This window comes from Mucilaginibacter pankratovii (assembly GCF_014773265.1).
GTDB lineage: Bacteria > Bacteroidota > Bacteroidia > Sphingobacteriales > Sphingobacteriaceae > Mucilaginibacter > Mucilaginibacter pankratovii.
Genome location: NZ_JACWMY010000001.1, coordinates 692,059 through 749,729, shown reverse-complemented (window position 1 = coordinate 749,729; position 57,671 = coordinate 692,059). Strand labels below are relative to the sequence as shown.

Genomic DNA, 57,671 nt, shown 5'->3' with positions numbered 1-57,671 from the left:
TTTTTTCGCAGGTAATTAACGGCATCGAATCTGTAGCCTACGAGAACGGCTTTAATGTGATCATCACTCAAACACACGAATCCTACGAGCTGGAAGTAAAGAACGTGGGGCACCTTACGCATCGTTCTATTGATGGATTACTGATATCCCTGTCAACCGAAACCAAAGATATAGCGCACCTGAAAACGCTGCACAAGCAAGGCCTGCCCATTGTTTTCTTCGACCGTGTTACCGACGAAATAGACACCCATAAAGTAATTGCCGATAATTTTAAAGGAGGATATGATGCCACCTGCCACCTGCTGGATTCAGGGTATAAGCGCATAGCGCATATTACCAGCCCGGCTAATATATCTATCACCAAAGAACGTTTCGCCGGTTATAGCAAGGCGCTGGAAGAAGCAGGTATAGCCATTGATGATGACTACATAAAATATTGCCCCCATGGCGGCCGCGATATCGGCGAGGTAGAAAATGCCCTGAACGAGCTGCTTTCGCTTAAAAATAAGCCCGATGCTATCTTCACTACATCAGACAGGATCACCACAACCACGCTGATGCTGCTGAACCGGCTAAAAATAAAGATCCCGCAGGAAATAGCGCTTATCGGCTATACTAACACCACCCTTGCCGATGTATTGAATCCCTCGCTCAGTTCGGTTTACCAGCCTGGTTTCGAGATGGGGCAGAAGGCCACACAGAAGCTGTTAGAACTCATTTTGGCCAAAAGGCCGGTGTATGAATTCGAAACACTGGTGCTGCCTACACAATTGGTTACAAGGGATTCTACCGCCCGCCAATAATCGTAAACCCGGCGCGGGATGCCTACTTAGTGTTTTTAATTTTTTCGCTTTGATGTTTGTGCAAAATAGCACAGCAATAGCCCAACTATTGTTCAGCGAAAACGATGTAGTAAATAAATATGCCTGATATATGTTAACGGTAAGCTAACAAAGGTACTTTTGGTTTGTGCAGTTGTACATACGCCAATTATAAACACTGCAAAACTTATTAAATATCTCTCTAAAATGAAACGCAAGCTGGCCGTTATCGTGCTCTTCGTGTATTCAGTGGTTACCTGCAAGGCAATGGCCCAAACCGTTGCGCTTGATTATTATTTTAACCACGAAGTACACAATACCAAAGTCGGGAAGGCCGAGCGGTTCCATATAAACGGCAGGCTGCCGGTCGGTTTGATAATGATAAAGCCGCGGTCGATCTTGCCAAGTACCTCTTGTCTCTCATCCAAATGAACCAATAATCAATCTCAGTATAAACTAATCTCACAGCAATCATGAAACACACAGCCAAAGGAAAATTAACGTAGCGGGCCGCTAATGCCATAAACCGGCAAAATTTAAGATCCAGATTCTCTTGTTAAAAAAATTGTGGTGCATAACCGCCGGGGAATCCTTTTGTCAAAATTTTAAAAACCTTAATTCTTAACATATCAATATGAAGAATAGACCTCTACAAAAAACATTAAAAAGATGTGCCGCTTCTTTCGCCATCTCGCTTTTCGCGATGGCCGGAAGCGCATATGCGCATAATAACAAAGTACACCCGGCCTGGGCCGCAGCAGCCGGCAAAACACTTCTGAATATCAATGCCGTAATTACCCAGGCAAAAATAACCGGTGTTGTTACCGATGAAAAAAACCTGCCTTTACCCGGCGTAAGCGTAAGGATAAAAGGCACCACCATTGGTATCACAACGGATGCCAGCGGCAGGTACTCTATCGAGGCCGGAGAGGGAGCGGTGTTGGTGTTTTCGTTTATTGGGTATACCCCAAAAGAAATAACCGTTGGCCCGGCTACCGAATACAATGTGCAGATACTGCCAAGTTCGCGCGACCTTACCGAGGTTGTGGTTATTGGTTACGGCACACGGTCGCAAAAAGACGTTACAGGAGCCATCACCAGCGTAAAGGCGGATAAGTTTGAGAATGATAACCCTGCCAGTGTTACCGATATATTAAGGGGCGCTGTACCGGGCATCTCTGTTGCTTTAAATACTTCGCCAAAAGGTGGCGGCGTAGGCGATCTGCAGGTACGTGGGCGCAGCTCACTATCCGGCAACGTACGTCCGCTTATCGTATTGGATGGTGTAATTTACCCAGGTGACCTGGCGGATATCAACCCAAATGATATCGACAGGCTGGATGTGCTGCGCGATCCAAGCGCACTCTCTGTTTACGGTGCGCAGGCAGCCGGTGGTGTGGTTGCTATTACTACCAAAAAGGGTAAAAAAGGCGGCTCGGTAGTAACCCTCAACGCTAATTATGGCTACGCAGATCTGCTGCAAAACCAAAAATATTACCAGGGAGAAGATTTCCTGAAATGGCGCGCAGACGGGCAGCGCAGTTCTAACACAAGTAACCCCTACTATTTTTATAGCGACCCAAGGGCATTGCCGGATGGCGTAACCCTTACCCAGTTTTTGAGCGGCGCCACCGGCGACCCGGTTACCATTTACCTGCAGCGTTTAGGCTTATTTGCCAACGAAGTTGCCAACTACCAGGCGGGCAAGGTTACCGATTGGTCTAAACTTATTTTTAGGAAAGGCAAGCGCCAGGATTATACCGCAAGCTTATCGGGCCGTGGCGATAATGTGAGCTATTACTTTTCGGGTAACTTTACCAAAAATCAAAACCTGATACAGGGCGGCGAATACAACGATGCCCGTTTCCGTGTAAACCTGGAAGGTAAAGCAGCCAAATTCTTAACAGTAGGTGTAAACGCGCAATACTCTGTACGTGATGAAGGCGCTTCCGCCGATGCCTTAAGCGGCCAGGCAATTGACCGTACCGAAGCCGACTGGACGCAGATCATCAACTCATCGCCATACGGTGATGTGTACAATGCCGATGGTTCGCTGCGCCGTATCAATACCGATGATAGCGGCTTAAACCAGCGTAACCCCTTCCTGGGTAAGCAATACAACTCGAATGTAAACGTACAAAACGTGTTGTTTGCAAACCTGTTTGGCCGGGTAGATCTGCCTCTGGGCTTTAAATACACCTTAAACTTCTCTCCACAGCTGGAAAGCTATCGTAACTTCTTTTTCCGCCCGGTGGCCAACCCTAACGAATTATCGGGTGGTACGGGTATCCGTTCCATGGAGAACAGGTATCGTTATAACCTGGATAACATCCTTAACTGGAACAAAATATTTGGCCAGCATGCATTTGATGCAACCTTTGTGTTAAACAAAGAGAAGTTCCAGTCCTGGTACACCCGTACTGCAAACACGCAGTTTAGCCCTAACGATGATCTTGGTTATCACAATATTGGCGCAGGTACTTTGCCTGTTGAAAGCAGCGATGACCGTATTTACAATGCCGATGCTTTAATGGGGCGTGTAAACTACACCTTTATGGGCAGGTATAACATTACCGGTACAGCGCGCAGGGATGGTTTCTCGCCATTTGGCTTAAAAAAACCACGCCAAAACTACGGTACAGTTGCCGTGGCCTGGACTTTTAGCGACGAGAAGTTCTTTAAAACAGATTTCTTTAAATGGCTTAACTACGGTAAGCTGCGTGTGAGTTATGGCTCAAACGGTAACCGCCTTGCATCGGGTACGCTGGATCCAAGTATTGCGCTTGCCGTGCTGAGCACGCCAAAATATCCTACGGTTACCCCGGCTGGTGTCGTTGTAAATAATAGCGCTATTTACGTAAGCTCGTTGCAAAACGACAATTTGAGCTGGGAACGTACAACAGGGCCAAACATAGGCTTGGATTTCAGCATTCTGAATAACCGCCTTACAGGTTCGATAGACGTGTACGACCGTAAAACTACCGATATGATAGTAAGCCGCTCTACTTTGGCTATCCAGGGTTTAAACTCAGCAAATATTATCCCGGGAGGGCCGGATAACTCGGGCGTATTAACCAACATAGGCCAGGTAAATAACAAAGGTTTCGAATTATTGCTGGAAGGCAAGATCTATCAAAGCAAAAACTTTAACTGGGGCGCCTCGGGTACCTTTGTGCTAAACCGTAACAAAATAAAAAGCCTTTACGGCCCAACCACATTTAAAGATGCAGCCGGCAATACCGTTACCAAGGAGAAAGACGACCTGGGCAACGGCTGGTTTATTGGCAAAGATGTTAACATAGTTTGGGATTATGTGATACAGGGCGTTTGGCAAACACCGGAGGCAGTAGAGGCCGCCAAGTATGGTGCAAAACCAGGCGACTTTAAATTGCAGGATATGAACGGCGACTTTAAATTCACTAATGATGATAAAGTGTTCCTGGGTTCTACAAGCCCAAAATTCAGCTGGTCGTTACGTAACGATTTCAACTTCCTTAAAAACTTCGATTTCTCGTTCATGCTGGTTTCAAGCATGGGCCAGTTAAGGCAGTTTAACCAGGCAATCAACAATGCAGGCAGCGTAGGCTTTGGCCGTATGAATTCGTACGTGCTACCTTACTGGACAGCCGATAACCCAATTAATGATTATGCCCGCTTAAACTCAGGCTCATCTGGTACCACTATCAACGTTTGGCGTAAAGCATCATTTGTAAGGCTCCAAACCGTATCGCTGGGTTACAATTTCAACCCGGCGTTGATCAAGCGCCTGGGTATATCAACCGCTAAATTTTATATCAACGCAACAAACGCGGCTGTATTTTCCGACTGGCCTTTATGGGATCCGCAAAATGGCGGGCCAACGCCAAGGTACATATCGGCTGGGTTTAACGTAACTTTTTAATTATAAAGAGATCATAACATGAAAAAGATCAATAGAAATATCATAGCCGGGCTTGCGATGACCGCTTTATTTGTTGCAGGCAGCTGTACAAAACTAAGCGACCTTTCGCCCGAGGCACCATCTAAATTTACACCGGATATAACTTTAACCACGCCAACCGCCTTCAGAAGCGCCTTACAAACACTCAACATTAGTGTGCGGTTTGAGTACTTTGGCGATTCGGCACCAATGCTTACCGAATCTATTTTTACCGATGCGGCAGTAGAGGGCACAACAGATAAGACCACCCCGGCGCAGGATCTGAACGTAAGGATAACACCAACAGCCAACCTCAACAGCGATGATTATAACAAGATCGGCCGCTACTGGCAGGCCTGGTGGCAGGGTATACATGATGCAAACGTTATCATATCCCGCATTGATGATGCAAAATGGGCTACTCCTGCAGACAAAGACGCGGTTTTATCAGCAGCATATTTTCACAGGGCTTACCGTTACTATCGTTTGGTGCACGAGTTTGGCGATGTGCCCCTGGTGCTAAAAGAAGAAACAACCATTAACACGGGTTACTTTACAACCCAGCGCATCGTTATTTTAAAGCAAATGAAAACCGACCTGGAGTTTGCCGTAACCAAACTGGTTGATAACGGTAACAAAGGCGAGCCATCAAAAGGCGCAGCAGCACACTTGTTAACAAAAATTAACCTTGCCCTGGGTTTATTTGATGATGCCATTGCTTCTGCAAATCTGGCTATCAACGGCCCTTATGCTTTAATGAACGGGCGTTTTGGTATTGTTGCAAGCGATGCGAGCAAAAACGTTGTTTGGGATCTTCACCGCCCCGAAAATAAATCTATTGCTGCCAATACCGAAGCTTTATACGTAGTTATTGACAGGGAAACCTTAGATGGCGCTACACCAAACGGATCGCAGGTGATGCGTAACTGTGTGCCTATGTGGCATAATGGTACCATACTTACGCCGGGTGCGTTGAAACCGGGGATCTCGGATAAAGTTACAGAGGAATTCCCGCTTACACTTTGGTATGGCCGTGGTATTGGCCGTATGCGCGGTACGCCCTATGCAACCAAATACATTTGGACCGACAATACCGACCTGCGCCACGCAAAAGGCATGTGGATGGATATGACCGACCTGGTTTACAACCAACCCGCGCTTAAAACAACCGATGCTGCCTGGTATGGTAAAAACCTGGAGCAGTACACTGATGCAAACGTAAGTAAGCGGTTTTTGAACGGTGCAAAAGATACCATCCGCGCATGGTTTGGCTGGCCGCATTACAAAGTATTTATCGGCTCGGCGAAAACGGCCTCTGATAAATGGTGGTCGCCACCACGTGGTACCAATACCGATTGGTATGTATTCCGTTTAGCAGAAACCTACCTGTTGCGTGCCGAAGCCTACTGGTGGAAAGGCCAAAACGCCCTTGCCATGGCCGATATTAACAAAGTAAGGGCCCGCGCCAAAGCAGAGTTATTAACCGATGACAGTAAGGTAAACATAGGTACTATACTGGATGAGCGCCAAAGGGAGCTTTATTGGGAAGAGCCGCGTAAAACCGAGCTTACCCGTATAGCTTATATTTTTGCGCAAACCGGTAAGGCTGCTTACAATGGTAAAACTTACCAAATGGCTACTTTCTCTACCAATAACTTTTTTTACGACAGGATAATGGAGAAGAATGATTTTTATAAAAACCCCAACGTTGTTACCAACTCGGGTAATCACTACACCATTTCGCCTTACCACGTGCTATGGCCTATCCCGCAAAGCGAGATCGATCTGAATATTGCAGGGCATATCAACCAAAGTCCGGGTTATTCCGGTTCGGAAACCAATGTTCCGCCGTTGGATAAAGTGGTTAACTAAGCATAATGAGTAAGTATTAATATATCAATTTATAAGCCAGGCCTGTATTATGGGCCTGGTTTAGTTTTATAAAACCAGCTTTAATGAAGCGGAATTACCTAAGGCCTATTTTCTTGCTCCTGCTGATGGCATGTTTTAATGCAGGTATGGCCCAGCAAAAACAACGGTTAAACAATAACTGGGAATTTATACGGCAGGACCTGGGTGGTGTATGGGAAGCCATCAGGCCGGTATCGCCCGGTAAACCGGAAGCATACCCCGCCTGGAACAAAGTAACCGTACCTCATTGTTTTAACGATAGGGACGGGGTGGACCCGGATGTAAATTACTACCAGGGGCCGGGATGGTATCGCACACAGCTAAGTGTTACTAACCCGTATGCTGCAGGCCGCACCATTCTGCATTTTGAAGGTGCCGGGCAAAAAACAAAGGTGTATTTGTACAATAAACTGGTAGGCACGCATAATGGTGGTTACGATGAATGGAAGGTAGATATTACCGATGCCGTTGCAGATCTCAAAAAAACAGCCGCATTTGGCAAGCAGTTTAAAGGCAGGATTCCGCTGGAGATACGGTGCGATAATACGCGCGACCTGGAAAGTATCCCTTCGCAATTATCCGATTTTAATATCTACGGAGGGTTATACCGGCAGGTTAATTTAGTTTATCAACCAGCGGTAAGTATTGATAAGCTGTACGCCAATGCTGAACTGGATAAAGGATTTGCCAGGGGCTGGATAACCCCTAAAATGGATTTCTATAATCCAACTAATGTGAAGGCGATAGATGGGGAATTGCTCGTAAAGGATGCGGCAGGCAAAATAGTGGCTAAGGAAAAATATCACGTTGATAGCCTGCAAACAAGCATCTCGCCGGGTAGGCTAACTATTAACAAACCTCATCTATGGTTAACAATTGATCCGTACCTGTACACTGTAGAAATTACCGGCAATGCAGGCGGTGAAACTTTTAAGCATACCGAAAAGGTGGGCTTCCGTAATTTCTTATTTGAGGATAACGGCCCATTTTATTTAAATGGGAAGCGACTGCTTTTAAAAGGCACCCACCGGCACGAAGACCACGCGGGTGTGGCGGCTGCATTAACCGACAGCATTATGCTGCAGGAAATGCTGCTGATAAAAGAGATGGGCGCAAATTTTATACGCCTGGGGCACTACCAGCAATCAACCACCGTGTTAAACCTGTGCGATAGCCTGGGCCTTTTGGTTTGGGAGGAAGAACCCTGGTGCCGCGGCGGCCTGGGTGGCGATGCTTATAAAGAACAGGCTAAAAATATGCTCAGCAATATGATACAGCAGCATTACAACCATCCGGCTATCATCCTTTGGGGTTTGGGTAATGAGAACGATTGGCCGGGCGATTTTCCCGAATTTGACAAGCAAAAGATCCGCGCGTTTATGAGCGAACAAAACGATCTGGCTCATAAGCTCGATCTATCCCGTAAAACCACCATCCGCCGCTGCGATTTTTGCAGGGATATCCCCGATGTATATTCGCCAAGTATTTGGGCAGGCTGGTACAAGGGTTTTTATCCCGATTATAAAAAGTTCACAGAAGAAGAGTTTAAGAAAGTCCCGCATTTTATCCATGCCGAATGGGGAGGCGACAGCCAGGCCAACCGGCACTCGGAAGAGCCGGATAAAGCGCTGGCGAAAGTGATCAACGGGAAAGGCATCAGCGGAGCGGTTGATTCTACCTTGTTTGGCGGCATTACCCGCATTGCCGATAACAGCGACTGGAGCGAAACTTACATTTGCAACCTGTTCGACTGGCACCTGAAAGAACAGGAACAAATGCCCTGGCTAACCGGCTCGGCATTTTGGACCTTTAAAGATTTTTCCACCCCTATTCGCCCGGAGAACCCCGTGCCCTACGTCAATCAAAAAGGCGTAGTTGAGCGCGATTTTACGAAGAAGGAATCTTACTATGTAGTGCAATCCTACTGGTCGGATAAGTTGATGGCACATATCTACGGGCGTAGCTGGCCCGTAAGATGGGGTGACCCCGGCGAAGAAAAGATGGTTAAGGTTTACTCCAATGCCGATAGGGCAGAACTGTTTGTAAACGGCAAAAGCCAGGGTATTAAAACCCGCGATTCGCAAAATTTCCCGGCAGCAGGCTTGCGTTGGATGGTTGTTTACAATAAGGGGGTGAACAATATAAAAGTTGTTGCTTATAAGGGTAAGTTGACTGTAACAGATACCATTACGCAATCCTACCAAACCGAAAAATGGGGCAAGCCTGCAAAGGTGGAATTGAGGAAGATCGCCGATAAAGATGGCGTAGCTACGGTAGAAGCGACATTGTACGATAAAAACGGAGTGCCTTGCCTGGATGCGACCAACTGGATGAATTTCTCCTTAGCCGGGAACGGAACTCTGATAGATGACCTTGGCACTTCAAAAGGTTCGCGCAAGGTACAGGCATACAATGGCCGGGCGGTCATTAGTGTGAAGCTAAATGCCGGTAGTTCGGTTATTGGTGTGCTGTCTCCCGGTTTACCGGTTGGTTTTTTAAAGCTGTAATAATTAAAACGATGATAAAATATTGGATATTAACCATATGCGCCTTTTTCGCTTTTCAATTAAGCTTTGGTAAAGTTTATAAAGTGGCAACGCAGGAAGAATTTAGTAAAGCAGCGGCTGTGATTTTACCGGGCGACGAAATTGTAATTGCCAACGGTAATTACACTGGCTGGAGTGTAGCTATAAACTCTAACGGAACCGCAACTAAACCAATTATAGTAATGGCAGAAAGCGCCGGTAAAGTGGTATTCACGGGGGAGGTTCGCCGGGCTATCCTAAAGTTAACGGGAAGTTATATACAGCTTAAAGGCTTAAAATTTGACGGCTGCCAATTGTTGAAGACCAAAGGCGAAGACGTTGTTCTAATACAGCTGGAAGCCGCAAAATATTGCCGGCTTACAAATTGTGTATTTACCAAAAATACGGTGGATACCCAGTTTATGCCCATCGTGGTAATATCTGGCAATGGCGATCATAACAGGGTTGATAACTGCAGGTTTACCGGTAACTTTAACAACCAGGAGTTGCAGGTGAAAGTTACGGGTACGGAGGTGTCGCTGTATACATTGATAGATCATAACACCTTTATGGATAAAGACAGCGTTACCTGGAAGGGCAATAACGGCGGCGAATGCGTACAAATAGGGCAGGACCCGATACTGCTGGGCAATCGCTATTCTTACGCCACGGTACGCGATAACCGCTTTATCCGTTGCAATGGCGAACCGGAGGTGATCAGTAATAAATCATCGGGTAACAAATACATCAATAACTATTTCGAAAACTGCAATGGCGAACTGGTGATGCGTGGAGGGCACGAATGCCTTATTGATAGTAATACTTTTGCGGGTGGTACGGGCGGTATACGGGTTAACGGCACCATGCATACCATTACCAACAATAGCTTTAAAGGCCTGCCAATTGCCATCAGGCTGATGTATGGCATGGCTAAAGGGAAGATAGATACGGGTTTTTATATAGCAGCAAGTGACTGCGTTGTAAAAAACAACCGGATAAGCCACTGCAGTACCGGCATTTTAATAGGCGGAAGTAAAAATGCGGATTGGACGGGCAAGTTTGATACCAAACGTTACCCATCCCGCGCCATTTAATAACGAGGTAGAAAATAATGTCATTAGCAATACCCCTGTGCCGGTGCTTAACGAAACGACTCCGTAGTTAGCAAGGGGGAACAAATGGTAACTGCCCGGCTTTGCCGAATTTATGATTTTAATTTGCCGAGGCTTACTTCAAAATCTTCCCGGTGAGAAAACATTCGGCCATCGTATTCCCAATCGAGGATAAGTTTCCACTTGCCTTCATTGCATTCTGTAACCGGTATCTCCAGCAAATTGCCTTTCGAGCTTTCTACCTTCATCCTCAAACAAGGGCTTCCGGCGCAGCCAACCCGTGTAAGAATGGCATTGCCATTTACCGGATGGTTAAAGTTAAATCGTATGGTTTTCATGGTAGTTAGATTTAGCAACTCAAAGTTAAATAGTTAATAGCAAAATAAAAATGACGTGCGTCATTTTATTAATGAAAAACCGGCACTTCAGGGAGCATCCATACCTCAACACTTACTTTAATACTCTGTTTACGGCATTTATCAGGTATTCCTTCTTATCGTCTGAATATTCCCAGAACATCACACCTGCCATGTTCTTCTTCATCACATATTTGCACTTCTGCTTCACCGACCATTCATCATCGTAGGAAATAAATTGCTTTGTGCTCGCATTAAAAATGTAAGGGGCATCTGCGTTGCGGTCGCGGTAGTATTTATATTCCTTTTTGCTCAGCAGGCTGTCTTTGATATAAGTGTAACCACCGCCGCGCATAAAACCATCCGTTTTAAGGCCAAGCCCGTTGCGCAGCACATCCGTAACTTTGCGCGAACGGCCATAAAAGGCCATCCCCATTACCAGTTTATTGGCGGGTACCCCGGCCTCAATAAATTCGTTCACTGCTTTATCGGCATAGTTGGCTGTTTCGTAGATCTTTGATGCATAGAGGCTGGTATGGTGCACGGCTATACCCAGGCTATCCTGGAAATAATCGTATGTCATCAGGTTTACATAATCCAGGTAACGCTGCACTTTGTCCATTTCGGTGTTTTTAATAAAACGTTTGAAACCGCCAACAGCCGCGGTAAGCAGCATTTTTTTGCCGGTTATACGCTCCACGTCGTCCAATTCGGTACGCAGGGCTTCAAACATCAGGGTGAAGTTTTGCTTATCCTCCGGGCGATAAATGTTGCCAGCGCCAATATCATTAGGGTATTCCCAATCAATGTCTACACCGTCTAACTGGTATATCTTTACAATATCGGCAGCGCTTTTGGCGAATGCCCGGCGCGAGGTATCGGTTAAGGCAGCGTCAGAAAAATTGCGGCTCCAGGTCCATCCGCCTATGGAGATGAGGATCTTCAGGTCCGGGTTTATCTTTTTGAGGTTACGCAACACCCTGAAGTTTACGGTATCTGTTTTACGGTGCGTTAAAAAGGCGCGGTTATTCTTTACATCAACAAAGGCGTAGTTAATATGGGTAAGTTTATTAGCGTTCACCATGGCGGTATCTATCAACCCGCGGTAGCCGCCCACATAGCCTATAATTACACGTTTGGGCTTTTTGGGCCTTGCAGAGGGCGGGTTCATAGCTGATAGTGTCACTATACAAAGCAGGCATGCGGCAAGGGCGCAGGTTTTAAGGATGTTTAAGGTTTTCATTGTTTATATCGGTCAGGGTTTTAATCAGTTTAAATTTTTAAGCGGAGGTGTTTCTTTTCCATAAGGCCCACCAGTACTATCAGCACAAAAGCAATAAGGAGCGAGCGCAGTAAGCCCGCGGCACCGGTATTGATGGCAGCCGGGTATTTAGTGATGAATAGCTTCAATATAAATACCTGGAAATAGGGCATCAGGTAGCAGGTGAGCGTACTGGTACCGGCAGGGCGGATCCAGCTGAAAAGGTTTTTATTGCCTCGTACATCAACAAGGTAAATAAACAACTCGAAAACCAACATGGTGATACCGGAGCAGATAAACACCCAGGCAGGGGTGGCGTGTATTTTGGAGATGCCCTGTGCGTGAGGCCTTATCACAAAGCCGGCCACCAGCAGCAACACACCAATTGCGCTGAATGTAGCCCATAGCAGCTGGGTTTTTCCCCGCTCAACCAAATAGGCGTACACGCTGGAGATGACAATGCCACCTATCACCAGCGCTACCGACGAACCATCGCCAATGAGCCAGAGCTTGCCCTTGGGGATAAGGCTATGGCAAACAATGTTGAGCGTAATAAATGCCACCCAGCAGCAAACCAGGTATGTGAGCTTTCCTTTTAACAGGTAATATAGAATGGAGCAAACCAGATATGCCCAGCCAATAATACCTAATATACCCCACCAACCCGGGCGCATGCCGTGTGCAATTTCATCGTCGTCGCAGCCTTTGTAGATGATAGCCATTACTAATAGTGTTACCAAACCCAGGCCTATCAGCAGGTTTTTTTTGTTTTTGGCGAGTGTTTCGGGGTAATCCAGCCATATTAAAAAGAAGGCCACCGTAATAATAATCGCCCAAAGGGCTTGTAGTATTGGTGCCGCCGGCTGGTCATACGATTCGAGGTTGACGTGGTAAAACCCCATAATAAGCAATGCCGCACTACGGGTAAGGATGTAAAATATCACCTGCCCCGGACCATCGCCTTTTTTGATACGATTATTGATAGCGAATGGCAGCGAAAGTCCCACGATCACCAAAAATGCAGGGAAGATAATGTCGGCAAAGCCCAGTGCGTCTTCACTGCCTTTGGCATGGCCTATCCATCCGGGTATGTTTTTTATACCGTCGGCATCGTTTACAAACAGCATTAAAAACATGGTGACGGCGCGCAGCATATCAATAGATAAAAGGCGTTTTGGTAATTGCGACATGTTTGGGTTGAAGGTATTAATGCGTTGTTTTTTGTTACCAGTTATAACCACGTTCTTTAGCGTAATCTGCTATCAAAGCCCCGGCATCAGCATCCAGCAAGATCTCGCAATTGGGATGCAGCTGCACAACAGATGCGGGGATATCCGTGGTGACCGGGCCGAGGATGGCTTGCTTAATGATCTCCGCCTTATGCGCCCCTTTGGCTATGAGGATGAGTTTACGGGTATGCATAATGTTTTTTACGCCACGGGTAAGTCCGCCCAGTTCCGTTTCGGGGGGTACCTGTGTTTCGCGGCGCACGCGGGCCTCAAAATCGGGATCCATGGGCGATACCCAGGTTTCGCTTTCGAAGGGTGTACCAGGTTGGTTTATACCGATGTGCCCGTTACTGCCTATGCCGAGCATCTGCAGATCGGCCCCGCCGCGTTCGGTAAGGCGTTTTTCAAACAGGATACTTTCCGCAACAAAATCATCAGACAGGGTGGGCGGCATAATGAAATTCTCCTCAGGGATGCCCAACGGACCGGCTATTTGATTTAATATCATTGTATAACAACTGCCCGCATATTCCCTATCCAGGTTGGTGAGTTCATCCACATTAAACAGCGTTATGTTTGATACATCGAACGGATATTGCGCATGAATTTCGGAAACGATACGGTGCATACCAATAGTGGTTTGCCCCGTGGAAAGACCAATTACCGAGTTGCTTTTCTCCAGCATTTGCGCAATAATGCGCCATGCTGCGGTGGTATCAAATTCCTGTTCGTTGTTGGTGATGGTAACTTTCATTATCTGTTATAAGTGCTTTAAGGTATCTGTAAAAAAAATATCAATTGCTACGGCCGCGCTTACCTCGTCGGCACCATCTATAATCAGGGCGACGGTTTCGCCGCTTTTAATACTTAGCAAGAGGATATTGAGCAAACTATTCATCTTTACCGTTTTATCACCCTTTTTTATGCTGATGGTTGCGCTAAACTCTTTTGCCAGCTTCACCAGCTGTGTTGCCGGGCGTGCATGCATTCCCTGTGCTGAGGTTATGGTATATCCTTTAGTTATCATAGCGTTGTTTCTTTTAAATAAGCCGTAATGCTTTCCGAACTTTCCATCTTCATTACATCGGCACATATTTGTTTTGCGCGGGCAATGTTGGTATTAATGATGCTGTTTTTAATGGTGGGAATGGAAGCCGCGCTCATCGAAAATTCCTGCAATCCCATGCCAAGCAGCAGCAAGGTAGCAAGGGAGTCCGAAGCCATTTCGCCGCACATGCCTACGTGGATATTGTGCAGCCGGCCCTGTTCAATTACATTATGGATGAGGCGTAGTACACCGGGGTTAAAGGGATCGTACAGGTGGTTTATCTTTTCGTTCATGCGGTCTACAGCGAGGGTATACTGGCAAAGATCATTGGTGCCGATACTGAAAAAGTCTACCTCTTTGGCCAGTATATCTGCCGTGATCGCTGCGGAGGGGATCTCTACCATAATACCCACTTTGATATTTGCATCGAAGGCTGTACCCGCAGCAATCAATTCTTTTTTTGCCTTTTCCAGGATTGCTTTGGCATCGCGGATCTCCTTGATATTCGAGATCATCGGGAACATGATGCTTACCTCGCCAAATGCAGCGGCCCTTAAAATTGCTTTTAATTGCAGCAGGAAAAGCGCTTCCTGGTCCAGCGAGATACGGATGGCGCGATAACCCAGGAAAGGGTTAAGTTCGGCAGGTAAGTTAAAATAGGGCAGGTGCTTGTCACCGCCGATATCGATAGTACGGATAGTAACCGGGTAACCCGCGGCACTTATTACTGCTTTTTTATAAAATTCAAACTGTTCTTCTTCATCCGGGAAAGTGTCCCTGTCCATAAAAAGCATTTCGGTGCGGAAGAGGCCGACGCCCTCGCCGCTATTATCGAAAACCATGTCCATATCATCGGCGCTTGAGATATTGGCCAGCAGCTTTATCTGCGTACCATCGGCAGTAATGGCGGGCAGATGTTTAACGTTTCTATACAGATCGGCCTGCTGCCTGAATGACGCTGATTTAGCCGAATATTTACGGATGGTTGCTTCATCCGGGTTTACGTAAACAAAACCGCTCAGTCCGTCGAGGATGATAAAATCGTTATGGTTGATGTTCATCAGTTCATCGCCGCAGGCAACTACCGCAGGCAGCCCTTTTGATTTGGCGATGATGGCCGCATGCGAAGTTTTGCTGCCGGCTTGTGTGGCAAAGCCGGTTACGAGGTTCAAATCGAGCGTAATGGTATCAGATGGAGTAAGGTCGTCAGCTATAATAATGGTATCCGGCGCAAAGGAGGAGCGGTTGTTGGTCTCGCCGTTGCGGTTAATGTATTTGAGGATACGGTTACCAATATCCTGGAAATCGGCAGAGCGGGCGCGCATGTATTCATCGTCCATACTTTCAAAAAGTGCCACAATACCTGCGGTAACCGCTATCATGGCATCGTTGGCGGTATTATATTCGGTCTCTATTTTAGCCAGTACATCCTCCCTTATCTGCGGGTCGTTGATCAACTCCACCTGGGTTTCCAGGATGCCTATTTCGTCATCATTAAGCATGAGTTGGGAGCTGTTTTTAATGGCTTCAATTTCGGCCAGGGCATTCAAAACAGCAGTGTTGAAACGCTCGGTTTCGGCTGCGATCTCTTCTTTGCTTTGTAAAACAATGCCATTGGTTGCCGGGGCACTTTTTTTGATGACGAATGCCCTGCCTACTGCAATGCCCGGTGAAACTCCAATTCCCTTCATTTATATCTTTCTTTATGCAAACAGGTGGATAACGCTTCCCGCAAAACCAAGCAAGAGCAGACCTATGAGCAGGTAAGTGGTTTTTATATTTTTTTTGACGAAGTAGTAAACTAAAAAGGTAAGTCCCAGTGGTATTATGGCCGGCACTACCTGGTTTAAAATGCTTTGTAAGCCAATGGCCGACCCTTTGTTACCTATCTGCAGGGGCGTGGTAATATTCATGAGCGTCGCCGGCATGGCGCCAACCACCATGAGCCCCAATATGGATGAACCTTTGATAAGCCGGTCCATTACATTGTTTTTAGCCAGGCTTTGCAGGAATTTGGTACCCGCATTGTAACCTACAAAAGTGAGTTTGTAACGCAAAAGCAGGTGCGGCACGTTAAATATCAGTAGAAAAAGCACTGGCCCCATGATATTGCCGTTGATGGCGAGCGATGTACCTACACCTGCGGCAATCACCTTAAAGGTACCCCAGAACAAAGAATCGAACACGCCGGCCAGCGGCCCCATCAACCCAAGTTTTACCGAGTTGATAGATTCCTCGTCAAATTCGTTGTCGAGGCTGTTTTGCTCCTCCATAGCAGCGGTTATCCCTAAGATTAGCGTGGACCCATACGGACTGGTGTTAAAAAAAGTCAAGTGCCTTTTTAAAGCCGCCGCCATTGTTTGCCTGGTATGGTATATTTTTTTAAGCACCGGTATAATGGCAAAGGCAAAGCCCGTGTTTTGCCATGTTTCGAAGTTAAAGTTGGCCTCTAAAAACAAGGAGCGGAAGAATAAGCTGCGGAGATCTTTTTTGCTTAGGCTATGTGTTTGTTGTGGTGTTTCGGGTTGTTCATCTTCGCTACCAAAATTGTCGTCGTCATCCGCAACCGGTTTCTCGCTTACCTGGGTTACCAGCAGCGCTATGATCAACCCAAAACCGCCAATGGCAATTACCGGCAGTTTTAAATAGGCGGCCAGCATAAAACCCAGAAAAAAGTAAGGTGCCATTTTTTTGTTGAACATAAGGTTAAGCAGCAGTGCAAAGCCTAATGCGGGCAGCATATTGCCGGCAACCTGCAGGCCTGTTTGCACCCATGGCGGTATGCTATCCAGTAAAGATTTGATAGCCGGCGCACCAAGGTTCAGCGTTAACAGGATAATAGTTCCCATTAGCAGGGGTTTTAAAAGGCCCGACAGGATATGCAGCCGCTCAATGCCTTTGTAATTTCCATCCTCTGCGTATTGACTGAATTTTTTATTCAACACTGCCCTAAATACAAATAAGCCGCTTATCACCATCTCGGCCAATATGGAAACCGGCACCGCAATGGCCAGCGCAATAGCAGGCCCCTTGCCCGATAGTATGGCGAAAGCCGTGCCCAATACCCCGCCCGTAATAACATCCGGTGGAATGGCAGCACCCACTTTGATGTTCCCCATAAATATCAGTTCCAGCGTGGCACCTATCATCACGCCCTGCGTTACATCGCCCAGTACAAGCCCCACCAGCGGGCCAAGCACCAGCGGGCGACTGAGCAGCGTAGTGCCCATCAGGTCTTCCGAGTGTCCAAACATCGCGATGAGGGCGATGAGTAAATAGGTTAGGGTCAAGGTTTATTGGTTTGTAATTGGTTATATATTGTTCATTATCATATCAGGTTTTGTAAAAACTGCCGGGTATCTGTAGGCACCTGCCTTACCTCCAGCTCAATCCCTTTCACTAACAGATCTTTTATAATAGAGATATCCTCCTCGTTAACCGCAATGGCCTTTGATATCAACCTTGAGCCTTCTTTTGACCGAAGTCCCCCAAAGTTTATAGAGGTTATTGCCGGTACGCTGTCGGCCAAGGCTGCCGCGTCTTTAATGCTGTTGATGAGGACAAGCACTTTTGCGTTTTTACTTTTCTCGTCGTTTAAAAAGGTAGCTGCTGCCTCAACCGATTTTATTAAAAGGCGGGTACCGGGCGGTTTGGCCAGGTTTAAGGTCATCTTCATAAACTCGTCTGCGGCTACTTTATCGTTGGCAATAAGCAGGCAGTCGGCGCCGAGGGCGGGTGTCCAGGTGAAGGCAACCTGCCCATGCACCAGGCGGTCGTCTATGCGTACCAGTTTAATCATGGTCCTCCTCCGTATTTTGGGCAGCTAACAGGGTATTTACATAAACCATCTGCTGTTTGGCATTTTCTATAGCTTCTGCTATTACCTCTTCGGCGGGGGCATCGGTATCAGCTAATAAAATTTCTATCACCAGCGCCAGGTTAAAGCCCGATACCACATGTACATTCTTTTGGCTGGCGTGCTGCAAAATTTGATTGGTGATACTGCCGCCAAGCAGATCGGTAAACGCGATCAGTTCATCGTTCTCGGTAAGCTGGGCTATAACCGCTTTTATATCATCCTCAACAGAGCGGCTCTCATCCACATAAGCCTCGATCAAAAAAACGTTATCGGCGGCACCGGTAATAATATCGAGGGAGGACTTTACACCCCCGGCCAGTTTGCCATGCGTTGCTATCAGGAATTTCCTGGTCTTTTCTGTAGTGGACATGTATAGGTTTATTAAGGCTTCAGCGGCGCGTTTTATATTGGTGCTGATACATTGCAATTATCCGCCAAACTTTAATCAATTGCTATTTTACAGCCACTACAATACCACTACTACAGGCCGGATAATGAATTTCTAAAATGAAATGATCTGGAGGAATGTCGGCCATTGGAGACCTTTGAAACGGGTGCAATAAATTCAAGTATTTATTGCTGGTAGTGCTGTTGTAGTGGTATAAAATTGTCTGCGGGGTACATAATGCTTTAGCTTTGGATAGTAAACCTGGAGTGTTCGAAACACGGTGCAAATGTCCGCGACACGAGTTGACTCACCCCTGCCTACCGGCAGGCAGGCCCAACCCCTCTCTGCTGCGCAAAGAGGGGAGATTTTTATTTTTGTTTTTAACCTTCTTTCTGCTTGCGGAGAGAGGGTCGGGCAGCGTTAGCGAACCCGGGGTGAGTTAAATATGCGAGCGACAAGAGACTATAGAGGTGTCGCCCACTACAGTTCGAATACTGCCAATACACGCTATATATGAGAAGAAGGGAATATATTTTGCTGCAAAAAAAACCGATGCTATGCCTGCTACTGGCGCTGCCTGCTTATGCCATGGCGCAACAGGTAAAAGTTGTTACCAACCATGTAGGTTATGAATTTGATAAACCCAAACATGCCGTATTGGTTGCCGAAAATAAAATTGCCGTCGGTAGATTTAAACTGGTAGATGCCGAAAGCGGCAAGGAAGCATTTTCCGGTAAAGTAGTTTACAGCGGCGCGGTAGATAAATGGAAGCACTGGCAGTTTTACATCATCGATTTCAGCGCGTTTACTACTATTGGCAATTATAAGTTGGTAGTTACATTGCCACAAAAAACGGTAAGCTCTTTTCCATTTGCCATCGGTAAAAACCTGCTGGAGCAGAAAACCATATCAGAAGTAGTATACTATTTTAAAGGGCAGCGCAGTTCGGGTCTGTTTGATAAGGCCGACCATACGCTAACCCTCTCGGGCAAAGGCAAAGATACCGTAGATGTACATGGCGGTTGGTACGATGCCACCGGCGATTATGGCAAGCATCTGTCGCACCTCTCATTTTCTGTTTACTTTAATCCGCAGCAAATTTCCCTTACCGACTGGAGCCTGTTTAAAACCTATGAACTTTTAAGCGCCCGCCCAGGTACCGATTATCGCCAGTTTAACCGCCGCATTTTGGATGAAGCCATGTACGGTGCCGATTACCTGGTGAGGCTGCAGGTAAAAAATGGCTCGTTCTACCGCTCGGTTGGTGCACCGGGGCCGGGCAAGTTGCCGAAGGATAGGGTGATACAACCCGATGAAGGCAGCTATCGCATTAAGCAAAATAAAAACCAATCATTCACCAAAACCATCGAACAAAAAAGCCTGCAGAGTTACCTGGCCAGTTACCGATCTGGCGGTGGCCTGGCTATCGCTTCGCTGGCCATGGCATCTGCTTACCCCACATCGGGCGAATACAGCAACGCCGATTATTTAAAGGCAGCTGAAAATGCCTTCACCTTCCTTGAAGAAAAAAACGCCGAAGTTGATTATGATGGGAAAGAAAATATTCTCGACGATTATTGCGCCCTGAGCGCCGCTACCGAGCTGTATAAAGTTACCCAAAAAGATGTTTATAAAGCAGCAGCGGAGCGCCGCGCCAATAACCTTTTAGGCAGACTTGCGGCATGGGACAAATACAAAAATTACTGGCGCGCCGATGATCAGGACAGGCCGTATTTCCATCCTTCTGACGCGGGGATGCCGGTAGTAAGCCTGTTAAATTTTTATCCGCTGGCCCCGGCAGCTACACAGCAAAAAATAAAAGCTGCCGTAAAGGCATCGCTTCAGTTTGAGTTGGGTATTACCAAAGAAGTGAATAATCCTTTTGGCTATAGTCGCCAGTTGGTACAGGACACTTTGGGCAAGCGCCGCAGCTCGTTCTTTTTTCCGCATGGAAGCGATGCCTCGCCATGGTGGCAGGGAGAGAATGCCCGGCTGGGCTCGGTGGCCACGGCAGCGAAAATGGCCGCGCAATTGTTTAAGGATGATAAACCATTTCATGACCAACTGCAGGGATTTGCGCTCGACCAGCTGAACTGGATCCTCGGATTAAACCCGTTTGATGCCAGCATGCTGCAGGGAACCGGCCATAACAATCCCACCTATGGTTTTTTCGGGACGTTTGAATATACCAACGCACCGGGCGGCATTGTTAACGGCATTACCTCCGGCTTTGAAGACGAGCACGATATCGATTTTAATATCCCGTACGCCGTATCAGGCAAAGATTCCGACTGGCGCTGGGCGGAGCAATGGTTACCACACGCCGCCTGGTATTTGTTAGCCGTAGCCACACAATAAACCCCGCCGCCTTGTATCCTTACATCAATACATAGATATCCATATATGAAAAGATCACTCCTGATAATCCTGCTCTGCCTTTTTGCCTTTGCATGCCAGGCGCAAAAAGCGCCACGCTTTAAAGTAATAGCCATCTACGAGAACGGCGGAAATCATATCGAATACTCAAAAGTGGCAAAAGTGTGGCTGGATAAACTTGCCGCCGACAGCAATTTTACGGTGGACTATATTACCAACACGGATACCATCGACAGCGCCTTTTTAAGCAAATACCAGTTATTTATCCAGTTGGATTTTCCGCCCTATTCCTGGAACGATAAGGCCGTAAAAGCGTTTGAGCAATATATTAATGAGGACAGGGGAGGTTGGATAGGCTTCCATCACGCCACGCTACTGGGCGAGTTTGACGGCTTCCAGATGTGGCCATGGTTCCACCAATTTATGGGCCAGGTGAGGTTTAAAAACTATATCCCCGGTTTTGCAAAAGGGCAGGTGAATGTAGGAGATAAAGCCCACCCGGTAATGAAAGGTATACCCTCATGCTTTTGGATACAGAAAGAGGAGTGGTACACCTATGACAAAAGCCCGAGGCCTAACGTAAAGGTTTTAGCATCAGTTGATGAAAATACTTATACACCCGCAAGCGATGTAAAAATGGGTGATCACCCGGTGATATGGACCAACCCGGCTGTTAAAGCCCGCAACGTTTACATTTTTATGGGCCATTCGCCGGTGCTTTTCGACGACGCTAATTACAAGCGGCTTTTCAGCAATGCCATATTCTGGGCCGCTACAAAAAAATAAACGCTAAACCTTATCACAATGCTTAACAGATTCTTACTCATCTGCCTCCTGCTTCCTTTAGCAACCTTAGCGCAAAAACGCGAGCCAAAGGTAATGCTGCCTGTAATACAGGGCAAAATAGTATACGATTCTACCTACGCCACTATCGGAAAAACCACCGAAGCCGAAGTGCTGAACAAAGCAGCAAAATGGTTTAAAGCCGAATTTGCCTTTCCCGGAAGCGGCTTAACAGCTATCGATAAACAAAACCACCAGGTAAAGGGTGTGGGAATATTCAAGATACCGGTTAGCGACGACGGGCATTATTACTGGATGCGAGCCGATATCAGCGTACAGCACACCGCTGTGGGCTATCGCGTTATGGTAACCAATGTGTTCGAAAAACCTGTTGAACCCGGCATCAGTAACGAATACTCGAAGCTGGAATACCGCTGGCGCGATTACAAAAATGGTAAACCATGGTCGGCAGAGGATGATAACCTTTTTACGGGCTTTGTTGCGGCATTGGGTAAAATGCAAAAGTCGCTGCAAAACAGCCTGGGCTTAAATACCGTAGCGCTTCAACCAAAATTTAGGGTGCTGGCATTTTACTCTACCATAGTCGAGTCGGACCATGTTGATTTTGCCCGCGACTGCATCAGCTTTTATACAAAATTGGCAGCCGCGCAGAATTTCGTATTCGAAATCACAACCGACTGGAAAAAACTGAACCCAGAGAACGTGAAGGATTACCAAGTGGTGATGTGGATAAATGATTTCCCGCAGGATGAGGCGCAGCGTAAAACTTTTGAGGATTTTATGGAGAACGGCGGCGCCTGGATGGGCTACCACGTATCGGGCTATAACGATAAAACCACCAAATGGCCCTGGATAGTAAACTTTTTGGGGGCTACCTTTTATAACAACAACTGGCCGCCGCTGCCTGCAAAACTCATTGTAGATGATAACACGCATCCCGCTACCCGTAGCTTGCCTAAAAATTATGTGGCCCCCATAACCGAATGGTACGGCTGGAAACCCAACCCACGCGATAATAAAGACATTAAGGTGCTTTTAACTATGGATCCGTCCAATTATCCCCTGGGTAAAAAGGATGTGATCCGTGGGGGCGATATCCCGGTAGTTTGGACCAATACCCGCTACCGGATGATCTACCTCAACATGGGCCATGGCGATATGGTGTTTAAATCGCCACTGCAAAACAAAATGTTTAGCGACGCCCTGTTTTGGCTGGGTACAGCACCCCAATAATATGTTAAGTTTTAAAGAACCGGGTATAGTTAAAGTTTGAGGGGAAACTGTTAAAAAAAACACTGCCTTTTTATGGTCCGGAAATGCGTGTTTAAACATTGTTCGGGCTTGTTCGGGCTGTTCGCGCTACACCACGAACGCGAACAAAAGAGGGTTTATTTACCGGGCAACCTCCATCAGGAAATCGTACAGGTTAGTTTCGGTAGTGATCTGTAGCTTTTTGCGCACCCGGTAACGGCTGATCTCTACGCCTTTTAAGGAGATATTAAGCAGTTGCGCTATTTCTTTTGATGAGAGGTTTAGGCGCAGGTAAGCGCATAGCTTAAGATCTGTTGACGACAGCGCGGGGAACTTTGCTTTCAGGATGGTTAAAAAGTTATTGTGCACCTCGTCAAAATACAGGGCGAAATTGTCCCAGTCGCCGCTTTTTTCGCTGTCGCCAAGCAGGCGGAAAACACTCCTGAACTGGTACGATGCATCGGGGATGTTTTGTTTTTTAATAAGCACCATCAGCTCATCTTTAATATTCAGCAAGAGCTTGCCGCGGTCTACCATTTGCATGGTTAGGGTTGCCAGCTCTTTGTTTTTGTAGATGAGGTCGGCTCCCAGTTTATCGTTTTGAAGTGCGATGATCTCTTTCTCATTACGGTCCAGCTCCAGGCTGTGCAGGTAGTTCAGCCGCTTTTGTTCTTCCTGGTGTTTTTGCTGCTGCAGGGCTAATCTCTTTTGCTGAAATTTCACACCGATGTATACGAGGTAAACCGCAAAAACGGCGTATAACAGGTACGCCCAAACGGTTTGATACCAGGCAGGCTCAACTATAAAGGTATAACTCACCGGTGCCGATGCCGCCCCAAGGTTATTGCGCACCTTTACCGAGAACGTGTATTTGCCGTAGGGCAGGTTGGTGTAATCCTTTTCCGTTTTACCTGACCATTTAGACCATTCGTTATCAAAACCCACCAGTTTGTAAGTGAACTCTTCGTTGCTTTTTTGAGCGTACAGGGTTGATGAATATTCGAAATGAAAGGAATTCCATTTATTGGCCAATGATGTTACCTGTTTAGCGTTTTGCGAGGAAACAATTTTACCTTTATCGGTAAAGTAACCACCGAATATTACGCTGTCCTTATCTCCAATGGTTTTTACCGAAGTAAGTATCACATTCAGTTTGTTTTCTGCCGATACGTACTGCCGGTAATTCAGGTGGAACACGCCATTTTCCGATCCTACAAATACGTTCTCGCGGTTATAAGGGTAGATGTATTGGGTCGCTTTTACCGTTTGCCCGGCCAGCTCCGGGAAATAGGTGATGGTGTATGGTTTGGATGCTGATCGTTTACCAAAATCTACCACACCGGCCCGTTGGCTATTGCTAAACCAAATATTCCCTTCACCATCCGTAGTTAAAAAATCAATGCGCGATTGGCCGAAGATCTTTTGATAAAATGGAGAGATAATGAATTTATCGGCAGCAGCATTATATTCATAAACACCTTGGGTGGTGGCGGCTATTACCTGGTCCCTGATAAAATAAACATGGTTATTGAGGGAAGAAGGCAGCCCATTTTTGTTGGTATAATGGGTGTAGCCGGGCACCTTTTTGTTATCCGCAGATAGCTTTACCCTGTAAAGCCCGCGAAACGGGTGGCTGGCCCATAATGTGCCGCTACCATCAATAGCTAAGTTTCCTAATGATTCGTAAATGCCATTTATTTTACCCTCAAAGCTAAAAGTGGCATCCCCGCCTTTTAGCAGCTGAAAGCCCGTGTAAGTGCCTGCTATAATATGGTTTGAATTGGGCATTTGTTTAAGCATCCAGGCGCCGGGGCCGGCGGTAATGGGCGTGGCTTTATTGCCGGTTATCTCCAAAACCCCATCCTGGTGGCCCGCAAGTAAGCGGCCGTTAATTTCGGCAAGGCTCCAAACATGGCCCTTGGTTTTTTCTACTTCTGTAAAAGTGGCTACATCTTTACTTATATCCGTTTGCAACTGATTAAGCGGGGCCGCGTAAAGTCCGTTGGAGGTACCTATATAGAGCTTGTCTCTGAAAACCGCTACCGCGTTGCTTTTAAGCTGATTTTCGCGGTTGGGGACGATTTGTTTAACCGCAGTATTATAGATAATAAAATCGATGCCGTTCTCCAGCCCCAGCCACAAGTTGCGGTTGTTATCTACCAATACGCGGTGCACATTATTGTTTTGCAGGCCCTGGTTGTTCGAGAAATGATCTATCAGCTTTAGATTTTTGTCTATTATAAAAATACCTTTGGCCGCGGTGCCTATGGCATAGCGGTTGTTGCCAATGTTTTGTATAAAGTTTACCAGGTCGGTACGTAAAGCAGCATTAATGGACGAGGCGACAGCCGTAATTTTTTTGCCGTTTAAAAGCATTAAACCATTGCTGCGGGTAGCAAGCAAAACGCTATCCCCGCCAAAATCGACTGCGCCGGTCACCCTTCGGTTGGGCAAGGGTTTATCTGTAGCGGGTTGCCAGCTACCATTTTTAAAAATTAGCAAGCCCTCATCTTTATCGTACGCGAACAGGTTGTGGCCTGCGCTTGTTAGTATCATCCAGCCACCGGGGGCATCAAATGTGCGGATGGTGTTATTCTTTAGTTCGAAAATGCACTCGATGGTGCGGAAAAACACTTCATCCTTATAAATAACAATGTCCCATACATCGGCAAATTGCTTCGCCCTCTTCGGCAATAGATGGGTTAGCGAGTGGTATTTAAGCACGCCCATATCATTCGGGAAGAAATAACCAATTTCGTCGAGACCGCCAACCAATATGCGCCCCTTGCTATCAATAGCTACCGATTTTATGGCGCTTTTATTGGGCATGGGGTAGGTTTTCCAATAACTGCCATCAAAGATTAACAGTCCGTCATCGTTGGCGAAGTAGAGCAACCCGTTCTTGTCCTGCGCCATATGCCAGGTCTCGTTGCCGGCGTTGTATTGTTCGTGGGTATAGTTTTTAATTACGGGCGTACCAAGCGTATTTTGGGCAATACAAGGGTATAAAAAAGCGACATAGAGAATCACGAGCAGCAGGATACACTTTTTCATTACAAAACAACCGTGACATTTATATAAAACAGGCGAACCCGTTCATTAGGCAAATAATTGAGCCGTAATTTAGTCAAGATTTTACACTTAAGATGAAGGGTGTGGCTACAAACATACATTGACCCAATATGCCTCATTATTTAAGCGGGTTGCGGCTCATCCTCCTGCTTTGTTAAAGGCTTACGGTGCCAGTAGGTTGCCAGTAAAGACCCTGTGATATTCATCAGCGGACCAAATACTGCGGGCGCCAGCCCTACTGTTGCCATTTTGCCCATCTCCTTTGCCAGGCCCGATGCAAGGCCGCCATTTTGCATGCCTACCTCGATAGCCATGGTGCGGCAATCGCGCTCGTCCATTTTAAACAGGCGGCCAGACCAATATCCTAATGTATAGCCTAAAAGGTTATGTGTTAGCACCACCAGTACCAGCATGAAACCGATATTTAAAAGGCTTGTCCTGCCGGCAGCGGTAATCACCACGATGATCAATGCAATACCCACCATGGATACTATCGGCATCACAACTTCCAGCCATTTCGCTTTTTTGAGCAGATATTTATTAAACAATATACCCGCACCAATGGGGATGATCACCATTTTAAAGATATCCCACATCATGTTCAGCACGTCTATTTTAATAAAGGCGCCACCGAGCAGCTTCATCAGCAGGGGCGTAAAAAAAGGTGCAAGCATGGTAGATACCGCAGTAATGGTAATAGATAAAGCCAGGTTTGCCTTAGCCAGGTACGATATCACGTTGGATGCCATGCCATTTGGCGAGCAGCCGATGAGGATGACACCCGCCGCTATCTCCGGCGGGAAACCGCTTAGCTTTGCCAGTGTAAAGCCAAGCGACGGCATAATTAAAAAATGACTGAACACGCCTATAAAAACGCCTTTTGGCATCTTTAATACCCCGGCGAAGTCTTTAACACTCATAGAGGTGCCCATGCCAAACATGATCAACTGGATAAGGGGGGTAATGAGTATGGATAGCTTTACCCCGTTTACGCTGATAAAATACTGCGGATAGTACAAAGCCATAGTAACTGCCGCGAAAATAACCAGCGTGTACGAAAACCCTTTAAGTAATGTAAACCCTCTGCAGGCCACCGCGAAGAGTAAAAACGAGGCGATGAGCAACAAACCCGCATTTGCTATTCCGCCGGTAGTTATTAAGCCCAGGGCGATAAGCAAACATAAAATTGCAAGCCCCGCTATTACTTTGTAAATATTGATATTGTTCATTTTTTTGTGAGATATTTTTGATGAGGTGCCAATATTTACCAGGTGCGTTTTTGCATAAACTCATCCAGTTGCTGGCGGGTCATTTTCATTTCGCCGGGATGTTGTTCCAGCCATTTCAAAAAAGCATCTTTTATGGCGGGTGTCCATTGGCTGTCAATTTCTCCGGTGGTGTAGGTGCCTGCTTTGAGCATGGCTTGGCCAAACTTGTCGCGCAGCCCAATAAATTCTGCGGTGGAGATCACTTTTTCTGCCAGGTGCGCGGGAATGAACAATACACCTTCCTTTTCTGAGATCACCAGATCACCCGGCAAAACGATAGCATTGCCTATACGGATAGGCGTGTTAAGCCCCATCAAAACCATGTCCTCAAGATAAGATGGGTCGAAATCGCGCACAAATGCATTAAAGCCCTCTATTTTGGCAAGCCCGGCAAGGTCGCGCGCCGCTCCGTTAAAGATCACTCCATTGCCCGATTTATTGAAGATGGAATTGCCCAGGTTATCGCCGATGAGCGTACCGGCTTTTATTTTGCCGAAGCCATCTGCAACATACACATCACCGTTAGTAAGTACATCGATGGGCCAGGCGTTGGTATTGCCTTTACGGCCCTGCTTGCTGCCACACTCCTTAATGTTCTTCTCCACATCCGGGCGCGATGGCATAAACATGGCGGTAACAGCCCTGCCGATAACAGGCTTATCGTTAACCGTTTTCCAGTTGCCCTCAAACTGGTTATTGTAGCCTTCATTCTTTAAAACCGTCCAGGCTTCTTCAATACCCACATTTTTGGCCCGTTCCAACAACGCATCGGGAATCTTTGGGCGCCCGTCTTTAAAACGTTCGCCTTTCCATTCTGATGTGTAGAATATTAACTCCTCCTTTGATATGGTTTGTGCCATTACTTTGCCCGCAAGTAAAATTGCGGGTAGCAGCAAGCCCATTGCAGCCATTTTTAGCTTCATATTTTTGTTTAATTTGGTTTATAATTGGTATGTATTTTATTCATTTCCCCTCTCGAGCGCGATAGCCCATCAAAAAGCAGATTTCATAAAACGTTCCGCTGGAACGTGAAAATTGTCGCTTTTTTTCTACCCATAAGACGTTCCTCCGGAACGATTTTGCTTTCTTCATCCCTTCGGGATGTTTTATGGGTAGAAAGTGCGGAAAAACCTTTTTACGTTCCAGCGGAACGTCTTATGAATTATCCGCCTGTTCGGTCCGGGCTATTACTCTCTCAAGAGGAGAACCGCACCGACTTTGCGCGCTCGCTAAAAAACCTCCTCGCCTGCGTTTAATTCTTCTTCACTTATTCGCTGCTTTTTGATAACACTGCCGGGTTGATGCCAATACCGTTTAGGTCGTAAACTATTTTACCGGCGCGCATGGTTAGTTCGCATTCCAGTTTTTTATTTGCTTCAACCTTAAAGCCGGTGTAATCAAAAAAGCCGAATTTTCCTTCTCTTATGTTCAATATGGCTACATCTGCCTCGGCACCCACGCTTAAGTTACCCAGTTCCTCGCGTTTTATCTCCATAGCGGGGTTTGATGTTGATGCCTGTATCACGCTTTTCAGATCCATCCCCATCGCCAAAAACTTCGACATGGTGGTCAGCATATCCTTCATCGCATTATTCATGCTGCCGGTATGGATATCGGTACTTATCGAATTTGGAAAGAATCCTTCCTTAATGGCCGGGATGCCCTGCGAGTAAGCAAAGCTGATACCGCCATAACCCACATCAAAAAAGATCCCGCGCTTGCGCGCTTCCCAAACAAAGGGTTTTACCTTTTGCGTTTGCAGATCAACAATATATTCGCGACTCCTTAGCTGCCCAAAACAATGCGTAAATATATCACCCGGCTTCATATGTTTGGTAAACAATTCTTCCAGCGAAAGGGGAGGATTACTGCCACCAAAATCGACCATTACGGGCAGGCCGCCGGCTAACTTGCCGGCCTCCACAGCGCGGTCTATAGGTGCCCATTCGTGACCTTCGTAATGGGCCAGCTTAAAGCCAACCACGTATTTTTTATATCTGCGGGCCACCATTGCTGCCATTTTAGGATCCATATCATTCATGTCCTGCTCGTAGCCGCCCCGCATACCTTCGCCAACAATGTTAATAAAAGCCAGCACCCTTGTTTGCGATTCATCAATAGTTTGCGCCTTAAAGGTAGGGAAGGTACGCCAGCCCGAACTGCCCGCATCTACCACCGTAGTAACGCCGTTACGGAACGTAAAGCCATCAGGCGGCAGGGCCAGGTTGCCATTCTCGTACTGGTGATCGGGCTGGGTGCCAAAAAAGTTATGGGAGTGGATATCTATCAGCCCCGGTGTAACGTATAGCCCTTTGGCATCGATAACCTGTTTGGCCAGTTGGGTATCGATATTTTTTGATACCTGTGCAATTTTACCATCAGCAATGGCAACATCCATCACGGCATCGATATTGTTTTTAGGGTCGATAACGTGGCCCCCTTTTATAATTATGCTGTACGATTGCGCATCGGCCCGGCCACATAAGAAGGCCATGCCAAGCATTAAAATAAGTATATTCTTCATCAACATCAGTCAAAAATTTTAAAATAGCATCTCCCGTTAAGCCTTTGTATGTAAAGGCCCTGCCAGCAAAAGCAAGAAAATAAATGATTATCCCAGTGGTTTTAGCATAGGCTTAAGCGGTTAAAGCTTGCTGTAAGATCTCTTTCACCCGGTTGCCAACAACGGCTATCTGGTCTTCCCGCAAAAGTACTACGCCTACAATCAGCGCATCACCTTTATCGTTGGCCACAATACTCGGTGTGCCATTTTTTAGCGCCACCAATACATCCTTAGGTTTCGTGCGGATCTTATTTGGGTCCCATCTTACAAACAGGCTCGGGAAGTTATTTGCCGGCCCCGGGTCAATTACGGTCTCGGTTTTAACGGTTGGCAATGCCTCCAGCTTAGTGCCGATAGTTTTGGCACGTAGCAACCAATCTGCCCATTCTTTTTTATGATCTCTGTCGAGGTATGATTTAAGCGCAGCGTACATGCCAAACATTTCTTCCTTGTTTACCTTCATAGGTCGGCCTATCGGCGCCTCGTGCGGGCTGTGGTTTAAACGGGCAGCGGTTATCAGGTCTTTACGACCAAATAGCAGGCCTGCGCTTTGCGGGCCGCGCATCATTTTACCCCCCGAAAACGTAACCAGGTCGAAGCCCATCTTCTGGAACTTGAAAAGATTCTCTACCGGCGGCACATCGGCGGCAGCATCTAAAAACGTAGGGATGTTTTTGGCTTTGGCAACCTTCAGGAAATCCTCGTGGGTGATGCTGCTTTTATCGGCAGCATTAAAAAACAAGGCCATAACGGTATTGCTGTTGATGGCTTTTGCCATTTCATCGGCATCCTCAACCTCTATAATTTTAGCCCCGGTGGTGCTCACGGCCTGGTCGAACAAATATCTGTGCGTTTTCTGCATGATCACCTCGGGCCTTGGGCCGGGGTGATTGGGCAGCATTTTTATTTTTTCAGCATCGGTGCCGGTAATGCAAGCGGCTGTACCCAATACCATTGCACATGCAGCACCAGATGTTACCATAGCGGCTTCCACATGCAGCATTTCGGCAATTTTGCCGCCTACTTTATCCTGCAGCTCGTACATATTGGCAAAATCGTGCGAGGTGGAGTTGATGGCCTCCAATACCTCGGGCAGCATCAGCGAGCCCGACAGGAAGGTCATGGTAACCGATGCATTGATAACCGGGGTAACGCCAAGCTCCTTAAACAGGTCGCGCTTTGGGGCGGCTGTTAATGCCGGCGTAATTGTTTTATGTATAGACGAAGCCCTTGCAGCCAATGCCCCGGTAAAGGGGAGGATGGACAGGCTTTTTATAAGGTTTCTGCGTTTCATTTTTGTTGTTAATAGGGAGTATTAAACTTAGATGTAGGCGATGCAATCCATCTCTACGAGCGAATCGCCGGGGACGCCGCCTTTTGCAACTGCCACGGTAGTGCGTACAGGAGGGTTTTTACCGAAACGGCCCTTGTAAACCTCGTTCATGCCCTTGTAGTCGGCAATGTCATTCAAATACACGTTCACTTTTAAAACCTTCTCCATAGATGAGCCGGCTTTGATGAGTTCTTTTTCCAGTTCTTTCAGCACAACATCGGTATGTGATTTTATTTCAAACGGCGCCTCGTGCGCTCCTTTACCGGCAACAAATACCATGTTGCCCAATTTGGTTGAGCCCGAAAATAAAGGCACATCCTGGTATTCGGTAACGTTGTTCACCTCTTTTTCTTCTGCCTGTACCATATTGGCTTTTGCCAAGCCAAAAACAGAGATACCGGCAACTGATGCCAGCATTTTTTTAACGATAGATCTTCTTTCCATTTTGCTATTTATTTATGGTTATTACGGTTTACTCAGGTTATTGGCGAAGCATTAATAAATAGCCTGCCGGCCATATTCCGGCAGGCTATTTAATTAGTAAAAATTTCGCTTTACGGGCGATCCCACCACATCCGGGTGAGGAACTCATCGGCTCCCTGGCGTGCAATTACCGCCTGGTAGTTTTCACCGTTTAAGTTTTGCTCGGTGGCCGGGTATAAAAACCTTCTGAAGATCTTGCCACCTGTAGCATTACCTACATAGGTGTTTGGCACAAGCGCAGGGAAACCTGTGCGCCTGTAGTTTGCAAAAACCTCTGTTGCATTTGGGAACACACCCACCCAAAACTGGGTGTGGATCTGCTCCATCTGCGCGGCAACCGTACCCGCGGTATTCAGCGTATGGTATTTAATGTAGGTTTGAATTTGGTTGGTGCTTATGGCACCGCCGGTACCAAACTGTGCCCATTGCCGCATAGATGCGCTGATGCCGTTCTCGTAAGAAGTGCTTGCACTTGTGCCGCTGTACCAGCCACGCAGGGCGGCTTCGGCCAGCAGGAAGTTGGTTTCGGCATTGGTAAGCAACAGGTATGGGCTGTTCAGTTGTAAAATGGTGGCAGGGTTCGGTTCAGAGTAAGTGCCAAAATCAGCAGGCTTGGTACCCAATTTTGCCGACATACCTTTTTGTACCGCAAATGAGGTATCGGCTTTACCGCCAATCCACGCTACAGACAATACGCCTAAACGCGGATCCTTATTGGTTTTAAGGTAATCGATAAACACATCCTGGTACTTACCGCCTTCCTGGTTGCTGCTACCATCTGCCTTCACATAGTCTGAGTTGAGCCAGTTTAGCGCAAGCGGGTTTTTGTTGATATCCTGACCTGCAAGTACGTAACCGTTCACTTTAGCAACATCGGCGTCGTTTAAGATCACACCGCCGGCAATAGCTTTCTTGGCCCATGTTTCGGCCGCAGCAGCATCCACCTTGGTCATACGCATGGCCAAACGAAGCATCAGCGAATACGAGAACTTTTTCCATTTTGGCACATCGCCGCTATAGATCAGGTCGGCGGCGCCAAAGGTGGTTTTGCCTGCAGTAAGTGCCGTAGCGGCTTCATCAAGTTCCTTCAGCATGTCGGCATAAATGTTCTTTTGCTCATCATACTTTGGCTTGTAAATAGCCTCGGTATAGCCTTTGCCTGCTTCAGAATAAGGCACATCGCCATACAGATCGGTAATGCGGCTAAAGCAATATACACGCCAGATACGAGCGGTAGATAGAAGGTTCACCTGGTCGGCATTACCGCTTACCTGGCCAATTACCTGCTGTACTTCGTTGATCTCGCGCGGGTAAGCGTTGTTAAATACCGGCCACGATTGCCCGCTTTGGGCAAGTATATACTTGGCGCCAAAACCTGCCACATCATTATAGCTGGTGGTGTATTGCATAGTGCCGTGCAATAGTTGAAGTACGTCGCCCGCTCCATCCAATTGCGCTTTGGTGAATGCGAAAGCGGGAGTAGGGGTTGCCGATGCGTTTGGATTTGTGTTAAGTGTTTCAAAATTCTTATCGCAAGCCTGCAGGCCCATACAGGCGGCAATACAAATTGTTAAATATTTTAGGAGATTTTTTTTCATGTCAATTGTCTTTTAAATGATACTGCCATTAACGTGATCTTATTAAAACTTAACCATTAAATTCAAACCAAAGCTTCTGGTCCTCGGCAAGCCAAACGATTCAAAACCCTGGCTGGAACCGTTGGTAAAGCTCGATTCCGGGTCGAAGTTGTCTGTTCGCTTATAAATAGTAAGCAGGTTGCGCGCCACAAGCGATATGCTTGCACTTTGCAGGCTTAATGCTTTAAGGCCACTTACCGGGATGCTATAGCTTAATATTACCTGGCGAAGTTTCACGAAGCTGCCATCATGCAGAAAGAGCTCTGAGTATGATTTGTAGTTATCGTAATAAGTGCGAAGGTTGGCCACAGGCACAGTTCTTGAATACGCTGCGCCGCTTTGATCTACCCCGCTGATAGCCAAACCGCCATCGCGGCCCGGTAAGGTGGTTTTCATTAAACCAAGGCGTGTGCCGTAGATCTCCATTAAGGATAATACCTTGTTACCAAACTTGCCATCTAACAAGATATTCAAACTGAATCTTTTATACCTGAAATCGTTAGAAAGGCCCATGGTTAACGGGGCAACACCTTTACCCAGGGTTTGCAGGCCTGTTGCAACCGGTAAACCGGTAGTTGCGTTAAACACTACATTGCCACTGGCATCCTTCATCATACGCGTACCAACGATAGAACCGTAGGGCTGACCAACAATATTGTTGATATAACCCCATCCGTTTACCGATGATGCCATCTGAATTTGGTTTAACCCCGCAGCAAGCTTAACAACTTCGTTTTTGTTGTAGGCAACGTTGTAGCTGGCGCTCCAGGTAAAATCTTTAGATTTTATAGGTGTACCGTTGATCAAACCTTCAATACCTTTATTGCTCAGTTCGCCAACGTTTAGCAGTACGTTGTTATAACCTGTGGTGCCGGTAATGGCGGTTGATACGATATCGTCGGTTGTTTTACGATCGTACACGGTGATATCGATACCTATCCGGCTATTTAGGAAACGAGCCTCGATACCTGCCTCAATAGTGGTAGAGGTGTAGGGGCGCAGGTTTTGATTAGTAATAGTTGTGCTTGATACCGTTTGCAATGGCTGGCCCGAACTTGGCAGCATAATAAACGCCTGGTTTATCTGGTACGGATCCGGCGCGCCGCCACCTACCTGTGCCCACGATGCCCGTGCTTTTAAGTAATTGATCACCTCCGGTAGTTTAAACGCTTCGGATATTACAAAGCTACCACCTACCGACGGGTAAAAAATGGTGTTATTTTGCGGGCTTAACGTGGAGAACCAATCCTGGCGGCCGGTTACCGTTAAGTAAGCAAAGTTTTTATAACTGATATCGGCCGAACCCATTAAAGAGTTGATGGCAGTTTTGTTATTGGTAGGAGTGGTAGAAATTGTCGATAAGTTTGTGGGGCTATAAAAGTATGGGATGATGTAGTTACTGCCGACAGTATTCGACTGGTTGTAAACCGAGCGCTGCTGGTTGCCACCAACAAAGGCCGAGATGCCAAAATCCTTTACCCTGCCATTGTAGTTTAAGGTTAATAAACCATTGGTTTCTGATGCATCAACTTTTAGCTCGCTGTACTGGCCGTTTGGTACGTATAAGGTGCCTGTTGGCAATACGTAGCTATAGTTGTAGTAGTAGAAATCGCGGCTTACAACGCCTTTTAGCGACAAGTTTTTGATGAGCTCGTACGTAACGCCTGCCTGGCCAATAAACCGGTTCTTGGTATCGCGCTCCTGGTATTTGTTTACCACAAAGTAGCTGTTTGATGCAATAGGGGCATCGTTCCACGCTATTTCGGTGCCATTGGCGTCATAGCCCGGGTTAAGCCATCTGATATCGGTTGTGTTGGCTACCATGTACGGCGTCCAGTTTGGGTTGCCCAATGCATCGCCGGCGCTTGGCCTGTTCTTAGCCTGCTCTATATTGTATTGCGCAAGGGCCTCAAAGCTCAGTTTTTTGCTCAGTTTGCCGCTAACGTTTAAGTTGCCGGTTTTGCGGTCGTAATTGCTGTTTGGCAAAACGCTTTTGCTGTTAAGATCTGCCACCGAGAAACGATAGGTTAAGGCCTCGGTGCCGCCTGTAAATGCAACGGTATTGGTAAACGTAGAGCCTGTGCGGTAAAAGTTTTTGATGTTATCGCGCTGGGCGGAGTAGGGGTGCTCCAAACCATCGGCAGCTACGTAGGTAGAGCCATCTATTTTGGCACCGAACGAACGCCTGCCGGTTGTTATTGCCGCGGCCTGTGTCATGGGTTTTATACCACCATCGCCCTGGCCGTACTCGTACTGCCATTCAGGAAAAACAGCGGGTGTTTCGGCGGTGTAGGTTGTGTTATATTCAACACCAATGCCTTTTTGCGCGCGGCCTTTTTTGGTGGTGATGAGGATAACGCCGTTGGCCGCCCTGGCACCGTATAATGCTGCCGCTGTGCCACCCTTTAGCACGCTGATAGATTCGATATCATCCGGGTTAATGCCTGCGATACCGTCACCACGGTCAACGTTTCCACCGCCTGCATTGGTTGTTGCGCTGCCTCCCGGTACCGAGTTATCAATAGGCATACCATTAACCACATATAGTGGCTGGTTGCCGCCCGATAACGAACCGTTACCACGTATCAGTACCCGGCTGGAACCGCCGGGGCCGGTTGAAAGGCCCGTTGCATTTACACCCGCAACCTTACCGGTAAGCGCGTTAGCCAGGTTATTCTCTCTTGCCTGGGTAAAATCTTCGCCCTTAACCTCGGTTACCGAGTAAGCCAAAGCTTTTTTCTGGCGCGATATACCCAAAGCAGTTACCACTACCTCGTTAAGGTTGTTGCGGTTCTCTGCAAGTTGCACATCAATAGTTTGCCTGCCGCCTACGGTAATTTCCTGGCTAATAAAACCCAGGTACGAAAACACGATCACCGTATTTTCATCAGGCACTACCAGCGAGTAACGGCCATCGGCGTTTGTTACCGTACCACTATTGGTTCCTTTTATTTTAACGGTTACCCCCGGTAAAGGAGCTCCCGAATTATCAACAACCTTACCGCTTACGTTAACAGGGGGGATCCTGGTCGCGGTTCCGGCTATAGCCGTTTTTTTGTCGATAAGGATAACATTGCCGGATACGGTGTAATCCATACCAAAAGGGTTCAGGATCTTTTTTAACACCAGGCTTAATTGTTCGTTTTTTACATTAATACTTACTTCCTGGTCTGTAACAATTGAGTTACTGAAAACAAAACTGACCTTGGTTTCTTTATTTATCTGTTTGAGTACATCTTTTACCGGCATATTCACAACTTTAAGCGAAATGCGGGTGTTGAGGTCTTGCGCGGAATTATTTTTTGCCTGTACGCGGGCAAGGCACATCGTAAAAACGGTGCTTATAATTATTATCCGTGTGAGTGCTTTACGTAGCAAGTAAAAGGACAATGATTTATTTGTCATATATTTGATCAAAATTTGTAGTGACGAAATACCCTTAATGGGAAACTATGAATTTGGGGCTCTGTGCCCTGGAGGTTGGATGTGCTGGAACACATTCAACCTTTTTTATTTATGTCTTTTTTCTGTTCTATAGGCGCTTAGTTTAGTTTTAATTAATTAGTTTATTTAGTGTTGAATTGTATAAGTATTGTGCTTTACAGTGTATTTGGAATGGGTAAGCTTTGTTAAAGCCTCTAAAATACCCGGCAGGCTTTGCGATTCGAAAATGCCCGTAATGCGTTCATGAGCCAGTTTGTTACTGGTTATGTTTATCTGCACGTTGTATTTATTGCTTAGCTTCACAATAACATCCTGCAGATCTACATCCTCAAAAATTAGTTTATTATCTATCCAGGCAATGGCATCCTCCGGGGTAGCCAGCGTGCCAAGCACAAACGTTTTGTTGCCCGGTTTGGCGGTAGCCCATTGCCCGCGGGTGAGTATAGCAAGTGCCTGGGTTTGCTCGTCCTTAACAGCTACTTTGCCTGTAAGTACTGTTACATTCATTGCCTGGGCAGCCGAATAAGCACTAACGGTAAAAGTTGTACCCAATACATTGGTTTTTAATTTACCCGAATGGATAACAAAAGGCTTGCTTACGTTATGTACTACTTCAAAATAAGCTTCTCCCTTTAAATAAACCTCGCGGGTTTCACCATCAAGTTTTTCCGGGTACCGCAGCGTACTGTTTGAGTTGAGGGTGATCTTTGTACCATCGGGCAATAAAACCACTTTGGTTGTTGCCGGGGCCGAATACGCTGTTACATAATTTACCGAAGTGCCGGTAACCGATGTTTTATAGTAAAAAAAGAATGCCGTAACGCTAATGATAACCGCAAGGAGTGCCGCCGATCTGATATATTGCTTCCTTTTTTTAAGCGCCCACAACCTCAACGAGATATTGTTGCGCATACCATCCCAATTGGGTTGATGAGCCGGGACTTTAGCCAGGGCATCGTGCCAATGCTGTTGCATGGGGCCATCAAAATCTTCAAAATCTGAAGAGGCCTTTACCTGCTCTAAAAATTCGTTAAACTCATCCTGCGTACATTCATTATTAATGTACTTATTTAAAAGGTATTCCTTCCGTTGCGAATCGTTCATTAATTGTGCTTTAATAACCTAAAGACACAGCAAAACAAGAAACAGACTAATGGAAGTAAAGAAAAAGTTAAAAAATTATTAAAAAATAGTAGTTATGCTATAAATGCATGTAAAATGGGGTGGTTTTAATGGTCGTTTTTAATGATAATTCCAAAATGCTATTAAAATTGACCATACTTAGTGTAATTTTTACACTAAAAAAGGTTTTTGCCTGAACGATTACCGCTTATTTAAATAAATAGCAGTAGTTATGGCTATAAATGTTGGATTTACGCCATTTTTTGTAAGGAAATTATTGATGAAAGCCAGGGCGGCTAATAAATGATTCTTCACGGTATGTTTGGATAGGTTAAGCAGGGCGGCGATCTCATCATAATTCAATCCGTCCTCTTTACTCAGTTTATAAACCAGCTGCCTTTGAGGCGAGAGGTGATCCACAGCCTCTGATATCAGCTGCCTGCAGTCAGATACGGCCATACTGGCCTCGGTATTATTATGGTTGGTGACCGCAACGCGCATCAGTTCGTTTACCAGGCGGGTGTCGCTGGCAGCTTTGCGCAAATAATTTAGGGAATAATTACGCGCCATGGTATAAATGTAACCGCCAAGGTTATTTACATCCTGCAGAGCCTCTTTGTTCAGCCACAGCTTAATAAAAATTTCCTGGGTTAATTCTTCCGCTGCATAATCAGATTTGGCAATAGCATACACCTGGTTATAAACTTGCTGTTTATAGCGCTCAAAAACGTCTTCAAATGTCAGATCCTGATGCCTGTTTAAACTGAAGCCCCTCATTTATAATGATTATGGTGCAAATACGGAACCTAATGTAATCAAAAAATTACATTTTAAAATTAAACATCAAAATAGTTATCGGTGAATAATTACGTTACGTCTGTTTAGGGGCGTACAAATGATGCTCAGCCATGCTAATCTATGGCATCATTGCAGCCTATTTCATTTTGTGGCAGGAAGATCCCATCTATTTAAAATGTGTAGTTTTATGCTAAATAGGTGGGGATAATAATAATCGATGCGGTATACAGAATTTCATCCGGGCGGTATTTTGAAGGATTACGTACAATGTTATTTTGTGTGTGAAACGGATACCGCTGTCTTCACTAATGATAAAGTTTATGCCACCGGTTCCATCGAGATCATGTTCAACCTGGGCAGTGATGGGCCACAGCAAATAAAGAATGGCGACAGGGTTACACAACCCGATATTCAATTGTGGGGGCAAACCATCCACCCCTTAGCTTTTACTTCTTTTGGCAAACATGCCATGCTTGGCATTCGGTTTTTTACCCACACAGCAGCCTGTTTTTTTAATGAGCGGGTAGAGGAATTTAACAACCAGGTTATTGATCTTAAAGACATAGGAGGGAAGGAAGTGGCCACACTGCATTTAAAATTACTGGAAGCAGCGTCACTGGGGCAACGAATTGAGTCTCGAAAATATTAACGCAGTTGCGTCCCGCTACGGAATTTCATCCCGCTACCTTCAAACCATATTTTTGAACTATTCCGGCCTCAGTCCCAATCTGTTTACTAAAATAGCCCGGTTTCAAAAAAGTCTTTCCCTTGTTGCAGGTACGGAGTTGTCGCTCACCACCATCGCATACGAGTGCGGCTATTTTGATCAGTCGCATTTTATAAAGGATTTTAAATTCTTTACCGGCTCGGCACCCTCGTGGTTCTCTCCGGAAAGCTCTACCGATCTTTATGCCACGCTGCATAATTAAACTGTTCCGTTTTTTACAATTTCAACTTTTTCTGGGGAAGTAGTTTTGTTTTAATTATTCATTCAATTAAAACATCATGAAACAAAAATTCTTAGTAACTGCAGCGCTGTGTTTACGCCTGTTTTTAGGGCATAGCAGCTGCCTTGCTCAAACGTCCAATACTGCCGTTGTGCTCCAGATTAGAAAAGTGATCGAAAAAAACAATGCGCTTTATTTCAACCTGTTCGCAAAAAGTGACGCGGCTATTGTTGATATGTATACGGATGACGCCAGCTTATTGGCGCCAAATATGCCACCTATAACCGGGGAAAAAGCGCTCAAAAAGGATTTTGAAGACACCTTTTCTGCGGGGAAAGTTAAAGGCGTAAGGTTTAAAACGAGTAATATTTATGGCGATGGCAGGGAGTATGTAACCGAAGAAGGAAACTGGCAGGTTTTTGATAAAGGGGGCAAACTGCTGGACGATGGCAAGTATCTGAAACTATGGAAATTGACAAAAACCGGCTGGAAAATATTCAGGGATTCATTTAACAGCGATCGAAAAAATCCCTAACCTCATGGCAAATTCCCCGGCTTGAGCGGGTAGGGTCCCGTATGTTATTGTGGTCCGGCGGTAAACATACCTGCGACTATGATACGCCCACCCAACGCTATAGCTAAATCTAAGACCGGAAAATAAAGCACCCTAATTTTCCATAAACCCAAGCCGCCTTACGAAAGTAGGGCGGCTTTTTTGTTGAATAAAAACCACGCCGGGATCGATTGGTTTAAGTTGGGTTAAATACTTACTTATTTAAAAGAAATATTTCTCTTTATAAAGGATGAAAAATTTTTACCATAAAATAAATAGAATTTTGATAGCTAATTTATTGTTGCTTAGTTGTTTATTTGTATTATGAATTGCTAATTGTATAATGAAACTGCTTGTAACAGTATTTTTACAAGTAATAATATTATCAGTTAAACCATGCCTTATCTTTTTTTTAAATTTATAAGCAAATATTTTGTGTTTCGATATTGTTTCTTGTCAGCCCCCACTCACAGGAGTTATAATGCCTGGTGCTTGCCTGTTTTAAGTTTACCTGTTATACCGATACCGGATATTACAAACTCAATAATTAAAAATATTCTTTTTGCGCTGAAATAATTTAAAACTCATCAGATGAAAAAACTATTACTTCTGGCTGTACTTATTTTGAAGGTATCATTGTATGCCTTTGCCAATACCGGTCATTCGGCATCGTTAACATTAGGTGAGTTTACGGCAACTCATAACCGGAATACGGGTTCAGCAGACCCCACCGGTAATTTTGACGCAAATGCCCCAAATGTTACCGCTAATGCCATTACTATAGATAATGATGCGTACTTACGTGGCCTATTTATATTAGAGGGTCATTTAACAACCGGATTTTCGCCAGATAACTTTAACTACACCGCATCTTTCCCCAATAACATTTCTCAAATAACAATTACGCCAACCCTAAATAGTGCATCGGCAACGGTTAAGGTCAATGGGGCATCCGTCAGCTCAGGCAATGCGGCACCGGCTATACCATTATCAGTTGGCCCTAATACTATTACAATAAAAGTAACTGCAGGAGACGGCGTAACTATATTTTCATACACCATAATTGTAACCCGCGCCAAACCAGGGTTGCTGAGCAGCTTAGCTTTAAGCGCAGGTACATTAAGCCCCGGGTTTAACAGGAATATTTTTGCCTATAGCGTAAATGTGGCAAGTACAGTCGCAACGTTTAAAGTTACCCCAACAATTGCGGATGCAGGCACAACAATAACGGTAAATGGCGTGGCGGTTACAAGCGGTGCAGCCTCACAAGCAATAACCCTTCAAAGAGGACTAAATACTATAAATATACAGGCAACCGATGCGTCCGGATATATACAAAACTATATTGTAAACGTCACCCAAGCGAAATCTACAGATGCAAACCTTTCAAACTTAACTGTCAGCCAGGGCACCTTATCGCCGGGATTTAACACCGATATCGACAACTACGATGTAGTTGTCCCCAGCAGCGTTTTTTTGTTTACCGTTGTACCAACCCTAAGAACTGCGGGGGGACAAATTAGGGTTAATGGAGTAATAGTGGCCAGCGGCAGTGCGTCGCAAGCCATATCCTTACAAATTGGCGAAAACACCATTACTATAATAAGCTCCTCTGAAGCTGGCTTTGGCAAACCTTACACCATAACGGTAACCCGTGTACGTTCGGAGGTACTGAGCAATTTAACCTTAAGTGCAGGCACTTTAAGCCCGGTTTTTACTCCGTCAAGATTAGAATACAGTGCCACTGTAGCTGAAAACGTTTCTTCGTTAACAGTTTTGCCCGTCCTAACATCTGCCGCGGCTTCTGTTTGGGTTAATGGGGTTACCGTTGCCAACGGCAGCCCGTCGGCAGCCATACCACTACAAATTGGTATTAATACGATTACAGTAGCAGTGAACGGAAAAGTAGGCGGGGATGAGAGAACCTACACTATTACGGTAAGCCGCGTACCGGATCTGCGCCTCGATAATTTGGTTATAAGTGATGGTACATTAACCCCTGCTTTTAACAAGGATAGCCTTAATTATAAAGTGACTGTGCAGTACCCAACAACCAGCGTGAGATTTACGCTTACACCACATTATGTCGGCGCAACAATGAAAATAGATGGAGCGGCAGCAACCAGCGGCGTACCATCGCAGCCCGTAACCGTAAGTGTAGGTGAAGACGGCCACACGATACAAGTTTCGGCAGCCGGCGTAACAAAAACCTATACAGTAAAGATAAAACGACTTCCATTATTATTGCTAAGCGGTATGTTTATCAGTTCGGGCACGCTCACCCAGGTGGGCACAACAGATAACTACACTGTATCGGTAAGCAACAGCGTAAGCAGCGTTACCATGAAAATAGGTACCAGGGACCCTGCAACCATCAAGGTGAATGGCAACATAACCGCGCAGAATACCAATTCCGCGCCGATAACTTTAACCGGCACATCTACCACGTTCCCGGTAGAAATATTGGGGGCAGACGGTATAAATAAACGTATTATCAGCATCACGGTAAATAGGGCCGGCTCCAACAGCACAGCGATGAACTATATTGCTGTTAACACTGGCCCGATCACCAAAGTAAATGTAAACGACTGGGAATCAACCGTGCTGTTTAGTGTAACCAGCGTTAAGGTAACCCTGGGCACTAAAGACCCGGCTACGATAAAGATCAACGGTATTGTAACCGCGCAGCTTACGGCATCGGCACCGGTTACGCTTACTGGCGTAACAACTACTATACCGGTAGAGATAACGGCAGAAGATGGCGTAACCAAACTCTCGTTTAACATCATTATCCACAGACCACCCCCATCAAGCAATACCGGGTTAGGTGGAATGCTTATCAGTGCAGGCACGCTTATGCGGGTAGGTACAACGGATAATTACACTGCATCGGTAAGCACCAGCGTAAGCAGCGTTACCCTGAAGGTAAGCACTACGGACCCTGCAACTATCAAGATCAACGGCATTATTACTGCGCAAAGCGCAGTTTCCGCGCCTATAACTTTAACGGGTGCTACAACTACTTTCCTGGTTGAAATAACAGCACAGGATGGTATTACCAAGCGCAACATCAGTATCACGGTAAAAAAAGCCGGATCGAACAACACCGCACTAAACTATATCGCTGTTAACACCGGCCCAATCACCCGGGTAGACGCTACAGCTAACTGGGAATCATCCGTGCCCTTCGCCGTAACCAGTGTTAAGGTCACCCTCGGTACAAAAGATCCGGCTACGATAAAGGTAAACGGTGTTACAACCGCGCAGCTTACCGCGTCGGCACCGGTTACGCTTACGGGGTCAACAACGGTTATCCCGATAGAAATAACTGCAGAAGATGGTGTAACCAAACTGCCGTTTAATATCACTATCCACAGGGCACCCCCATCAAATGGTACCGGGTTGAAGTTTATCGCAGTAAGCACAGGGCCGGTAACAAAGGTAGGTACATCACTTAACTGGGTTTCTTTGGCAAGCAGCAGTGTAAACAGTGTACAGATCACCCTGGCGACGAAAGACCCTGGAACTATCAAGATAAACGGCGTAACAACGGCCCAGAACGCGGCTTCGGCACCGGTGACATTAACTGGAACCGCAACGGCTATCCCGGTAGAAATAACGGCAGAAGATGGCGTAACCAAACAACCTTTCACCATTACCATAAACCGTACAGGCTCCAACAGTACCTGGCTGAGCAACATGTCTATCAGTGCCGGCACGCTAACCCAGGTAGGTACAACGGATAACTACACGGCATCTGTAAGCAGCGTTACCATAAAAATTGGCACCAAATCCCCTGCAACCATCAAGGTAAACGGCGTAAATACGGCACAAAACACGGCATCAGCACCGGTAACTTTAACGGGGGCTGCAACAATGTTCCCGGTAGAAATAACGGCAGAAGACGGTACAACCAAACGCAACATTAGCATTACAGTTAACAAAGCAGGTTCTAACAATACCGCGCTAAATTACATCGCCGTAAACGCCGGCCCAATAACGCGGGTGGGCACAACAAACAACTGGGTATCCACAGTAAGCAGTACGGTTAGCAGCGTAAAAATTACCCTGAGGACCAAGGATCCCGCAACCATCAAGATAAACGGTACCACTACCGCACAGTTTACTGAATCGGCGCCAGTTACGCTCACAGGTGCCGCAACGGCGATCCCGATAGAGATCACGGCAGAGGACGGGGTAACCAAACTGGCATTCACCATCACCATCAATAAAACACCGCCGCCGGGAATAGCAGCCGTAAACAAAAACACGATAGATGTGCTGCAGAAACCAGAGCCATCGCCGGACGCACCGGAAGCGTTAACCGTTAAACAAGCCGTATCGCCAAACGGCGACGGTATTAACGACCGTTTTACCATAGCGGGTATCAACGCTTACCCGGAGAATACCGTCCGTATCATGAACCGTAACGGTGACGTTATTTATGAGGCTAAAGGCTACGACAATGAAAGCAAAGCGTTCGACGGGCGCAACAGCAAAAGCACCCTGCAGCAGCCGGGTACTTACTTTTACTCCATTGAATACAAGAAGGGGACGGAAACGTTGAGAAAAACGGGGTATATGGTATTGAAGTATTGATGCCAAGATCCCCGGCGGGCAAATTGTCGTTCGGTACCCGCGGCCATATTAAAAAAGAGAGAGCTCCGGGCCATATGATCCCGGGGCTCTCTCTTTTCTCAGGCTGCCGTAGAAAAATGAAATTACTCAAAAGCTATCACGAACGAGGTATTTAATAGTGTAATATATACACTTAAACAGATAGATGTTTTACTTCTTGGCTATAGTTTTTTCAATTTAAGCTTGTTTGATAATATTTTAATAATTATAATTGTTTAATTAACACTAATAACTATCTGGTTAAAATTTAGTAGCCCGATCATAACTGAATTGATCTGAATAGAAACTCAGTATAAAAATTAAAATATTTGATCATGAGATTGGTCAGATTTGGTTGATTAATGAACGTTCCAAGGTGAGATGTGGAACGTTTTTTATTTACGGTATGCTGATCTGTAATTAATGAAAGATAAGAATGTGATTTATTGAATATTTAGGAGATGCCCGAAAATCAAAAACGCCTTAAATAATGCATTTAAGGCGTTTTTTATGAAGCAACACCCAAATTACCAAAGTAAGCACGCAGGTAAAGAGCAGCATGTAACGCTCACCAAAAAAGTGCCGGTATTTATAGTCTGTTTTACCGCTTTTGCCTACCGCGCGGGCCACCTGAATTTCAGGGAAGATATTTGCAACTTTAAAGAGCAGCTGGCAGATATACTGTTACCCAGGGCTGATGTTAACTAATTGACAATAGGTATTTGAAGCAACGATTTAGGTTTTGTGACCAGCATCATCCTGTTTGATGATGGCCATCACACCTGCCCATGGTTAATAGGTCACCTTTACGGCACATCTATTAAACTATGCATCCTATGTCAACATTAACTTTAAACATTCCCGATACCGAACCGCATTTTAGAACTGAGCACGACTCGATGGGCGCTGTACAGGTACCTGCAGAAAAGTATTGGGGCGCACAAACCGAACGCTCGCGCAATAACTTTAAGATTGGTCCGACGGCGTCCATGCCCGCCGAGATCATTGAGGCCTTTGCATACCTAAAAAAAGCGGCAGCTTACGCCAATACAGACCTGGAGGTGCTGCCTGCGGAGAAGCGCGACCTGATCGCCACAGTATGCGATGAAATATTGCAGGGAAAACTACCGGACGAGTTTCCATTGGTTATCTGGCAAACAGGTTCGGGTACGCAATCAAACATGAACCTGAATGAGGTGATTGCCAACCGGGCGCACGTGTTACATGGCGGCGCGCTGGGCGATAGCAAAACCATTATCCACCCCAATGATGATGTAAATAAATCTCAGTCATCAAACGATACCTTCCCAACGGCCATGCACATTGCTGCCTACAAAATGCTGATCTATGTAACCATACCCGGTATTGAAGCGCTGCGCGATACCCTGAAAGCAAAATCGGTGGCTTTTAATGATGTGGTAAAAATTGGCCGTACCCACCTGATGGATGCTACACCTTTAACGCTTGGGCAGGAAATCTCCGGCTATGTGTCGCAACTGGATCACGGACTAAGGGCCTTAGGAAATACCCTCGACCACCTTTCCGAACTCGCCCTTGGCGGCTCGGCTGTAGGTACGGGGATGAATACCCCCGAAGGTTACGATGTAAAAGTGGCGGATTATATCTCTCAATTCACCAACCTGCCGTTCAGAACCGCCGACAATAAGTTTGAGGCCTTATCCGCCCACGATGCTATTGTGGAGAGCCATGGTGCATTAAAACAGATAGCCGTATCCTTAATGATGATCGCCAATAATATCCGCATGCTGGCATCTGGCCCGCGCTGCAGTATTGGCGAATTGCATCTGCCGGAGAATGAGCCAGGCTCGTCTATTATGCCGGGTAAAATAAACCCAACGCAAAACGAGGCGGTAACCATGGTGGCAGCACAGGTGATGGGCAACGATGTAGCTATTACCATTGCCGGATCTAACGGCCAGTTTCAGCTCAATGTGTTTAAACCGGTTATGGCTGCCAATTTCCTGCAATCTGCACGCCTTATAGGCGAGGCTTGTGCATCCTTCAACGAGCATTGCGCTATGGGTATAGAGCCTAATTACGATGGCATCAAAAAGCATCTGGAAGCATCGCTGATGCTGGTAACTGCTTTAAACCCGCATATTGGTTACGAAAATTCTGCCCGGATAGCCCAAAAGGCAATGAAAGAAAATTTATCGCTGCGCGAATCGGCTGTTGGGTTAAAATTAATGACCAGCATCCAGTTCGACGAATGGGTAAAAGCCGCCGATATGGTTGGTGCCTTGTCCTGAAAGTATATTTAGTGTACGCCTGCTTATTATAGTATCCGTGCCACTAATGCCATTTGTTTTAATCACCTTTACCACAGGCCAAAAAGCCTGTATCTGCCTCACTTCTAAATATTTGCCGTTACTTATGAAAAACAACCTGCGTTACCTCCTTGGGGTTATGCTGCTTTGCCCCTGCACCGCCATGGCGCAAAATGCCCCAAAAGCAAGATCCGGTACGGATACTATTACCAATTTTTCTACCTATAAGCGTTCCATAACTTTCGCGGGCCTCTTACAAACCCGGTTCCTGGGGTCGCTTACCAAAAACGTAGATGTAAACGGCAAGAACTTCGACCCGGCAGCCACAACGGGCAAAATCACCAACACGTTCTTACTAAAACGGGTGCGTTTTCTGGTAAAAGGCACAGTGAACGATCACTTTTCGGCCAACCTGCTGATGAACTTCGCCGAGTTTAGCAGCGACCCATCCAACAAAGTGCTGGAGAATGCCTTTGTGAAGTACACGTTGAGCAGTCACTTTAATGTACAGGCGGGGCAGTTCAGGCCCTTCTTCGGTATAGAAGATGTAGTGCCTAATGATATCATCCGCACACTGGATTACTCCAACCAATACTACGCCTTCGGCGCAAGCGGCTGGCAAAGCTTTCAAACGGGTGTTGCTGTATTTGGTAACATCAATAAGGGTGGCCAGTTGCGGTACTACGCAGGGGCATACAATGGCAACAACCGTAATCAGGCCAATGACAACGACAACACCAAAAACTTTTATGGGCGCCTGGAGGCCGACGTTGTTAAGGGTTTAACCTTTGGCTTCAACGCCAGCGCGGGCAGTTTAGGTGCGGGCAATGGCAACGCTTTAGGCATAGATATTAAAGGCGGCTTAGCACTAAACGAAAAATGGGAGCTTAGTTTAGGCGGAGAATACAAAACCGGGACAAATTTTGCGCTGTACAATGCCCTAACTGTAAAGCCCGCTTTAAGCCAGGTACGTATGCAGGGTTTTTATATCTTCCCAATTATACGCTACAATGCCAATATGCGCAGGGTGAGGGCCATCGAATTCTCGTCGAGGTACGAATATTTTAACGAGAACTATTGGTTTAACCACAACTCCAGGCAAACCATTATCCCCAATGCCTCGCTCATTTTTGCTGATGATTTTTACGCCGCCCTCCAGTTAGGTGTATCTATCGACATCTATCAAAAAAACATCCCCCTCACCACTGCTTATAATCACAACCTGGCTTATCTCCAATTACAGGTACGCTTTTAATTTATTATCATGAAAGAGATCAATTTAAAATCGTTCGCGATCACATTGGTGGTTGGCCTTATTATCTGGTTTATACAGGTACCAGAGGGCGTTAAGCCCAATGCTTGGCATTTGCTGGCTATTTTTGTGGCAACTATTGTCGGTATCATATTAAAAGCCGCGCCAATGGGCACTATGGCCATGCTGGGTATTACGCTTTGTGCCGCTACACAAGTATTGGCACCGGGTAAACCTATCGATGCGATAAAAAATGCCCTGAGCGGTTTCGGCAACTCCACCATCTGGCTTATCGGGCTGGCGTTTTTTATAGCCCGTGGCTTTATTAAAACAGGCTTGGGTAATCGGCTGGCTTATAACTTTATCAAGCTGTTTGGCAAAAGCACATTGGGTTTGGCTTACGGGCTGAATACTGCCGACCTGATACTGGCCCCGGCCATCCCAAGCAATACGGCAAGAGCTGGTGGTGTAATATTCCCCATTATGAAATCCATCGCCGTGAATATGGGCAGCGAACCGGAGAAACCGGAAACACATCGTAAGATAGGCGCGTTTCTTACGCTGAGCAGCTATAACGCTAACATGATCACCTCGGTGATGTTTTTAACGGCTACAGCAAGTAACCCAATGGCGCAGAAGTTTGCGCACGACTTGGGCGTTGATATTAGCTGGGGGAGTTGGGCAATGGCCGCCGCCATACCCGGTCTGGTTTGTTTTATGCTGGTGCCTTTGTTCCTTTATAAATTTTACGCGCCCGAACTAAAGAAAACCCCGGAAGCGCCCGCGATGGCCGCTGCCAAGCTGAAAGAGATGGGTAAGATATCGCTACAGGAATGGCTGATGGTTGCAACGTTTATCATCCTGCTGGTACTGTGGATCTTCGGCAACCTGATATCCATTGATGCCACAACGGGCGCACTCATCGGGCTTTGCATCCTGCTGCTTTGCGGCGTACTTACCTGGGAAGACGTAAAATCTGAAAAAGGTGCCTGGGATACCATTGTTTGGTTCTCTGCATTGGTAATGATGGGTTCTTACCTCAACTCTTTAGGGTTGATCGGCTGGTTTGGCAATCTGGTAGGCGGCAGCATGAAACAATTTAGCTGGCAATTAGCCTTCCCCTTAATTATCCTTGTTTATTCTTACTGCCATTATATGTTCGCCAGTGCGACTGCACAGGTAGCGGCTATGTACTCTGTATTCTTAGCGGTTGGTATTGCGGTAGGCGTGCCTGGGCCAATGCTGGCTATTTTCCTTGGCGCCTGTCCAACATTAATGGGCTCTTTAACACATTACGGCCACGGGCCTGCACCCATATTTTTCGGCAGCACTTATGTAGATATGAAGGACTGGTGGAAACAGGGCTTTTTCATGAGCGTGCTGTTCCTGCTGGTTTGGTTTTTAGTAGGTGGCGCGTGGTGGAAGTTCATCGGTTTATGGTAGCCGCGGAAAAAGTTCTCAAAAGCAATCATGTTCGGGCTTGTTCGGGCTGTTCGCGCACACCAGCGAACGCGAACAAGCCCGAACAGGCAAATTACAATATAGCCGGTACAAACAATCATGAAACAAACAACCATTCAATATAAACTCGCCATGGCGGGTACGGGGCTGTTCCTCTGCTTTTTCCTGGTGATACATTTACTGGGAAACCTGCAGTTGCTGTTACCCGCTGCCGAGGCCAAAGAACAATTCAACTGGTACTCGCACCTGCTTGCCGGCAATATGCTCATCAAGATCATCTCCTGGGTGCTGCTTATTTCGATAATCGCCCACGCGGTTTATGCGCTTTTGCTCGCTGCTAAAACCAAAAAAGCCAACGGCACCAAATATGTTTACGATAAACGAAACGAGGTGAGCCCCTGGAACAGCCGCAACATGGGGTTGCTGGGTACGGTTATCCTTATCTTCCTGGTTATACATTTAAAAGATTTTTGGTACGTGGCCGATTTTACCACCATGGCTTTAGATAAGCAGGGATACAAGGATATGTATAGCGTTGTGGTGCTAACCTTTCATCAATGGTGGTATGTGCTCATTTACGAGATCTCCTTTATCGCTTTAGGTTTTCACCTGCTGCACGGCTTTTTTAGTGCGGCCCGTACGCTGGGCCTTTACCATCCAAAGTATGTAAAAATCGTACGCTATACCGGCTGGCTGTACACCGCCTTTATTACCGGTGGCTTTATGCTGATACCTATTGTTGTTTATTTTAATAACTGATCACCATGTTAGATTCAAAAATACCCGAAGGCAAGCTTGCCGACAAATGGGACAACTATAAAGAGCACGTAAAACTGGTAAACCCCGCCAACCGCAAAAAGCTGGATGTAATTGTGGTAGGTACCGGACTGGCCGGTGCATCCTGCGCGGCATCATTGGGCGAACTGGGCTACAATGTTAAATCGTTCTGTTTCCAGGATTCGCCACGGCGGGCGCATAGCGTAGCAGCACAAGGCGGGGTAAATGCGGCCAAAAATTATAAGAACGATGGCGACAGCGTGTTCCGCATGTTTTCGGATACCATAAAAGGCGGTGATTTTCGTTCCCGTGAGGCTAACGTTTACCGGCTGGCAGAATGTTCTGCCAGCCTCATTGATCAGGCAGTAGCGCAGGGCGTACCCTTTGCGAGGGAATACGGTGGATATTTGAACAACCGCTCTTTTGGTGGTGTGCAGGTATCGCGCACATTCTACGCCCGCGGGCAAACCGGGCAACAATTACTTTTAGGTGCATACCAGGCCTTAATGCGACAGGTTGGCGCAAACAAAGTAAAAACCTACACCCGGCACGAAATGCTGGACCTGGTAGTGATAAATGGCAAAGCAAAAGGCATCATTACCCGCGATTTGGTAACCGGCGAAATAGAACGCCATGCCGCCAACGCCGTGGTGCTGGCAAGCGGCGGCTATGGCAAGGTTTATTACTTGTCTACCCTTGCTATGGGCTGTAATACCTCTGCCATTTGGCGGGCGCATAAAAAGGGTGCGTACATGTCGGGGGTAAGTTGGATCCAGTTTCACCCAACCTGTTTGCCTCAATCAGGCGAGCATCAGTCCAAATTAACGCTGATGTCCGAATCCCTGCGTAACGACGGGCGTATCTGGGTGCCCAAAAAAGCACACGACGAACGCAAACCGAATGATATCCCCGAAGAAGAAAGGGATTATTATTTAGAACGCAGGTATCCAACCTTCGGCAATTTGGCACCACGTGATATTTCATCCCGCGCAGCAAAAGAACGCATAGATGCAGGCTGCGGGGTTGGGGTGATGAAGAATGCGGTTTTCCTGGATTTCTCCAAAGCCATCAAAGAACAAGGCAAGGAAAAGATAAAAGAGAAGTACAGCAACCTGTTTAAGATGTATGATAAGATCAACGCGGTAAACGCTTATGAAGAACCGATGCTGATCTCACCCGCCGCGCATTTTACCATGGGCGGGCTTTGGGTTGATTATGAACTGATGACCACCATTCCGGGTTTATTTGCCTTGGGTGAAGCCAACTTTGCCGACCATGGCGCTAATAGGCTTGGTGCAAACTCTTTATTGCAGGCATCCGTAGATGGTTACTTCATAGCGCCATATAGCGTCCCCAATTATTTGGCAGGCGAGTTAAAAGCTGAAAAGATAACGACAGATCACTTGGCTTTTGTGGAAGCCGAACATGCGGTAAAACAACAGTTACAGCAATTTTTAGATATCAACGGGCACCTATCTGCCGATCATTTCCATAAAACATTGGGTAAGCTGCTTTACAATGGCTGTGGTCTGTCGCGTACAAAAGCGAGCCTGGAGAACGCAATAGTATTAATCAGGGAACTGCGGGCGCAATTCTATACCGAATTAAAGATAACCGGCGACCATACCGTTAACAGCGAACTGGAGAAAGCAGGGCGTGTAGCAGATTACCTCGATTTGGGCATTCTGATGTGTGAGGATGCCTTGAGCCGCGAAGAATCATGCGGTGCCCACTTTCGCGAAGAATACCAAACCCCGGATGGTGAGGCCTTACGTAATGATAAGGACTACTGCTACGTATCTGCCTGGGAGTGGAAAGGCGCAAATGCCGAACACGAACTGCATAAAGAACCACTTGTTTTTGAGAACGTATCCTTAACCGTAAGGAGCTACAAATAAATTCCGATCATGAAAATATACTTGAAGATATGGCGGCAGGATAGCCCCGCAACGCCTGGGGCAATGAAAAACTATGAGTTGGACGATGTATCGCAGGATATGTCGTTCCTGGAGATGATGGACCTGTTGAACGAATCGCTTATCCAAAAAAGCCAACGCGTGGTAGAATTCGACCATGACTGCCGCGAGGGAATTTGTGGGCAATGCGGTATGATGATAAACGGTCGGGCCCACGGGCCACTTACCCATACCACTACCTGCCAATTGCACATGCGCAGTTTTAAGGATGGCGATACCATATACATCGAACCGTTCCGCGCTGCTGCGTTCCCTATAGTACGTGACCTGAAAGTAGACCGGAAGGCTTTTGACAACATCATCCAGGCAGGTGGATTCATTTCCGCATCAACAGGCCAAACACCCGAAGCTAACGGTATATTGATATCTCATGCTATTGCCGAAGCAGCATTTGATGCCGCAGCTTGTATCGGCTGCGGTGCATGCGTGGCTACCTGCAAAAACTCCAGTGCAGATCTGTTCACTTCAGCAAAAATTACCCAATTGGCACTGTTACCACAGGGTAAGGTCGAACGCACAGAGCGGGTAATCGCGATGGTAGACCAAATGGATGCTGAAGGCTTTGGCCACTGTACCAATACTGAGGCTTGCGAAGTAGAATGCCCCCAGGAGATCTCGGTACTGCACATTGCAAGGATGAACTATGAATACAACAAAGCATTAATCATCTCCCACTAATTATGGCAACTAAAAAAACAATATTGCTGCTTACCGATTTTACTAAGCGGGCACAACGCGCGGCAGATATCGCACTGGAGCTGGCAATAAACAACAATGCCAATTTATTGATCTATAACTCTATTATCTCTATCGAAGCTTCGGTGATCACCGGTGAGCGGCGATCTGTCGAAAGCGAGATCGCGGCACAAACAGATAAGAGCGCCAGCAGGCTTAGCCAGTTAACGCAGTATTTAATAGCTAAATTAACCACCGGGCAGCAAAAAGAAATTACTATTAAATGCAAAAAGGGAACGGGGCCGGTTGTGGAAACTATTTTGGAACTGGTCGCCGAAAACAAAATTTGGATGGTAGTGATGGGCAACCATGTGGAAAACGCAATCGCAACATCTTTTTACGACAGCAACGTGCCTCCGGTAATGAATAACTGTGGCTGCCCTTTGTTGTTGGTGCCTTGATTGAAATAAAGCTGAGAGCCACATTTGGAAAGGCAAGATAGGTTACAGAGTTGAAATAATATCCCCCTTGGTCCTGTGCCACATCGGGCAATAATCCCGGTTAAATTGTTCTCGCATAATTACACAAAAGCATCGTTTTAGCCATTGCCGTGATAAGGCGTAGTAATTGGTTACTTTCGCATTAACTTAAAACTACCTTAACATCGGATTAGTAGCTTTGCGTCATGCCGAGGGAGAGCTTATCAGATGAGGAATTACTAACACGCCTTCAGCGCGGCGAACACAACGCTTTCGATATTTTGTTCGACCGGTACTGGCAACCCCTATATCAAACGGCCCGCGCCCGCCTCAACGACAGCGATATGGCCCAGGATATCGTACAGGAAATATTTATCAAAATATGGCAGCGCCGCTCTGAACTTCAAATTAAGGGCCCGCTGGAAAATTATTTGAGAAGCGCGGTTCGTTTAAATGTCATCAATCATTACCGTTCTGCTAAGGTTACCATTGTACAATTAGACGATGCCCTCGAAAGGATAAACCTGCTGGAGGATTCCATAGAATCGCTTACCGATTACCTGGAACTCGAAAAAACATTACAATTGACGGTTGAACTAATGCCCGAAATGTTAAAAAAGGTTTATCAGCTGCGAAGCGAGAACCGTTCGGTAAAAGCCATTGCCGGTGAACTGGGCCTGGCCGATCAAACCGTTAAAAACTATATTGGCGAAGTTTCGCGCCGCCTGCGTGTTACCATTGCCGAAAAACATCCCGAAAAGCACCTTACCTATATGGCTCTCATCCTGGCCATGCTTCACAAATAATTAACATAAACATCACTTTAATTAAAAGTACCTGCGGCCCTTTTCAGCGACTTACTACTGAAAACATGGCTAATGGACATTTATAAATTAAAGAAAATTTTATCACGGTATCTTAAAGGGCAATCAAATGAGACCGAGAGCGCACTGGTTGAAGCCTGGTATAGATCTTACGATGCAGAGGAAAAACCATTGGATAACAGCGAGGCTATTGCCCTGCGCAATTCCATCAAGAGCCGTATAGATGCTGATACCCTAAAACCCCGTATTATATCGACGCGTGCTTTCCGCATTGCGGCCACATTGGCCATTTTTTCTGTTGTCGGCCTTTCCACCTGGAAGTTTTCGCACCGTAAAGCTAACAATGAAGCTTATACAATAGTGATAACCGGCACCAAGGGGTTAAAAGAACTTAAACTGCCCGATGGCTCAACAGTTTGGTTGAATGCCGCCAGCCGCATAAAGATCCCCGAAGCTTTTACCGGCCCCCGCCGCGAAGTTGTGCTGGAAGAAGGCGAGGCCTTTTTTGATATAAAACACGATGCCGAACATCCTTTTATTGTTCATTCCGCACCTGTAAATGTGCAGGTTTTAGGTACATCCTTTAATGTGCGGGCATATAAAGCACTGCAAACAATAAGCGTTGCGGTAGCTACGGGCAAGGTGGGTATTACCGGGAAATCAAAAACATTGGCTATGCTGCTGCCCGGCCAGCAATTGAGCTTTAATACTTTAACCGGTGAAATAGCGCAAAGCAACGTTAATACCGACTTTTCGCAAAGCTGGAAAAAAGGCTACACGTACCTAAACCAGGCCAGCTTTAACGAGCTTGCCCTTGTAGTGAAAAATATTTACGGTTTATCCTTAAAGCCGGCCAATAAAAAGATAGCCAATTACCGGTTTAGCATGCGGTTGGTGCATAACATGCAATCGAAGCAGATCCTGGACTTGATAAGCCAACTGCATCATACGCATTATAGGAAGGAGGGGACTGATATAATTCTCTATTAAACAAAAAGCGGCCTGCTGAAACAGAACCGCCTTTAATTTTTTGCAGACATCGGACGGCAATCCGGTCTTGCAATGCCTCCATAACTCATTCAAAAATCACGTAAGCAAAACAAACATATGAATTATTATACACACTTGTGTAAGCAATTTATGCGAATTACTATCCTCTCGTTCAGTATTTTATTAACTATCGGCCTGCTGTCGGTAGGCGCAGCCAATGTTAAAGCACAAAGCTTAAATCAACGCGTTAGCATAACGATCAATAGCGGCAACCTGTACGATGCCATCAAAAAAATAGAGCAAACCACGGGCCTCGGCTTTGCCTATGATGCCGATTACCTGGGCCTTAAACAACAAACGGTTAAATCGGCAAACTTTAGCGACGAATCTTTAGAGAACCTGTTAAACACCCTGTTGCAAGGCTCGGATATTGTTTTTAAGGAATCAGCGGGGAATGTTATCCTCACTAAAAAACCTCAGCCCGGCAAATTGTACGGTAAAGTAACCGACGAAACCGGCGCTACTTTACCGGGTGCCAACATCAGGGTTGCTGGTTCCACAATCGGTACCACTGCCGATGGTACCGGTAATTACTCCCTTACTATCCCAGAAGGCACCTACACCATCCAGGCAACATTTGTGGGTTATAAAATGCTGGAATTTAAAGATATTACCATCGTCCCCGACAAGCCCAAACAGTTAAATATAAGCTTTACAGGTACCAGCATGCTAAGCGAGGTAAACGTAAGCTATGGTAAGCAACGCAACCGTGAGGTTACCGGCGCAGTATCGCAGGTAAAAATGGCGCCGTTACAGGATATGCCTGTAATGCAGTTTGGCCAGCAGCTGCAAGGTAAAGTTGCAGGTGTAAACATTGCCCAAACAAGCGGGCAACCCGGCCGTGGCATCGCTTTCAGAATTCGCGGCGCGGCTTCCTTTGCTACAGATTATCAGCCATTGTTTGTAATAGACGGTTTGCCTATTACCGGCAGCATCAATAATATCAATCCCGATGAAATAGAATCGTTAACGATTCTAAAAGATGCATCGGCAACGGCGCTGTATGGGTCGCGTGCGGCAAACGGCGTGGTATTGTTAACAACAAAACATGCCAGGGCGGGCGACTCGCGAATAGAGTTCAACGCCAATTACGGCGTACAGAAGATCCCGCAGGGAAGTGTGCCTAAGGTGATGAACGCGCAGCAATTTGCCCAGTTTATGAATGATAAGTTTACTGATGCCAAGCTTTACGAGCCGCCTTATACTGCGGTTGTTCCGGAAATTTATCAAAACCCGGGTCAGTACGGTGAAGGCACCAACTGGTTTAAATTAACTACCAGGAATGCGCCTACCCAAAACTATAACTTAAATATCCTCTCCGCCCGCGAAAAATCATCGTCGGCAGTAATGTTAGGTTACGAGGCTCAGGATGGTGTGGTCATCAATTCGGGCACCAAACTGATCTCTTTGCGAATCAACCACGATATGAGCCTGGGCAGCCGCAACCAGGTAAAAGTAGGCTTTAACCTTGCACCGAGCTACCGTTTAGATCATAATAACCGCACAAACTCCGATGGCGTTGGTGGTTTTTACGAACGTATTTTTGAAGCCAGCCCGCTTGTATCCCCCTACAATCCGGACGGTTCTTATACGGTAGGAGCATTCTCTACGGGCATGAGCGCGTATGTAAATCCCCTTGCCCTGCTTGAACAAACAAAGGATGATTATATTACCACCCGCATCCTCGCAAATGGTTATATTAACTATGGATTTTTACCAGGGTTTAGTTTAAAAACCAACGTTGGTATTGATAAAGGTGCCGAAACACGTAACCAGTTTTCTCCCTCGGTAACTTTAACTACGTCTGCTGTATCTCCTGTTGCTTCTACAGGTGTCAGTTCATCAGTTGATAACTATTCTTACACCGCAGAAAGTTATCTTAACTACGAGAAAACAATCGCCACTGATCACCATATTGAAGCGCTGGCAGGTTATTCCGTGCAGAAATTCGATTCGAAAAGTAACTCCATAACCGGTACGGGTTTCCCAAGCGATGATATTCCTTATTTAAGCGCCGCATCAATCATTTCGGCCGGGTCAAGCACTACTACACAATACTCGTTGCTATCCGCCATCGGTCGTTTAAACTATAACTATAAAGGGAAATATCTTTTGCAAGGCGCTATACGCCAGGACGGTTCATCACGGTTTGGTGCCGATCGGAAATATGGTTATTTCCCATCGGTTTCTGC

General features: G+C 46.3%; 43 protein-coding genes (2 of these 43 only partly in view). 24 read left to right on the top strand and 19 right to left on the bottom strand.

All coding sequences use genetic code 11. From position 1 onward, the window contains the following. The 6 genes from IDJ77_RS02885 to IDJ77_RS02860 all read left to right on the top strand — a co-directional run. A protein-coding gene (locus IDJ77_RS02885; protein WP_191187408.1) for a LacI family DNA-binding transcriptional regulator crosses the window boundary here: on the top strand, nt 1-803 show its 3' portion. The gene continues 229 nt to the left of window position 1, outside the view; only the last 803 of its 1,032 coding nucleotides appear in the window; its start codon lies beyond the left edge, outside the window; its stop codon occupies nt 801-803. A 225-nt stretch (nt 804-1,028) separates the two neighbouring features. Then, the gene (locus IDJ77_RS02880; protein WP_191187407.1) at nt 1,029-1,253 is read left to right on the top strand and encodes a hypothetical protein; all 225 of its coding nucleotides are present in this window, start codon (nt 1,029-1,031) and stop codon (nt 1,251-1,253) included. Between the two features lie 202 nt (nt 1,254-1,455). Next, nucleotides 1,456-4,722 (top strand): SusC/RagA family TonB-linked outer membrane protein, encoded by a 3,267-nt coding sequence (locus IDJ77_RS02875; RefSeq protein ID WP_224750938.1) that lies wholly within the window; start codon nt 1,456-1,458, stop codon nt 4,720-4,722. An 18-nt stretch (nt 4,723-4,740) separates the two neighbouring features. Continuing rightward, entirely contained in the window at nt 4,741-6,612 is a 1,872-nt protein-coding gene (locus tag IDJ77_RS02870) for a RagB/SusD family nutrient uptake outer membrane protein (RefSeq protein WP_191187406.1), read from the top strand. A gap of 83 nt (nt 6,613-6,695) precedes the next feature. Next, the gene (locus tag IDJ77_RS02865; RefSeq protein ID WP_191187405.1) at nt 6,696-9,158 is read left to right on the top strand and encodes a glycoside hydrolase family 2 TIM barrel-domain containing protein; all 2,463 of its coding nucleotides are present in this window, start codon (nt 6,696-6,698) and stop codon (nt 9,156-9,158) included. An 11-nt stretch (nt 9,159-9,169) separates the two neighbouring features. Then, nucleotides 9,170-10,270, top strand: coding sequence for a polysaccharide lyase 6 family protein (locus tag IDJ77_RS02860; RefSeq protein ID WP_191187404.1), 1,101 nt, complete (start codon nt 9,170-9,172; stop codon nt 10,268-10,270). A gap of 110 nt (nt 10,271-10,380) precedes the next feature. Here the strand turns inward: IDJ77_RS02860 and IDJ77_RS02855 are convergent, their stop codons facing one another. From IDJ77_RS02855 to IDJ77_RS02815, 9 genes are all read right to left on the bottom strand, one after another. Further along, nucleotides 10,381-10,626 (bottom strand): hypothetical protein, encoded by a 246-nt coding sequence (locus IDJ77_RS02855; protein WP_191187403.1) that lies wholly within the window; start codon nt 10,624-10,626, stop codon nt 10,381-10,383. A gap of 112 nt (nt 10,627-10,738) precedes the next feature. Continuing rightward, entirely contained in the window at nt 10,739-11,887 is a 1,149-nt protein-coding gene (locus tag IDJ77_RS02850) for a glycoside hydrolase family 18 protein (RefSeq protein ID WP_191187402.1), read from the bottom strand. 29 nt (nt 11,888-11,916) lie between these two features. Then, entirely contained in the window at nt 11,917-13,095 is a 1,179-nt protein-coding gene (locus IDJ77_RS02845; protein WP_191187401.1) for a DUF5009 domain-containing protein, read from the bottom strand. 34 nt (nt 13,096-13,129) lie between these two features. Next, on the bottom strand, nt 13,130-13,888 hold the full coding sequence (locus IDJ77_RS02840) for a 6-phosphogluconolactonase (protein WP_191187400.1): 759 nt from the start codon (nt 13,886-13,888) through the stop codon (nt 13,130-13,132). A gap of 6 nt (nt 13,889-13,894) precedes the next feature. After that, nucleotides 13,895-14,161, bottom strand: coding sequence for an HPr family phosphocarrier protein (locus IDJ77_RS02835; RefSeq protein WP_191187399.1), 267 nt, complete (start codon nt 14,159-14,161; stop codon nt 13,895-13,897). Further along, on the bottom strand, nt 14,158-15,873 hold the full coding sequence (gene ptsP / locus IDJ77_RS02830; RefSeq protein WP_191187398.1) for a phosphoenolpyruvate--protein phosphotransferase: 1,716 nt from the start codon (nt 15,871-15,873) through the stop codon (nt 14,158-14,160). The genes IDJ77_RS02835 and ptsP overlap by 4 nt, the downstream gene beginning before the upstream one ends. A 12-nt stretch (nt 15,874-15,885) precedes the next feature. Further along, nucleotides 15,886-17,472: a PTS system mannose/fructose/sorbose family transporter subunit IID gene (locus tag IDJ77_RS02825; protein ID WP_191187397.1), complete on the bottom strand. Its 1,587-nt coding sequence runs from the start codon at nt 17,470-17,472 to the stop codon at nt 15,886-15,888. Between the two features lie 38 nt (nt 17,473-17,510). Continuing rightward, nucleotides 17,511-17,981, bottom strand: coding sequence for a PTS sugar transporter subunit IIB (locus IDJ77_RS02820; protein ID WP_191187396.1), 471 nt, complete (start codon nt 17,979-17,981; stop codon nt 17,511-17,513). Beyond that, entirely contained in the window at nt 17,974-18,411 is a 438-nt protein-coding gene (locus IDJ77_RS02815) for a PTS sugar transporter subunit IIA (RefSeq protein ID WP_191187395.1), read from the bottom strand. Before IDJ77_RS02815 ends, IDJ77_RS02820 begins: the two co-directional genes overlap by 8 nt. 531 nt (nt 18,412-18,942) lie before the next feature. Between IDJ77_RS02815 and IDJ77_RS02810 the strand changes: the two genes are divergently transcribed. The 3 genes from IDJ77_RS02810 to IDJ77_RS27555 are packed head-to-tail and all read left to right on the top strand — an operon-like array spanning nt 18,943 to nt 22,842. After that, on the top strand, nt 18,943-20,787 hold the full coding sequence (locus IDJ77_RS02810) for a glycoside hydrolase family 9 protein (protein WP_224750937.1): 1,845 nt from the start codon (nt 18,943-18,945) through the stop codon (nt 20,785-20,787). 45 nt (nt 20,788-20,832) lie between these two features. Then, a complete protein-coding gene (locus IDJ77_RS02805; protein WP_191187394.1) occupies nt 20,833-21,591 on the top strand; it encodes a ThuA domain-containing protein in 759 nt (252 codons plus the stop codon). Between the two features lie 18 nt (nt 21,592-21,609). Continuing rightward, nucleotides 21,610-22,842, top strand: coding sequence for a ThuA domain-containing protein (locus tag IDJ77_RS27555; protein ID WP_224750936.1), 1,233 nt, complete (start codon nt 21,610-21,612; stop codon nt 22,840-22,842). Nucleotides 22,843-23,001: 159 nt separating this feature from the next. Here the strand turns inward: IDJ77_RS27555 and IDJ77_RS02795 are convergent, their stop codons facing one another. The 10 genes from IDJ77_RS02795 to IDJ77_RS02750 form a co-directional block, all read right to left on the bottom strand. Next, a complete protein-coding gene (locus IDJ77_RS02795; protein ID WP_191187393.1) occupies nt 23,002-25,914 on the bottom strand; it encodes a ligand-binding sensor domain-containing protein in 2,913 nt (970 codons plus the stop codon). Between the two features lie 140 nt (nt 25,915-26,054). Further along, complete coding sequence (locus IDJ77_RS02790) at nt 26,055-27,161, bottom strand: bile acid:sodium symporter family protein (protein WP_191187392.1); 1,107 nt, start codon at nt 27,159-27,161, stop codon at nt 26,055-26,057. A 35-nt stretch (nt 27,162-27,196) separates the two neighbouring features. Then, nucleotides 27,197-28,123 (bottom strand): RraA family protein, encoded by a 927-nt coding sequence (locus tag IDJ77_RS02785; protein WP_191187391.1) that lies wholly within the window; start codon nt 28,121-28,123, stop codon nt 27,197-27,199. Nucleotides 28,124-28,467: 344 nt separating this feature from the next. Next, entirely contained in the window at nt 28,468-29,724 is a 1,257-nt protein-coding gene (locus IDJ77_RS02780; RefSeq protein ID WP_191187390.1) for an amidohydrolase/deacetylase family metallohydrolase, read from the bottom strand. A 112-nt stretch (nt 29,725-29,836) separates the two neighbouring features. Next, nucleotides 29,837-31,057 (bottom strand): aminotransferase class V-fold PLP-dependent enzyme, encoded by a 1,221-nt coding sequence (locus IDJ77_RS02775; protein WP_191187389.1) that lies wholly within the window; start codon nt 31,055-31,057, stop codon nt 29,837-29,839. A 27-nt stretch (nt 31,058-31,084) separates the two neighbouring features. Then, nucleotides 31,085-31,540: a RidA family protein gene (locus tag IDJ77_RS02770; protein ID WP_191187388.1), complete on the bottom strand. Its 456-nt coding sequence runs from the start codon at nt 31,538-31,540 to the stop codon at nt 31,085-31,087. A 110-nt stretch (nt 31,541-31,650) separates the two neighbouring features. Next, nucleotides 31,651-33,177 (bottom strand): SusD/RagB family nutrient-binding outer membrane lipoprotein, encoded by a 1,527-nt coding sequence (locus IDJ77_RS02765; protein WP_191187387.1) that lies wholly within the window; start codon nt 33,175-33,177, stop codon nt 31,651-31,653. A gap of 42 nt (nt 33,178-33,219) precedes the next feature. Continuing rightward, a complete protein-coding gene (locus IDJ77_RS02760; RefSeq protein ID WP_191187386.1) occupies nt 33,220-36,621 on the bottom strand; it encodes a SusC/RagA family TonB-linked outer membrane protein in 3,402 nt (1,133 codons plus the stop codon). 165 nt (nt 36,622-36,786) lie between these two features. Next, nucleotides 36,787-37,764, bottom strand: coding sequence for a FecR family protein (locus IDJ77_RS02755; RefSeq protein ID WP_191187385.1), 978 nt, complete (start codon nt 37,762-37,764; stop codon nt 36,787-36,789). Nucleotides 37,765-37,983: 219 nt separating this feature from the next. Then, the gene (locus tag IDJ77_RS02750; protein WP_191187384.1) at nt 37,984-38,559 is read right to left on the bottom strand and encodes an RNA polymerase sigma factor; all 576 of its coding nucleotides are present in this window, start codon (nt 38,557-38,559) and stop codon (nt 37,984-37,986) included. A gap of 238 nt (nt 38,560-38,797) precedes the next feature. Between IDJ77_RS02750 and IDJ77_RS02745 the strand changes: the two genes are divergently transcribed. The 15 genes from IDJ77_RS02745 to IDJ77_RS02675 form a co-directional block, all read left to right on the top strand. Beyond that, the gene (locus IDJ77_RS02745; protein WP_191187383.1) at nt 38,798-39,229 is read left to right on the top strand and encodes a DUF6597 domain-containing transcriptional factor; all 432 of its coding nucleotides are present in this window, start codon (nt 38,798-38,800) and stop codon (nt 39,227-39,229) included. Next, nucleotides 39,210-39,509, top strand: a complete 300-nt coding sequence (locus tag IDJ77_RS02740) for a helix-turn-helix domain-containing protein (RefSeq protein ID WP_191187382.1) — start codon at nt 39,210-39,212, stop codon at nt 39,507-39,509. Before IDJ77_RS02745 ends, IDJ77_RS02740 begins: the two co-directional genes overlap by 20 nt. Nucleotides 39,510-39,585: 76 nt before the next feature. Next, a complete protein-coding gene (locus tag IDJ77_RS02735) occupies nt 39,586-40,062 on the top strand; it encodes a YybH family protein (RefSeq protein ID WP_191187381.1) in 477 nt (158 codons plus the stop codon). Nucleotides 40,063-40,671: 609 nt separating this feature from the next. After that, complete coding sequence (locus IDJ77_RS02730) at nt 40,672-44,679, top strand: cadherin-like beta sandwich domain-containing protein (RefSeq protein ID WP_191187380.1); 4,008 nt, start codon at nt 40,672-40,674, stop codon at nt 44,677-44,679. A 528-nt stretch (nt 44,680-45,207) separates the two neighbouring features. Next, complete coding sequence (locus IDJ77_RS02725; protein ID WP_191187379.1) at nt 45,208-45,405, top strand: hypothetical protein; 198 nt, start codon at nt 45,208-45,210, stop codon at nt 45,403-45,405. Between the two features lie 128 nt (nt 45,406-45,533). Then, nucleotides 45,534-46,967, top strand: coding sequence for a class II fumarate hydratase (fumC, locus tag IDJ77_RS02720; RefSeq protein WP_191187378.1), 1,434 nt, complete (start codon nt 45,534-45,536; stop codon nt 46,965-46,967). 124 nt (nt 46,968-47,091) lie between these two features. Further along, nucleotides 47,092-48,240, top strand: a complete 1,149-nt coding sequence (locus tag IDJ77_RS02715; RefSeq protein ID WP_191187377.1) for a porin — start codon at nt 47,092-47,094, stop codon at nt 48,238-48,240. 9 nt (nt 48,241-48,249) lie between these two features. Further along, entirely contained in the window at nt 48,250-49,680 is a 1,431-nt protein-coding gene (locus IDJ77_RS02710; RefSeq protein WP_191187376.1) for an anion permease, read from the top strand. 117 nt (nt 49,681-49,797) lie between these two features. Beyond that, nucleotides 49,798-50,457, top strand: a complete 660-nt coding sequence (locus IDJ77_RS02705; protein WP_191187375.1) for a succinate dehydrogenase cytochrome b subunit — start codon at nt 49,798-49,800, stop codon at nt 50,455-50,457. A 5-nt stretch (nt 50,458-50,462) separates the two neighbouring features. Beyond that, nucleotides 50,463-52,373: a fumarate reductase/succinate dehydrogenase flavoprotein subunit gene (locus IDJ77_RS02700; protein WP_191187374.1), complete on the top strand. Its 1,911-nt coding sequence runs from the start codon at nt 50,463-50,465 to the stop codon at nt 52,371-52,373. Nucleotides 52,374-52,382: 9 nt separating this feature from the next. Beyond that, on the top strand, nt 52,383-53,129 hold the full coding sequence (locus IDJ77_RS02695; protein ID WP_191187373.1) for a succinate dehydrogenase/fumarate reductase iron-sulfur subunit: 747 nt from the start codon (nt 52,383-52,385) through the stop codon (nt 53,127-53,129). Nucleotides 53,130-53,131: 2 nt separating this feature from the next. Then, a complete protein-coding gene (locus IDJ77_RS02690) occupies nt 53,132-53,587 on the top strand; it encodes a universal stress protein (RefSeq protein ID WP_191187372.1) in 456 nt (151 codons plus the stop codon). A gap of 224 nt (nt 53,588-53,811) precedes the next feature. Continuing rightward, the gene (locus IDJ77_RS02685; RefSeq protein ID WP_191187371.1) at nt 53,812-54,411 is read left to right on the top strand and encodes an RNA polymerase sigma factor; all 600 of its coding nucleotides are present in this window, start codon (nt 53,812-53,814) and stop codon (nt 54,409-54,411) included. 72 nt (nt 54,412-54,483) lie between these two features. Continuing rightward, nucleotides 54,484-55,419, top strand: a complete 936-nt coding sequence (locus tag IDJ77_RS02680) for a FecR family protein (RefSeq protein WP_191187370.1) — start codon at nt 54,484-54,486, stop codon at nt 55,417-55,419. Nucleotides 55,420-55,536: 117 nt separating this feature from the next. Next, nucleotides 55,537-57,671: the 5' portion of a SusC/RagA family TonB-linked outer membrane protein gene (locus IDJ77_RS02675; RefSeq protein WP_224750935.1), read on the top strand. The gene runs 1,258 nt beyond the window's last position; 2,135 of the gene's 3,393 nt are visible here — the first part of the coding sequence; its start codon is at nt 55,537-55,539; its stop codon lies off the right edge, out of view.

Coding starts and splice junctions, on each gene's coding strand:
- IDJ77_RS02880 (WP_191187407.1), top strand. CDS start 1,029: ATGAAACGCAAGCTGGCCGTTATCGTGCTCTTCGTGTATTCAGTGGTT.
- IDJ77_RS02875 (WP_224750938.1), top strand. CDS start 1,456: ATGAAGAATAGACCTCTACAAAAAACATTAAAAAGATGTGCCGCTTCT.
- IDJ77_RS02870 (WP_191187406.1), top strand. CDS start 4,741: ATGAAAAAGATCAATAGAAATATCATAGCCGGGCTTGCGATGACCGCT.
- IDJ77_RS02865 (WP_191187405.1), top strand. CDS start 6,696: ATGAAGCGGAATTACCTAAGGCCTATTTTCTTGCTCCTGCTGATGGCA.
- IDJ77_RS02860 (WP_191187404.1), top strand. CDS start 9,170: ATGATAAAATATTGGATATTAACCATATGCGCCTTTTTCGCTTTTCAA.
- IDJ77_RS02855 (WP_191187403.1), bottom strand. CDS start 10,626: ATGAAAACCATACGATTTAACTTTAACCATCCGGTAAATGGCAATGCC.
- IDJ77_RS02850 (WP_191187402.1), bottom strand. CDS start 11,887: ATGAAAACCTTAAACATCCTTAAAACCTGCGCCCTTGCCGCATGCCTG.
- IDJ77_RS02845 (WP_191187401.1), bottom strand. CDS start 13,095: ATGTCGCAATTACCAAAACGCCTTTTATCTATTGATATGCTGCGCGCC.
- IDJ77_RS02840 (WP_191187400.1), bottom strand. CDS start 13,888: ATGAAAGTTACCATCACCAACAACGAACAGGAATTTGATACCACCGCA.
- IDJ77_RS02835 (WP_191187399.1), bottom strand. CDS start 14,161: ATGATAACTAAAGGATATACCATAACCTCAGCACAGGGAATGCATGCA.
- ptsP (WP_191187398.1), bottom strand. CDS start 15,873: ATGAAGGGAATTGGAGTTTCACCGGGCATTGCAGTAGGCAGGGCATTC.
- IDJ77_RS02820 (WP_191187396.1), bottom strand. CDS start 17,981: ATGATTAAACTGGTACGCATAGACGACCGCCTGGTGCATGGGCAGGTT.
- IDJ77_RS02815 (WP_191187395.1), bottom strand. CDS start 18,411: ATGTCCACTACAGAAAAGACCAGGAAATTCCTGATAGCAACGCATGGC.
- IDJ77_RS02810 (WP_224750937.1), top strand. CDS start 18,943: ATGAGAAGAAGGGAATATATTTTGCTGCAAAAAAAACCGATGCTATGC.
- IDJ77_RS02805 (WP_191187394.1), top strand. CDS start 20,833: ATGAAAAGATCACTCCTGATAATCCTGCTCTGCCTTTTTGCCTTTGCA.
- IDJ77_RS27555 (WP_224750936.1), top strand. CDS start 21,610: ATGCTTAACAGATTCTTACTCATCTGCCTCCTGCTTCCTTTAGCAACC.
- IDJ77_RS02795 (WP_191187393.1), bottom strand. CDS start 25,914: ATGAAAAAGTGTATCCTGCTGCTCGTGATTCTCTATGTCGCTTTTTTA.
- IDJ77_RS02790 (WP_191187392.1), bottom strand. CDS start 27,161: ATGAACAATATCAATATTTACAAAGTAATAGCGGGGCTTGCAATTTTA.
- IDJ77_RS02785 (WP_191187391.1), bottom strand. CDS start 28,123: ATGAAGCTAAAAATGGCTGCAATGGGCTTGCTGCTACCCGCAATTTTA.
- IDJ77_RS02780 (WP_191187390.1), bottom strand. CDS start 29,724: ATGAAGAATATACTTATTTTAATGCTTGGCATGGCCTTCTTATGTGGC.
- IDJ77_RS02775 (WP_191187389.1), bottom strand. CDS start 31,057: ATGAAACGCAGAAACCTTATAAAAAGCCTGTCCATCCTCCCCTTTACC.
- IDJ77_RS02770 (WP_191187388.1), bottom strand. CDS start 31,540: ATGGAAAGAAGATCTATCGTTAAAAAAATGCTGGCATCAGTTGCCGGT.
- IDJ77_RS02765 (WP_191187387.1), bottom strand. CDS start 33,177: ATGAAAAAAAATCTCCTAAAATATTTAACAATTTGTATTGCCGCCTGT.
- IDJ77_RS02760 (WP_191187386.1), bottom strand. CDS start 36,621: ATGACAAATAAATCATTGTCCTTTTACTTGCTACGTAAAGCACTCACA.
- IDJ77_RS02755 (WP_191187385.1), bottom strand. CDS start 37,764: ATGAACGATTCGCAACGGAAGGAATACCTTTTAAATAAGTACATTAAT.
- IDJ77_RS02750 (WP_191187384.1), bottom strand. CDS start 38,559: ATGAGGGGCTTCAGTTTAAACAGGCATCAGGATCTGACATTTGAAGAC.
- IDJ77_RS02745 (WP_191187383.1), top strand. CDS start 38,798: ATGCGGTATACAGAATTTCATCCGGGCGGTATTTTGAAGGATTACGTA.
- IDJ77_RS02735 (WP_191187381.1), top strand. CDS start 39,586: ATGAAACAAAAATTCTTAGTAACTGCAGCGCTGTGTTTACGCCTGTTT.
- IDJ77_RS02730 (WP_191187380.1), top strand. CDS start 40,672: ATGAAAAAACTATTACTTCTGGCTGTACTTATTTTGAAGGTATCATTG.
- IDJ77_RS02725 (WP_191187379.1), top strand. CDS start 45,208: ATGAAGCAACACCCAAATTACCAAAGTAAGCACGCAGGTAAAGAGCAG.
- fumC (WP_191187378.1), top strand. CDS start 45,534: ATGTCAACATTAACTTTAAACATTCCCGATACCGAACCGCATTTTAGA.
- IDJ77_RS02715 (WP_191187377.1), top strand. CDS start 47,092: ATGAAAAACAACCTGCGTTACCTCCTTGGGGTTATGCTGCTTTGCCCC.
- IDJ77_RS02710 (WP_191187376.1), top strand. CDS start 48,250: ATGAAAGAGATCAATTTAAAATCGTTCGCGATCACATTGGTGGTTGGC.
- IDJ77_RS02705 (WP_191187375.1), top strand. CDS start 49,798: ATGAAACAAACAACCATTCAATATAAACTCGCCATGGCGGGTACGGGG.
- IDJ77_RS02700 (WP_191187374.1), top strand. CDS start 50,463: ATGTTAGATTCAAAAATACCCGAAGGCAAGCTTGCCGACAAATGGGAC.
- IDJ77_RS02695 (WP_191187373.1), top strand. CDS start 52,383: ATGAAAATATACTTGAAGATATGGCGGCAGGATAGCCCCGCAACGCCT.
- IDJ77_RS02690 (WP_191187372.1), top strand. CDS start 53,132: ATGGCAACTAAAAAAACAATATTGCTGCTTACCGATTTTACTAAGCGG.
- IDJ77_RS02685 (WP_191187371.1), top strand. CDS start 53,812: ATGCCGAGGGAGAGCTTATCAGATGAGGAATTACTAACACGCCTTCAG.
- IDJ77_RS02680 (WP_191187370.1), top strand. CDS start 54,484: ATGGACATTTATAAATTAAAGAAAATTTTATCACGGTATCTTAAAGGG.